This window comes from Kineococcus gurbantunggutensis (assembly GCF_050871925.1).
Classification (GTDB): Bacteria; Actinomycetota; Actinomycetes; order Actinomycetales; family Kineococcaceae; genus Kineococcus.
In genome coordinates, this window is sequence record NZ_JBJLSG010000030.1 from 1 (window position 1) to 44,245 (window position 44,245).

General features: G+C 69.3%; 30 protein-coding genes and 1 tRNA gene. 21 read left to right on the top strand and 10 right to left on the bottom strand.

Annotated features, from left to right (window positions below; genetic code table 11):
* Positions 1-187, bottom strand: a 187-nt coding sequence (locus ACRYR7_RS08100; RefSeq protein WP_432571570.1) for a hypothetical protein, incomplete at its 3' end; no start/stop codon positions are given.
* Between the two features lie 1,395 nt (positions 188-1,582).
* Here ACRYR7_RS08100 and dpdE point away from each other — a divergent pair.
* Genes dpdE through dpdD form a run of 8 tightly spaced genes read left to right on the top strand, consistent with a single transcriptional unit; the run spans position 1,583 to position 19,882 of the window.
* Positions 1,583-5,032, top strand: a complete 3,450-nt coding sequence (dpdE, locus tag ACRYR7_RS08105; RefSeq protein ID WP_432571571.1) for a protein DpdE — start codon at positions 1,583-1,585, stop codon at positions 5,030-5,032.
* Positions 5,022-7,589: a protein DpdF gene (gene dpdF / locus ACRYR7_RS08110; protein WP_432571572.1), complete on the top strand. Its 2,568-nt coding sequence runs from the start codon at positions 5,022-5,024 to the stop codon at positions 7,587-7,589. Before dpdE ends, dpdF begins: the two co-directional genes overlap by 11 nt.
* Positions 7,589-8,482 carry a protein DpdG gene (dpdG, locus tag ACRYR7_RS08115; protein ID WP_432571573.1) on the top strand — a complete coding sequence of 298 codons (894 nt, stop codon included), beginning with the start codon at positions 7,589-7,591 and terminating at the stop codon, positions 8,480-8,482. Before dpdF ends, dpdG begins: the two co-directional genes overlap by 1 nt.
* A complete protein-coding gene (gene dpdH / locus ACRYR7_RS08120; RefSeq protein WP_432571574.1) occupies positions 8,479-11,739 on the top strand; it encodes a protein DpdH in 3,261 nt (1,086 codons plus the stop codon). Before dpdG ends, dpdH begins: the two co-directional genes overlap by 4 nt.
* Positions 11,732-12,427, top strand: a complete 696-nt coding sequence (locus ACRYR7_RS08125) for a hypothetical protein (protein ID WP_432571575.1) — start codon at positions 11,732-11,734, stop codon at positions 12,425-12,427. The genes dpdH and ACRYR7_RS08125 overlap by 8 nt, the downstream gene beginning before the upstream one ends.
* A 20-nt stretch (positions 12,428-12,447) precedes the next feature.
* Complete coding sequence (gene dpdJ, locus ACRYR7_RS08130) at positions 12,448-17,205, top strand: protein DpdJ (protein ID WP_432571599.1); 4,758 nt, start codon at positions 12,448-12,450, stop codon at positions 17,203-17,205.
* Complete coding sequence (gene dpdK, locus ACRYR7_RS08135; protein WP_432571576.1) at positions 17,202-17,729, top strand: phospholipase D-like domain-containing protein DpdK; 528 nt, start codon at positions 17,202-17,204, stop codon at positions 17,727-17,729. The genes dpdJ and dpdK overlap by 4 nt, the downstream gene beginning before the upstream one ends.
* Positions 17,726-19,882, top strand: a complete 2,157-nt coding sequence (gene dpdD, locus ACRYR7_RS08140; RefSeq protein ID WP_432571577.1) for a protein DpdD — start codon at positions 17,726-17,728, stop codon at positions 19,880-19,882. Before dpdK ends, dpdD begins: the two co-directional genes overlap by 4 nt.
* A 119-nt stretch (positions 19,883-20,001) precedes the next feature.
* Here dpdD and ACRYR7_RS08145 read toward each other — a convergent pair whose 3' ends face one another.
* The 4 genes from ACRYR7_RS08145 to queC are packed head-to-tail and all read right to left on the bottom strand — an operon-like array spanning position 20,002 to position 22,253.
* Positions 20,002-20,568: a VUT family protein gene (locus tag ACRYR7_RS08145; protein WP_432571578.1), complete on the bottom strand. Its 567-nt coding sequence runs from the start codon at positions 20,566-20,568 to the stop codon at positions 20,002-20,004.
* Complete coding sequence (queD, locus tag ACRYR7_RS08150) at positions 20,555-20,926, bottom strand: 6-carboxytetrahydropterin synthase QueD (RefSeq protein ID WP_432571579.1); 372 nt, start codon at positions 20,924-20,926, stop codon at positions 20,555-20,557. Before queD ends, ACRYR7_RS08145 begins: the two co-directional genes overlap by 14 nt.
* Positions 20,926-21,561, bottom strand: coding sequence for a 7-carboxy-7-deazaguanine synthase (queE, locus tag ACRYR7_RS08155; protein WP_432571580.1), 636 nt, complete (start codon positions 21,559-21,561; stop codon positions 20,926-20,928). Before queE ends, queD begins: the two co-directional genes overlap by 1 nt.
* A gap of 2 nt (positions 21,562-21,563) precedes the next feature.
* On the bottom strand, positions 21,564-22,253 hold the full coding sequence (gene queC, locus ACRYR7_RS08160) for a 7-cyano-7-deazaguanine synthase QueC (protein ID WP_432571581.1): 690 nt from the start codon (positions 22,251-22,253) through the stop codon (positions 21,564-21,566).
* A gap of 257 nt (positions 22,254-22,510) precedes the next feature.
* On the opposite strand from queC, the gene ACRYR7_RS08165 reads away from it, so the two are divergent.
* The 6 genes from ACRYR7_RS08165 (at position 22,511) to ACRYR7_RS08190 (ending at position 30,497) form a co-directional block, all read left to right on the top strand.
* On the top strand, positions 22,511-23,392 hold the full coding sequence (locus ACRYR7_RS08165) for a hypothetical protein (protein ID WP_432571582.1): 882 nt from the start codon (positions 22,511-22,513) through the stop codon (positions 23,390-23,392).
* Positions 23,389-24,522, top strand: coding sequence for a DGQHR domain-containing protein DpdB (gene dbpB / locus ACRYR7_RS08170; RefSeq protein WP_432571583.1), 1,134 nt, complete (start codon positions 23,389-23,391; stop codon positions 24,520-24,522). Before ACRYR7_RS08165 ends, dbpB (ACRYR7_RS08170) begins: the two co-directional genes overlap by 4 nt.
* A complete protein-coding gene (gene dpdA, locus ACRYR7_RS08175; protein ID WP_432571584.1) occupies positions 24,519-25,826 on the top strand; it encodes a tRNA-guanine transglycosylase DpdA in 1,308 nt (435 codons plus the stop codon). Before dbpB (ACRYR7_RS08170) ends, dpdA begins: the two co-directional genes overlap by 4 nt.
* Positions 25,819-26,937, top strand: a complete 1,119-nt coding sequence (gene dbpB / locus ACRYR7_RS08180; protein WP_432571585.1) for a DGQHR domain-containing protein DpdB — start codon at positions 25,819-25,821, stop codon at positions 26,935-26,937. The genes dpdA and dbpB (ACRYR7_RS08180) overlap by 8 nt, the downstream gene beginning before the upstream one ends.
* Before the next feature lie 625 nt (positions 26,938-27,562).
* Positions 27,563-28,216, top strand: a complete 654-nt coding sequence (locus ACRYR7_RS08185) for a PIN domain-containing protein (protein ID WP_432571586.1) — start codon at positions 27,563-27,565, stop codon at positions 28,214-28,216.
* A 334-nt stretch (positions 28,217-28,550) separates the two neighbouring features.
* Positions 28,551-30,497, top strand: a complete 1,947-nt coding sequence (locus ACRYR7_RS08190; protein ID WP_432571587.1) for an NACHT domain-containing protein — start codon at positions 28,551-28,553, stop codon at positions 30,495-30,497.
* A gap of 355 nt (positions 30,498-30,852) precedes the next feature.
* Here the strand turns inward: ACRYR7_RS08190 and ACRYR7_RS08195 are convergent, their stop codons facing one another.
* The 3 genes from ACRYR7_RS08195 to ACRYR7_RS08205 all read right to left on the bottom strand — a co-directional run bounded on the left by ACRYR7_RS08195 (position 30,853) and on the right by ACRYR7_RS08205 (position 33,275).
* Positions 30,853-31,323 (bottom strand): NUDIX hydrolase, encoded by a 471-nt coding sequence (locus tag ACRYR7_RS08195; RefSeq protein WP_432571588.1) that lies wholly within the window; start codon positions 31,321-31,323, stop codon positions 30,853-30,855.
* Positions 31,324-31,535: 212 nt separating this feature from the next.
* Positions 31,536-32,003 carry an NUDIX domain-containing protein gene (locus ACRYR7_RS08200; protein ID WP_432571589.1) on the bottom strand — a complete coding sequence of 156 codons (468 nt, stop codon included), beginning with the start codon at positions 32,001-32,003 and terminating at the stop codon, positions 31,536-31,538.
* 51 nt (positions 32,004-32,054) lie between these two features.
* Positions 32,055-33,275 (bottom strand): helix-turn-helix domain-containing protein, encoded by a 1,221-nt coding sequence (locus tag ACRYR7_RS08205; RefSeq protein ID WP_432571590.1) that lies wholly within the window; start codon positions 33,273-33,275, stop codon positions 32,055-32,057.
* Between the two features lie 131 nt (positions 33,276-33,406).
* On the opposite strand from ACRYR7_RS08205, the gene ACRYR7_RS08210 reads away from it, so the two are divergent.
* From ACRYR7_RS08210 to ACRYR7_RS08235, 6 genes are all read left to right on the top strand, one after another.
* Positions 33,407-33,832 (top strand): plasmid replication, integration and excision activator, encoded by a 426-nt coding sequence (locus ACRYR7_RS08210; protein WP_432571591.1) that lies wholly within the window; start codon positions 33,407-33,409, stop codon positions 33,830-33,832.
* Positions 33,833-34,008: 176 nt separating this feature from the next.
* The gene (locus tag ACRYR7_RS08215) at positions 34,009-35,319 is read left to right on the top strand and encodes an FtsK/SpoIIIE domain-containing protein (RefSeq protein ID WP_432571592.1); all 1,311 of its coding nucleotides are present in this window, start codon (positions 34,009-34,011) and stop codon (positions 35,317-35,319) included.
* Positions 35,316-36,791, top strand: a complete 1,476-nt coding sequence (locus tag ACRYR7_RS08220) for a replication initiator (RefSeq protein WP_432571593.1) — start codon at positions 35,316-35,318, stop codon at positions 36,789-36,791. Before ACRYR7_RS08215 ends, ACRYR7_RS08220 begins: the two co-directional genes overlap by 4 nt.
* Before the next feature lie 248 nt (positions 36,792-37,039).
* On the top strand, positions 37,040-37,222 hold the full coding sequence (locus ACRYR7_RS08225; RefSeq protein WP_432571594.1) for a helix-turn-helix domain-containing protein: 183 nt from the start codon (positions 37,040-37,042) through the stop codon (positions 37,220-37,222).
* Positions 37,219-38,352, top strand: a complete 1,134-nt coding sequence (locus ACRYR7_RS08230; RefSeq protein WP_432571595.1) for a tyrosine-type recombinase/integrase — start codon at positions 37,219-37,221, stop codon at positions 38,350-38,352. The genes ACRYR7_RS08225 and ACRYR7_RS08230 overlap by 4 nt, the downstream gene beginning before the upstream one ends.
* 192 nt (positions 38,353-38,544) lie before the next feature.
* Positions 38,545-40,392 carry an ATP-binding protein gene (locus ACRYR7_RS08235; protein ID WP_432571596.1) on the top strand — a complete coding sequence of 616 codons (1,848 nt, stop codon included), beginning with the start codon at positions 38,545-38,547 and terminating at the stop codon, positions 40,390-40,392.
* Positions 40,393-40,590: 198 nt separating this feature from the next.
* On the opposite strand, the gene ACRYR7_RS08240 is transcribed toward ACRYR7_RS08235, so the two are convergent.
* Positions 40,591-40,663: transfer RNA gene (locus ACRYR7_RS08240), tRNA-Lys, on the bottom strand.
* Positions 40,664-40,772: 109 nt separating this feature from the next.
* Between ACRYR7_RS08240 and ACRYR7_RS08245 the strand changes: the two genes are divergently transcribed.
* Positions 40,773-42,116, top strand: coding sequence for an APC family permease (locus tag ACRYR7_RS08245; RefSeq protein WP_432571597.1), 1,344 nt, complete (start codon positions 40,773-40,775; stop codon positions 42,114-42,116).
* Between the two features lie 54 nt (positions 42,117-42,170).
* Here ACRYR7_RS08245 and ACRYR7_RS08250 read toward each other — a convergent pair whose 3' ends face one another.
* Positions 42,171-44,075, bottom strand: coding sequence for an ATP-binding SpoIIE family protein phosphatase (locus ACRYR7_RS08250; RefSeq protein ID WP_432571598.1), 1,905 nt, complete (start codon positions 44,073-44,075; stop codon positions 42,171-42,173).
* Positions 44,076-44,245 lie beyond the last annotated feature (170 nt).

The following is a 44,245-nucleotide window of genomic DNA, read 5'->3' on the forward strand; positions in this document are numbered from 1 at the left end:
CCCCCACCCCCCCCCCCCCCCCCCCCCCCCCCCCCCCCCCCCCCCCCCCCCCCCCCCCCCCCCCCCCCCCCCCCCCCCCCCCCCCCCCCCCCCCCCCCGCTCTCACGCCCTTGACGAGGGCGTCGCACGGGTCGACCCGGGACGAGCGCCCCGTGGGCGCAGCATGCCCCGCGCGGACCGTGCTCACGAAGGCGTGAGTGCCCACGGGCGTCGGCGGAAGCCACCGGCGGTGGAACCGCAGGTCGAGCGGGTGGGCCCCCAGGGGCTCGAACCCTGAACCCGCGGATTAAAAGGCAACTCGGCTGTCGTCCGGGCAGTGCCGACTGAGGCCGCTTGAGCCTCTGACCTGCAGCTTCTCTTCCCGCCGGTGCCGCCTAGTCTTGCTGGACCGGCCGGTGCCGGCGCATCCGTTAGCGCGGTGTGAGCACCCGCCCACCTGTCCTCGCGCCCGCCGACGAGCCGGCGCCCGTCCCGCCGACTCCTCGATCACGTCCCGGCCGTCGACTAGACCGGCCTGGGGGACGACGTCTCGCTCTTCGTCGAGGAACCCCGCTTTGCCCTGGTGCCGGAGTGGGTCATCGGCGCCCCCATCCTGGACTCCTCCTTCCGGCTGTACTTGCTGCTGCTGTGCTATGGCGGAACCTTCGGGTACCGCATGCCCATGCGCACCACCCTAGCCCGGCGCCTGCGTGCGATGCTCAGCGGAGATCGTGCGGTGCTCAGCAGGGATGAGGACGGCGTGGCGGACATCGGCGCTTCCGTGTTGCTGCTGGGTACCGATCGCCGGGTGCTCAGCGGCGGCCTCGTGGCCAGGGGAGGGGGCCTGCCCGGCCAGACGGCGGCGGCCAGTCCGGGGCGAGCCGCTGGTGTGGGCCCGGACCGCGTCCGCCGCGACGGCCAGCACCACCGCGGCCAGGTCCACCTGACCCCGCAGTCAACCACGCAGCGGCCTATGTGGTCGTCCGCTGCGCCGGCGCCAGGTCAGAGTGTGTCGGCTCCTGCGGTGGGCAGGGGAGCTGACCGCCGTGACGGTGGAGGCGCGCACCGTGCGGCGGTGCGCGTGAGTGGTCGCTCGGTGTGTCACACGCTCAGCATCGACCCCGCACTGTCGTACAAGGTCAAGCCTGAGCACGGCACTCATGGTGGTGGCCGACCATCGACCGCACCCGGGCTCACCGAAGCCGCAAGGACGGGTCAGCGGAGCCACCCACCGCATATCCGATGACTAGCGACCATGAGGGCGGGTCGTGGGCTCACCGTGCCGGTGCTCTGATCGGTCACCAAGGGTGCATCGCCACCGATCGACGCGTTGAGTCTCCAGGGCAAGCAGTGAGTGCCTAGGATGCGTACAGGGGCTGTCGAGACCCATCGTCGTGTTGTCGCGGGCAACGGCGGAGCTGGCGCGTGGAGGCGTTTGGTGAGTGGAGGATCGCCGAGGCGGGCAACGCTGCCGTGCTCGGCATCGACGGTGGGCGGTCGACCGCTCGACGGCGGCGGGTCAAGCAGTCGTGCGGTGCGGTGAGGTGAGACGCGTGCCGCGTCCGCTCCGCGCGAACCGGTGCCCGGCGTGAGGGGACGGGCCATGCACGTGGGCCAGCACGTGTGGTGCAAGGAGCCCTTCGGGTGGGGCCGGATCGCTCGCCTCGATGAGGACGGCGTGGACGTCGACTTCTTCGAGTCCCCGGCGCGCCCTCGCGCGCACACCGCCCGCTACCGGCTGGGCGAGGTCGTGCGGGGCGCCCTGCCGAAGCAGACCCGGGTGTACTGGGAGCAGGAGGGGCACTGGCGCGCCGGGCGGGTGGTCGGCGGCGATCCGGTCAGCGGCTACGCGGTGCGTCCACCCAATGAGCCCTACGACCTGCTGATGGGTGCCGAACATCTGCAGGTGCGCTGGTCGCAGCCGGTCGCCGACCCCCTGGAGGTCCTGCTGGCCGGCGCGAACGAGAGCCCGCACTTCGCGGCGACCAGACTGCCCTTCCTCTCTGGCGTCGTCGCGCAGCGTGCGGCCACCTCGAGTGTGCCAGCCGTCTTGTCCAGCGCCGTGGAGTTGTACCCGCACCAGCTCGAGACCGTGCTGCAAGTGCTGCACGACCCCATCCAGCGCTACCTGTTGGCCGATGAGGTGGGGTTGGGCAAGACCATCGAGGCCGGCATGCTGCTGCGGCAGTACCTGCTCAGCGAGCCTGAAGGCGCGGCCATGGTCCTGGCGCCCGATGCGTTGCGCCGGCAGTGGCAAGAGGAGTTGCGTCAGCGCTTCTTCATCGACGACTTCCCCCATGCTGCACTGAGGATCGTGTCGCACGAGGCGCCGGAGCGCTGGTCCGGGATCACCGCACCAGGCCTGCTCATCGTCGACGAGGCCCACCGCCTGGTGTGCAGCACGGGCTCACCTGAGCACCTGCGGTCGCTTCGTGCGCTCTGTCACGGCGCGCCTCGGCTGTTGCTGCTCTCGGCAACGCCAGCGCTGAACAACGAGGGCGCCTTCCTGCAGTTGCTGAACCTGCTGGACCCGGAGATCTATGACGTCGCCGATGTCGAGGGGTTCACCGCTCGGGTGCGCGCTCGGCACCGGATCGCGCAAGCCTTCTACGCGCTGGACCCGGACTTCCCCGAGACGGTACCGCTGCACTTGGCGGCGGTGCGCGAGGCGTTCGCGGACGATGAGCGCCTGGCGGGCCTGGTGGAGCAGGTGGAAGACGCGGCGTGGGACGAGTCGCCGGGCCTGCCCGAACGTATCGAGGACCTTCGCCGTTACGTCAACGAGACCTACCGCTTGCACCGCCGAGTCATCCGGCACCGGCGTGCACGGGTGCTGACCGGCGCGACGTGCGGTCCAGACAGTCCGGAGTTCGAAGTCACCGGGCGCGGTGCGCCGCACGTGCTGGCGGTGGCGGACCCCGTCGTTGACGAGGCGGAGTCCGCGCTGGAGGAGTGGCGCGTGGACGTGAGCGAGCACCTCGTCGGCTACAGGAGCACCGGCGACGGGAACACGGCCTTCGACGTCCTCAGCGGCGAGCAGGCCTCCGAAGGCGCAGCACCGGAGGTGGCCGCGTACGCGCGGGTGCACGACCTGCTGCTGACGAACCTGCGCGATCCTCAGCGACTGCGCCACCTGCTGCAAGCTCGCTTGAGCGGATCGGGGCGGTCCTCTCCAGTCGGCGCAGCACCACGCCGTAGCAGTGGGCGCGCGCCGGCAGGCACCTCGACGCGGCCGCCGCAACCCACGCTCGAGGAGGCTCAAGCCATGGCGGCGGCGCCGGTGCTGCCGGCCGACCACCGTCTGCTGCAGCGACTGTCCAGCACCCCCGGCACACCCAGCGCGCAGTACGCCGAGCACGCGGCGCACCTGGCCCGCCTGCTGCGTCCGGTGTGTGCGCGCCACCGCAAGGTGGTCGTCTTCGGCGAGTCTCCTCACCTGGGAGCGGCACTGGCCGAGGCGCTGCGCCACAACCTGGCCGGAGCAGAGGTCAGCACCCACCTGAGCACTGAGCCCGCCGAGGCCCGTGAAGCGGCCTTGGGGCAGTGGGTCTCAGGGCAGGCCCGCGTGCTCGTCTGCGACGCCAGCGCGGAGGAGGGCCGCAACCTGCAGGCGGCCGACGCCCTGGTGCACCTGGACTTGCCCACCTCGGTCAACCGCCTCGAGCAGCGCATCGGCCGGGTGGATCGCTACGGTGAGCAAGGACCGGCAGTCCACCACGTGATGCTGCCGCAGGCGATGGACTCTCTGTACCGCGCCTGGTTCGAGGTGCTGCGCGACGGGTTCGAACTCTGGCGCGGATCGCTGAGCAGCCTGCAGTACGCCATCGAGTCCCTGGCGCCGCAGGTCGCGCGCACGAGCCTGCTGCACGGCGCGGACGGGTTGCTGGAGCACATCGACGACGTCCGCAGCACCCTGACGGAGCGCGCAAAGGAGATCGCTGCCGAGGACGAGTTGGAGGCCTCCTTCCACACCGCTCGCGGGCACCGAGAGATCTTCGAGTCGATCGACGGCATCGAGACCTCCTGGCAGGGCTTCGAGCGCGTCGTCGAGGACCTGGCCTTCCGCGCCGAGGGGAGCCTGCAGTTGCAGTCGGTGCCCGCCACGGACCGAAGCACCCGCACCTTCCGGCCCGGTCCGCGCATCCTGGTGCCCGAGTTGCAGGTGCTCACAGCCGCTCCCGGCAGTTGGGACACCCCCGGCTCGTTCAATCGCACCGCCGCACTGCGTCGACGCGGACACCGCGTCCTGCGCTACGGCTCACCCCTTGTCGATACCCTCGCCGCATGGGTGCACGAGGACGACCGTGGACAGGCCAGCGCCTGGTGGCGGGTGCATCCGCGCCTGGCCGAGGAGCAGGTCTACCTCGCCTTCGACTACCTCGTCGAAGGCGACCTGGACAGCATCGAGGATTCGGGCTTCGGTAGCCACGGGGGTCCGCCGGGCGCGCCGTCTCCCGCCTCGCCTGTCCTGTCGTCTTCCACGATGTCGCCTCACGCGGCCGTCGAGGCCTCTACCGGTGAGCGGGCCGCCGGCTCCGCGGAGGCCCGTCGTGCCTTGCGCCGGCGCCTGGACGGCTGGTTGGCGCCCTTTATGCACCGCGTCTGGCTGGAGGCCTTCAGCCACCAACCACCCGAGGCGGCGGTCCAGACCACCTTGCAGCGCCGTTACGACCCACGGCACGGAGACGTCAACCTCAACGCCTCGCGACTGCCGGCCCTGCATGACCTGTTCGGCGGCCAGCGTGCCTTCGCCACGGCGGTACGGCGTGCGCACGTGCAGGCGCCCGCGCGCCTGCGCGTTGAGCGCGATGTGGACGCCTTGATCGAACGGGCGGCCGCACGAGCGTCGGCGGACATGCGCGATGAGTTGGCGACCTTGCAGGCCCGCGGTCGCGCTGGTCTGGAGCACCGCTCGGGCGCCTTGACCGAGCAGTTGTCGCAGGCGTTGCTGCGCGCCTGCCAACATCCGCGCGCGCGTCTGCTCGCCGTCAGTTGCGTCGTGCTCAGCGGCCGGCGCCTGCCGGTGGAGGTGCCCGCGGCCCATGCACGTTGAGCACGACGACGCCCTGCGGTGCGTGCAGGCCGCGCTGGCTGGAGCTGTCGAGGCGCAGTGCCGCACCGACCTGCCGGCGCCGCACCGACGCCTGCACGACGCGCTCTGCCAGCCCGGCGCCAGCGCGGCCGACATCGCCGTGCTGGTGCGCCACGTGCTGGGCTGGGAGGACAGCCGCGGGGGAGAGGGCACCGGCTTGCCGGTGCCCGCCCGAGCGCCCGTACCCCCGCACGACGTGCTGGCCCGCGCCGGCATCGAAGTCACGCCGCTGCAGGACGGGCGCTGGTGGCTGCGCCGGCGGGCGTGGACGGTGCCGGGCGACGAGACCGCCGACCTGCGCGGAGACCCGCTGCGCGAGGTCTACCTCGAGCGTGACTCCAGCCAGCGCCGCAGCGAGCAGGACGTCGCCGCCGACCCGTTCTGGCAGGCGATGATCGGCTACGAGACGTACCAGACGCCCGGGCAGCAGCAGGCGGCGCGCTCGGTGGTCACCGCACCCGCCGGCGCCACCCTGCTGCTGAACCTGCCTACCGGCACCGGCAAGACGTCCCTGGCGCTGGGCCCGGCCCTGCTGGCCTCACAGCACGTGGGCGTCAGCGTGGTCATCGTGCCCACGGTGGTCCTGGCGCTGGACCAGGAACGGCGCGTGCAGGCTCTCATCGACGAACGCGGGCACCGCCCCTCGCCCTCCGGGCGCTACGCCTACCTGGGGGAGATGACCGAGGAGGACAAGCGCGCCCTGCGCGAAGCGGTGCGCAGCGGCGAGCAGCGCATCCTGTACACCTCACCGGAAGCCTTCAGCACCGGCCTGGCGCCCGCCTTGCGCTCTGCCGCCGACGCCGGGCACCTGCGCTACCTCTTCGTCGATGAAGCGCACATGGTGCACCAGTGGGGCACGGACTTCCGCCCCGACTTCCAAGCCATGGTCGGCCTGCACGACGACCTCGTGCGCCGCAGCGCGCCTGACGTGCGCCCGGTCACGGTCTTGATGACCGGTACCTTGGCGGCCGCCACCGCGCAGACGCTGCACGCGCTGTTCGGCGCCCGCGGCGACTTCCGCGTCCTCAGCAGCGCCAGCCTGCGGCAGGAGCCGGAGTACTTCGTGACGCACTGGCCCGACACGACTACACGACTGCAGGCGCTGCAAGAGGTCCTGTGGCACGCCCCTCGCCCGGCGGTCGTCTACGTCTCCACCCCTGAGCAGGTCGAGCAGGTGCGCGCGGCCATGGACGGCTGGGGCTTCGGCCGGCACGCCGCGGTCAGCGGGCGCAGCAGCGCCGCCCAGCGCCAAGCCGTGGTGCGCCAGTGGCGCAGCACCGGCACGAGCGGGGCTCACACTTCCCCGGCGGACGATCACGCCTCGCTCGTGGACGTGGTGGTGGCCACCTCCGCCTTCGGCCTCGGCGTCGACATGCCCGACGTGCGCAGCGTCATCCACGCCTGCGTGCCGGAGTCGCTGGACCGCTTCTACCAGGAGGTCGGCCGCGGTGGGCGCGACGGCGCGCCCTCGCTCAGCTTCTACCTGCCCGCGGCCGACGATCGAGGCCTGGCCAAGGATCTGGCCGATCCCCACATGCTGCGCGTCGACACCGCGAAGCGGCGCTGGGAGGCGCTGCGCGCGCACTGGAGCAGCCAGGACGACCGACTGCGCGTCGACCTCGACGCGCGCCCGGTCAACGTCAGCGAATCTGGCCCGAAGAACCGCCTGTGGAACCTGCGCCTGCTCACCCTGCTGGCCCGCACCGGCGCACTGCGCCTGCTCGCCGCTGAGCAGCACGAACGCGCGCACGAGCCAGGTGCGGCAGAGCCCGGCCGGCACCTGCTCATCGAGACCACCGGTGAGATCGACTGGAGCCAGTACGAGGTCGAGCGCCAGCGCACCCTGGAGGCCGCCCGCCACAGCCTGCAGCAGTTGCACCTCCTGACCGATCTGCCCCGCTGCCTGGGCTCGATCCTGCACGAGCACTACAGCTTCAGTGCCTCTTGGGGTGCCTCGCAGGTGCCGGCCGCCTGCCGGGGTTGCCCGTGGTGCCGGCGTGCCCAGCGCCCCCCGCGCCACGCGGCCGCGCCCCTGCCGCCCGTCGCCTCCTGGAACAGCGCCACCTCCTGCGCCGGTGCTGCCGTGGCGCCGCCGGTGCGCCACCTGATGCCTGCAGGGCGGTTGAGCGTGCTCCTGGACACCGCCGACGCCGCCACCTACCGGCGCGCCGCGGTGCGTGTGCTGGACCGGCTGATCGTCGCCGGTGTGCACCACGTCGTCGACGTCGAGGGCACCTTGGACGCATGCTCGTGGCAGGGCCTGCAGCGAAGCGCCGGCACGACGGCCCTGCTGCGCAGCACGGATGAGCCGAACGTGTGGCACCCGCCGGTGGCCACCGCGATCGTCACAGCGTTCGAGCGCGCCTGCGGCCCGGCCCTGGAGGAGTGGAGCGACTGCTACCCCTACACCATCCTGCTCGCGCCCACCGCGATGAGGGCTCCCGAACGCCCCCACAGCCCTTGGCGCGATCTGCACGGCCCCTGCATCAGCGACTCCCGCCTCCTCGAGGACCTGTAATGCCCCTGCTGCAACCGCCCAACGTCCTGCCCAAGGGCATGTTCCTCATCGACCAGGTCCTGCTGCACCGGCGGCGCCCGGTGCCGCGGGACGACCTGCGAGCACTGGTGCAGCCGAGCACCCTGCCGCTGCGCCAAGGCGGCACCAGCACCTTCGACGCCTGCCTGAAGGCGCTGCGCGATCTGGACCTGGTGCGCGTCGAGGAGCACACCCAGGGCGAGGCGCTGAGCCGGCACCCGGACAGCCCTGCGGTGCCCGACGTGCTCACCTTCTACACCCTGCTGCTGCAGCGCGCCGTGCTCCAGGCCCCGCACGACCTGGAAAGCGCCGCGCAGCGCGACCTGCTGACCGCACTGACGTGGTGGTGCGCTCAAGATCCGCACGCCGCGCCCATCGAGTGGAGCAAGGTCCAAGAGCTCCTCGGTCACGACTTGGGCGCGGACTTCACCTCCTTCCCCATCGGCAACACCAACCCCTGGCAGTCCTTCACCCGCTGGGCGCTGGTCCTGGGCTTCGCCGAACAGGAGAGCGTGGGTGAGGGCGCGCCCGCGCGCCTCGTTCCGGATATCACCCGTGCCCTCAAGCGGATCCTCACCTCACGCGCCGCGCCCGGTGTCGTGCGGGCGCAGGACTTCCTCACCCTGGTGCGTGAGTGCCTTCCCGTCGTCGATGGCGGGCGCCTGGCCGTGCAGATGCGCCCGCACTGGAACGTGCCCGATCGTCGCGCCGTCGCCGGCGCCGTCGACCGGGCTCTCAGCCACGCGATCCTCCGCTGCGCGGAGGACGGCTTGGTGGAGTTGGACAGCCTTTCCGACGCCGCGAAGGTCAACCTCTCCGACGCCGAGCGCATCTTCTCCTTCAGTCATGTCCGCATCCAGGAGCGTGAAGCGTGAGTGACTTCGCCGGCTACGTCTGCTGGAACCGCCAGTTCGTCGCCGAGACCGTCAGCACAGAAGCTGTGCACGCCGACCCGGATGTCTTCTTGGCGACCCACCGACCCTTGCGCATTCTGCGCTCGCCGTGGGAAGCGCCCGAGACCGCGACAGCGGTCGATGAGAACGACGTCTTGACGGACTTCACCAACCGCGCTCCCGTCGGCGGCGTGGTCTTGATGCCCATCCTGGGTGAGTCCGGCACCGGCAAGTCGCACCTCGTGCGCTGGATCCGCGAACACCTGCCCGAAACGCCTCGCCGGCGCGTGATCTACCTGCCCAAGACCGACACCAACCTGTCCAACGTGGTGCACAGGTTGCTGATGGACGTGCCCGGTGAGCAGTTCGACGACATCCGCTCCCGCGTCTCCCGTTCCAGCGGTCAGTTCGACCGTGAGCGGCTGCCTTACGAACTGCTCGCGCACCTCAGCGTCGCCCTGAAGTTCCACACGGTCGAAGAACCCGACCGGTTGCGCCGCGGCTTCATCCGCATGCTCACCAGCGAGCGAGGCCTGTCGAACCTGCTGACCGATGCAGAGTTCAGCAAGCACCTGCTCAAGGACGGCGGCGTCCTCACGCGCTTGGCCGCCGAGGTGCAGCGAGGTCGCGGACGTGATGAAGGCGAGCGCCCCTTCGGCTTCAACGCCGACGACCTTCGCCCGGAGGACCTGGCCACTGCCGAGATGAGCGCCGTCGCCCGCAAGATCCACACGCAGTTGCACACGCAGTTGGACGAGGCGACGACACTGTTCGACCTCGCCGCGCAACTGCTCAACGACAACCTCGACAAGGCCGTCTTGCGCATGGTCGACCTGGGTTCGGGCAGGCTGCAGCAGGCGATGGTCGATATCCGGCGGGAGTTGCACTCCCGCGGGCAGGAGATCGTCCTGCTGGTCGAGGATCTCGCGGTCATCCAAGGGGTGCAAGGCGACCTGCTCGATGCCATCAGCGAAGCCGGTGTTCGCGAAGGACGCCAGGAGTTGGCCACCATCCGTACCCTGCTGGCCGTCACCCCCGGTTACTACCGTGACAGCATCCCAGAAACGTTCAGGACACGTGCCAGTGCGAGCGTCTCGCACTCCTACCGCCTCGACGTCGCCGTTAGCGACGGCGTTGGCGACGCGGCGACCGCGGTCGACCAGCAGTACCTCGTCGACTTCGTGGGCCGCTACCTCAACGCCGCTCGCCTGGGCCAGCAGCGCTTGGCCGAGCACCGCAAGGCCGTCGGTGCGTCGGCGGACGACGCCGCGCCCAACGCGTGCCTGACCTGCCGGTTCCGCGCCACCTGCCACGCTGCCTTCGGTGCCACGAGCGACCACTTCGGCTTGTACCCGTACAACGCGACAGCGCTGGTGAAGGCCGTGCAACGCTCCATGCCCCGGGAGAACCCGCAGTTCAACCCGCGGCGCGTGCTCGGACACGTCGTGCGCCACGTGTTGGACAACTACGACGTCGCGCTGCGTGATGGAACCTTCCCCTCGCCGCGGTTCCGCAGCGACTTCCCCGTCGAGGGGCGGTCGGTGTTGAGTGCCGAGCAAGTCGACTACCTCAGCGAGCGTGACGGCGAGCACGAACGACGGGTGCCTCTGCTGGAGTTCTGGGGTGAGGCCACCGTCGAGAACTTGGCAGCCGGCATCCACGAAGCCTTCCGATTGCCTCCCCTGTCCGATGACGTGCTCGCCGGGGCGAGCGCTCACGCGCCGGCGCCCGTCGTAGCGCCACGCCGTCCCGACGAGCACTCGCGCGCCGATCAGGGCGGGCAGCGTCCGCACAGCACAGACAGCCGACTCGAGGACGTCGAGGCCTGGCACCGCGGGCGACCCTTGCCGCAAGAGGTGGCGCGAGACGTCCGACAGTTGATCCGCGATGCGATCGTCGCCCACGTGCAGTGGGACGACCACGGCTTGAGCACCCCCGGTGTGGACGTGCGCAAGAGGCTCTTCCCGGGTCGTCCCACGGGTGTGGTCATCGAAGGCGCCCGCGGCGACCGCGACTTCGACGCTGCGGTCGCATCCTCCAACCCGGCCGTCGTCGTCCTGCGCCGCACCCCCGCCAACGCGACCATGATCAAGGCCCTGCTGCGCCGACAGGCGCACGGATCCTGGGACTTCACTGATGGCCCGCAGCAGCAACGGCGCTTCGCGCGACGACTGAGCGGTTGGGGCGAGGCGATGGTGAAGGCCGTCCAGCACGACCTCGGCGTGGACGATCCCGCCACTTTGCGCGCAGCCGTGGAGATCAGTCTGATCGGTGCCCGCCTGCTGAACCTGACCGGCTCCCGCAGTCGTGACAGCGCGGCACTGCTGGCCTGCTTGTTCGACTTCGGAGCGGGCAAGGACGACCCGCAACGACCGATCTTCGACGACGAGCAGACGCGCGCTGCCAGTTACACCAAACTGGCGCGCCAGCACGCCGCAGTTCGCGGTCCCGTGGTCGCGCAACTGCGCAGCATCGTCGGTGCTGCGCAGGGAACGGGTGGCGAGCAAGTCGTCGACGCGGCACGACTGCTGCCCTTGGTGCAGCACGTGCGCCGGCAGTGGCGGACGAGCACGTACCCGCAGTTGCCCGAGTGGATCGAGCGCCCCCACCGCTCCTTGAACACGTCGCTGGAAAAAGCTGTGGAGGACCAGTGGCGCACCGCCCAGCGCCTCGCTGACCGGATTGACGAACTCATCGGCGACAGCGACGCCGGTGAACTGGTCACCGCGCTGGAAGAGGCGCTGAACGCCGCTCGCAGCGCCGGCGCGCTGAGCGTGGGCGCCGATCAGGTCAAATCCGACCTGGCGCGAGCACGGAACTTGCCGTGGAAGTCCTTCTCCGACGTGCGCACCGGCGCCGACGGCGGCAGCGACGACGTCATCGACGGTGGCAGCGAGGAGGGCAGCGACGCCGGCAGTGACGAAGGGTTCGGTGAGGCGCAGCCAGGCGCTACTGGCTCGCTGGCGGCCTGCGGCACCAGCGGTGGTGGTCACGACGACAGCGCCGGTGCCGCTGCGGCGTCGTGGTCGCGCCGGTTCGCCCAGGCCAGCGTGGACCGAGGCCGCAGCGCTCAACTGATGCAGGAGCTCCTCACCACCTTCGACGCGCTGCTGCAGAGCACGACGCTGCGCCTCCAGCGACAACTGGAGGCGCAGCCGGCCAGTCCGCTGAACGACCTGACCGATCTGCTCGACGTCTTGGAAGTCGCCGTCGCCCGTTGGGAGGACTCCGATGCCTGAGACCCTCGTGCAACGTGCCCGCGCCTTGAGCCAGAGCGCTCAGCGCGTGCAGGTGCACCAACGCGCCGTGCAAGACGCCAAGCGGCTGCGCGAGCGCACCGAGGAGTTGCGCCGAGCGCTCGAAGGGCTGCAACAGGCCGCGCGGCGCTGGCAGGTGCTGCGTGACGGGCAAGTCCCCCTAGCCGGTGCCCCCGATCCGGGCGGCGTCGCCACCGCCGTGCAAGGCGTGCGTGCCGCACTGCAGTTCGACGCCTCCCCACCCGATGAGCACTTCTTGGCGCTGCGGCGCGCGCTGCAGTCCTTGACCTCCAGCGTCGAAGCCACTTGCAGCAGCGCGTGGGCCCGCTACACCGCCTCGCGCACCTCAGCGGCCGGTCTGGACTCCATCGACGCGGTGCGGCCGGCGGCCTACACCGCTCTAGCGCGCCTACGTCAGGACGTGCGGGCCGCCGAGCAGGCCCTGCCCGCCACGGTGCAGGACATCCGCCGCTTCGACGACGCCCTTGCGCAGGTCAGCCGTCGACTCGAGGAGGAGCACGTGCGTGAGATGCCCGCGCACCTGAGCGGGGTGCTGCGCCGGGCGCGAGAGATGGGCCTGCCGCTGAGCGAACTGACCGCTGAGGACCTGCACGAGCTCAAGCAGCGCGGGCTGGACCGTGAGCTGCGCGTGCGCTGGAGCACCTCGTGAGCTCACCGATCAGCCCGGCCGTGCTGGGCGCGGCGCTGAGCGCCCTGGAGGATCTCGAACTACCACTCCTGAGCTGGGGCTACGTCGACGCAGCCCTCAGCGAGCAGGAGGTGCTGCAGGCCCTGCAGGCCGTCGCCCAGCAGGACCGGCACGCCGACGTCGATGCCGAGGAACTAGATGCTGAGAACCTGCTGCATGAGCTGGCCGAGCAGGCGCTGGTGCTGCAAGTCGCCCCGGGGCGCTGGCGCTCGCGGTTGGCCGAGGGCCTGCGCCTAGCGGTGAACCTGCGCCAGTTGCTCGGCGCCGGCGAAGGCCAGTGGTGGCTGGCGGGGCGACGCCTGGTCGCCGATTTCCGGGTGCACGCCGCCACACGGCGCTACCCGAGGCGCGACTGTCCGCGCAGTGACGTGGAGCAGAGTCTGAGCGACTTGGGGGCGCTCGGGCAGGGTGCGCGGGCGGTCCTGGCCGCCTACCTGCCCGCCGATCAGTTCCTGGCCCGTTTCCAGGTGCAAGCGACCAGCGCCATCCATGCCGCCTTGGCGGCCGAGACGACCAAGGCGGTTATCGTCGCCGCCGGCACCGGCAGCGGCAAGACTCGCGCCTTCTACCTGCCGGCGTTCACGTGGATGGCCGAGCGACTGCAAGCCAGAACGTCGCCGACCAGCACGTCACCGCACCGCTCGGGGCGAAGCAGCAAGGTATCAGCCAGCACGGTGCAGGCACTGGCGATCTACCCGCGCACCGAACTGCTCAAGGACCAGGTCAGCGAAGCCCTGGACAGCGTGCTGGCCATCAACGCGCAACTGCGTCAGCGCGGAATGCGCCCACTGCGCGTCGGCGCCCTGTACGGCGACACCCCCGGCAACGCCGCGCAGGTAGGCACCGCGGCCTGGCTGCAGGAGTCCTGGCGCCCGGTGGGGCAGGGCCGGCGCTGTCCGTACGCGGCCTGCCCGCACTGCAGCGGCGACCTGATCTGGCGCGATGCCGACCGCACTGCCACCCCGGCGCGCGAGGTGCTCACGTGCGCCGGGTGCAACCGCAGCATCGACGGCGACGTGCTGCCTCTGACCCGCGCCGCGCTGAGCGCGGCAGCGCCGGACCTACTGTTCACCACCACCGAGATGCTCAACCGATCCTCAGCCGACCCGTGGTTGGGCAAGCTGTTCGGTTTCGCGCCGCGCGGGAGTCGCCCGCGACTGCTGCTGCTCGATGAGGTGCACACCTATGAGGGTGTGCACGGCGCCCACGTCGCGTTGCTGCTACGGCGCTGGCGCCACGCTGTGGGGTCGGCGGTCACCGTCGTCGGCCTCAGCGCCACCTTGCGCCAGGCCGAGGCGTTCATGGCGCAACTGGTCGGCGTGCCCGAGGCCGACGTCACCTTGATCGAGCCGGCCGAGGAGGACATGGTCGAAGAGGGCCGGCAGTACCAGGTCGCGCTGCGCGGGGACCCCACCTCCGGCGTCAGCCTGCTTTCGACCACCATCCAGACGGCCATGCTCTTCGGGCGCCTGCTGGACCCGTCCGAACGCCGCGGGCCAGGACCGCACGCGCCGTCGCTGTACGGCAGCAAGGGCTTCTTGTTCACCGACGACCTCGACGTGACCAACCGCCTCTTCCACGACCTGCGCGACGCCGAGGGCGAGGGGTGGATGGCCCGCCGGCGCAGCGGCGCGTTCAAGGTGTTGGCCAACCTGCGCTCGACGCGCCTGCTGGCGGCGACGCGCCGCGACGCCGACGGGCAGGTGTGGGCGCTGCCCGAGCGCATCGGGCACCCGTTGCCCGGCACCAGCCCAGCGCGCGCGTTGAAGATCAGCAAAACGTCCTCGCAGGACCCGGGAGTCGCCGCTGCCGCGGACCTGGTGGTGGCCACCGCCTCGCTGGATGTTGGGTTCAACGACCCGCGAGTGGGCTTGGTCCTGCAGCACAAGTCCCCGCGCGAGGCGGCGCAGTTCCTGCAGCGGCGCGGACGCGCCGGGCGCACCCGCGAGGTGCGCCCGCTGACCGCCGTCGTGCTCAGCGACTTCGGCCGCGACCGGCTGACCTACCAGGCCTACGACCGCCTGTTCGAGCCGGAACTGTCCCCGCGCACCCTGCCGGTAGCCAACCGCTACATCCAACGCATGCAGGCCACGTGGGTGCTCAAGGACTGGCTCGCTCGCCGCCTGCAGTTGCGCACCGACGCCGGACGGTTGCTGACCGCCGCGTCCACGGAGGACGCCAGCACGTACCAGCGGGTCGGCGACCTGCTGCAGGCCTTGCTGGAGGATGCCGCCACCCAAGAGGACTTGGCGCAGTTCCTGCGCTGGGCGCTGCGCGTGGACGCCGAGGACGCGCAGGCGTTGCTGTGGGACCCCCCGCGCGCGCTGCTGACCGCGGTGGTGCCCACCTTGCTGCGCCGGGTGCGCACCCGCTGGCAGCCGGTGGGTACCGACCCGGTCGGCGCCGCGCGCGCGTTCGCGGTCGAGTTCGTGCCCGCCGCGCTCTTCGCGGAACTGAACCTGCCCGACGTGCGCCTGGAGTTGCCGCCCGGACACGGCGAGAACGTCGAGCCGGCGCTGCCGATCCTGCAGGCGCTCACCGAGAGCGCACCAGGACGCGTCAGCAAGCGGTTCGCGGTGCGCTCGGGTGCGCACACCACCTGGGTGCCCATCCCGCTCGGACAGGAGCAGGTGGACTTGGCGCTGTCGGACTTCGTCACCGACGGCAGCGTGCTGGGCACCTGGACCGATGACGCCTCCGGGCAGTCCCGCCTGGTGGTGCGGCCCCATACCATCCGGTTGGCTCGACCGCCGCGCGAGGTGGCCGAGTCCTCCAACGCTCGCCCGCGCTGGTTCACTCAGATCCTCACCACCGACGATGGCCACGACGACGGCCGGATCGGCCTCGGCACGGAGATCGGCACGGAATCCCACACCGGCGCGAGGCCCGAGGCAGGCAGCACCAGCGCCGCCGCGCCCGTGCCGTCACCGTGGTCGCGGCACGTGCGCTCGATCACCTTCCACACCCACGCCGCGCGCCGGCCGCTGGAGGTGCGTCGCTTCAGCCCCGGCTCCACCGCTCGCCTGCGCTCGACCCGTGCGGGCGCGAGCACCAGCACGGCCGTCTCCTACCGCGCCCGCAGCGGTGAGTCGGCCGCCCTCGGCTTCGCCCTCGACGTCGACGGCATCCGGGTGCAGGTGGCGCTGCCGGCGGTGCACGAGTTGCTCACCTCGCCATGGCTGCGCACCCCCGGGTGGCGCTCGACGCGCTTTCGCCACCTCGTCGCCAGCGACGAGACCCTGCGTCCGTGGGCCGACGACTTCACCCGTCCCTGGCTGGCGCTGGCGGTGGAGTACGCCGTGCTCGCTTCCGCCACCGGCGCCGGCGGAAGCGGTGACGAGGTCGTCGACGTGGCCGGTGTGCTAGTCAGCTTGGACGAGCAGGCGCTACGCGCGGCCAGCGCCCGCCTGAGCACCGGCGAGCACCCCGGCGGCACCGCAGGCGGCGCGGCGAGCGAGGCGGGGGAGGAGGCGGAGGCCACCAATGCTGACGGCGCGCCGGCCGACCCGCGCCAACTGCGCGCGCGACTGGAGGGCGCACTGGCGGTCGCCGAGGTGCGCCAGACGCTGCTGCGCCATGCCCGCGTCCTGCACGCGACTCCTGACACCGACGACGCCCGCTTCGCCCAGCACGTCTTCGCCCACACCGTCGGCGCCGCCGTCAAGCGCACCTGCCTGACCCTGGCCGGCAATGCCGCCGACAACGACCTGCTCCTGGACGTCATCACCTGCACTGCCGAGCAGGTGCCCGGCTCCGGCGGTGGCGCCGCCCGCGCCGCTGGCAGCGGGGACCGCCCAGACCAGCACCAGGGCCAGCGCGCAGAGCGCGGTGGCTCCCGGCCGCCGGGACCCGACGGCGAGGCGGTGGCCACCATCTGGCTGACCGAGTCCACTGTCGGGGGAGCCGGCATCATCGAGGCCCTGGCGCGCGAGTACGCGCGCGATCCGCGCCGCTTCTGGCGCCTGAGCGCCAGCGCGCTGGAAATGGGAGAGTACGAGACCGTCGATCAGGAGTTGACCCGCCTGCTGCAGCAGGTCAACGAGCACCCGCAAGGGGACCTGGCCCGCGACCTGCACGCCGTGCGCGGCGCGCGCAGCGCCGCGCACACCCGTCAGGCGCTGGCGCAACTGCACCGGCACCTGCGCGCCGACGGCTACGCCACCACCCACCCGGTGCTGGCGGCGATCTCCATCCGGTTGCTGCGCCCGGGTACCACGGCCCGCTTCGACGCCGCGCTGCTGCAGGTGCTGCAGTACTGGCGCACCTGCACCGAACGTCTCGGCATCGAGGTCGACGCGCGCACCTGGGCCGCGTTGGCGCTGCAGGTGCTGCCAGAGGTGCGCGACGTCTTCGCCAGCCCCGATCAGCTCTACTCCACCCTGTGGCCGCGCGGCAGCGACGTCTTCCACCGCGACTTGCACAGCTACGCGCCCTACAGCGACGCGGTCCTACCCCTGCACCGGCACCTGAGCGCCGCCTTCCTCGGCGACGTGGTCCAACAGGTCAGCGTCCACGAGTCGAACTGGCGCGCCGCGGTCGACGAACTGCTGCTGCAACACGGTGTCGTCGACATCACCGCCCGCCCGGACGCCGCCTCCACGCTGAAGAGCGCTCTGCTGGACATCAGCGCCACCCCCCTCGATGCCGGCTACTTGTTGCTGCACCCGGTGCTGCGCCGCATCCGCCGCGACGCCGACGGCTTGCGGCTTCGCGTGGAGTTGAAGGAGAGCGAGCAGTGAGCACCCGTACCTTGCGCCGCGGTCGGGCGCGCACCACTGACGACTTGCGGGCCCTGCTGCAGGCCCTGTTCGTGGCCGAGGTGCTCCAGCCGAGCCGGGAGGTGTGGCTGATCAGCCCCTGGATCAGTGATATCGCCGTCATCGACAACACGGACGGCGGCTTCAGCGCCCTGCAGCCGGACTGGACGGCGCGGCCGGTGCGGTTGAGCGAAGTGCTGCTCGCACTGCTGCACGGTGGCAGCGCTGTGTTCATCGAGGTGCGTCCCGACGCGCACAACGACGCCTTCGTACAGCGGTTGCGCGCCGGCGCCGCAGGCACCGGGGGCGAGGAGCGGTTGCACCTGCGTACCTCTCCAGTTTTGCACGAGAAGGGCCTGCTGACCGATCAGTGCCTACTCAGCGGCTCGATGAACCTGACGTACAACGGTGTCCAGTTGCTCGACGAGTTGGTGCAGTTCGATACCCAGGCTGAAGCCATCGCCGCCGCACACCTGTCCTTCCGCGCTCGCTGGAGCACCTCGTGAGTACCGGCGCCGCCCTGCTCAGCACGTGGTTCGGGCCTGGCAACGACTTCTCCCTGCCCGCGGAGTGGCGCAGCGATCCGCGGTGGGCGCGGATGATGCCGTTCCTGAACGACTGTGAAGCCGTTCCCGAGCGTCCACTGTTCCTGCCCCGGCGCGGCGGAGCGCGCTCCGCTGTCTACGCCGTCGCCTTCAACGCCGCGCAGGGCCGTCGCCTGCAAGAAGCGATCACCGCCTTCGTCGGCCCTAGTTATAGCGACTTCACCCCCTTGCCCGCTCGTCTTGACCGCACCGACGCCTTGGAGAGCGCCTTACTGGCCACCGGCGCCCACAGCACCTGGGTGTTGAACGTGCCGGCCCAGAAGTGGACCGCGGCCTGGCAGGCCCTGACCCTGCTGCGCACCACCTGGCTGGCGCGCCCGGCACGCGCGGTCGACGAGGCGGTGCCCGTCGGTCGCCTGTTGCGTGATCTGCGCCTGGCCCTGGCGGGCAGGGATGAGGACCTGGTCGCGCAGGGGTTGGCACGCCTCAGCGCCTCCGGCGGCTTGGATGCCGCCAACATCGCCTACCTGAAGATCCACAGCTTGGACGCGCTGGGTCGGGGCGAGAAGGTGCTGGACCTGCCCGACATCCACGACGTGCTGCGCCTGCGCATGCCGCGCCACGTGCGCCAGGTGCTGCTCGCCGCTGTGCACGAGCGCTACCTGAGTAGACCTGCTGAACGCGGTGACGTCGATGCGGCCGTCGAAGTGCTACGCCTCTACCCGCAGTACGCCACCTTGCAGGCCGGGGCCCGCGAGGGGTTGTCGTCCCAGGCGCTCTCCGGCCTTCTCGTGCTCGATCACCTGTATCCGGCGCAGGCGACACCCGTGGACGTGCCCACTGACGCGGGCGCATGGGTTCACCTCCTCGCCCAGCGGCTCCTCCAGTCCGCACCTGCGCTGGTCACGACCGTCGACATACCTGCCTTGCTCGATCAGGGCCGCTACGAGCAGGCCTGGGCGCTGATCGAGGCCATCGACGACCCGGTCGTCCACGACCGCTACGCGGTGCGTTGCGCGCTGGACCTCAACGACGCCGAGCGCAGCCACGCCTTGGCGCAGCACCTGGATGCACGCAGCGCGGAGCACCTGGACCGGGTCTTCGTGCACGCCTGGCTCCGCGAGACCTGGCAGCGGCACCTGCAGTACACCGCTCCGCGCCACGCGGACCCGCGCGACTGGCCGCAACTCCTGCACCAGGCAGGCCAGGCGCACTTGGACGCCGACGTGCTGGTGCGCTTGGAAGAGATCACCGAGCCGTGGCCCGATCCGGGACGTGCAGATGCAGACCTGGCCGAGACCCTTGCTGGCGCCCCCTGGGAGGGGCCGGGGCTAACGCAACTCCTGGACGTGCTGCCCGTACTCCTGCGCCGCATCGAAGCCGGCAGCTCTCCGCGCAGCACCGCCGCGATCGTGCAACTCCTGGTGCTGTCCGAGGAGTACACCGCCGCGACCCTGGCCGCGCTGGCCCAGGCGCTGCACCTATTCCTCGCCGCCGCTCCCGACGAGCACGGGTATCGCGCGGTGCTCAGCGATCTTGGCGAGGTGCACGACCGGATGGTGCAGGTGCGCACCGCCGACGTCGTTCTGGACCTGATCGACGCCATCGCTGCCGGTCCTGACCCCGCGCCGCAGGTGCGCCTGGCCACCTGCCAGCGGTTCTTGACCCGGCTGCGTTCGCTGGCCGCCAGGCTCAGCCCCGTGGAGCAGGCGCTGGCTGCGGCGCTCTCCCAGGAGTTGGGTACCGGCATCACTTGGCCGGCCCCTTCACCGGTGTCGCCCGTCGACGAGGCGTCGCCGAGCGCGCTGCGTGCCACGGTGCTGCTGTACACGCTGCAGGAGCACGTTCCGCAACGTGTGAAACAGGCCTTGCTGCAGGTGCACCCGCAGTTGACGGTGCACATCAGCGGCGACGTGGCGGGCAACAACCGTCTGCGCGATCAAGCCGGTGCTGCCGACGTGCTGGTGGTGGCCACCGACCGAGCCAGCCACGCGGCGACCACCTTCATTCAGCAGCACGCCCGCGGCAGCGTCGTCTTCCCGCGCGGCCCCGGCTCCGGTTCCATGTTGCACGCGGCCGTCAGTGCCTTGGCCGAGTACGTGCAGGCCGGCTGAGTGGTGCGACGTGGGCTGGCCGCCCACTCGCCCTGCTCGAGACCGCCGATGCTCCGGCCGCCGACGTGCGAAGGGCCCGCACCCGGCTAGGTGCGAGCCCTTGCACGGCGGTGGGCAGGTCAGTGCACGCGCTGCACGGCCGTGGGTGATGCCGGCACGGACTCGTGACGGCGACGCAGCAGAGCCAGCACGAGCACGGCTGCTGCGGTCATCCACGCCTTGCCCAGCAGTTGGCCGGGCAGGAAGGCCAGCGAGCCGAACGCGAGCCAGAGGAAGAGGACGGAGTCGACCAGGAAGCCAGCGATGTTGCTGAGCACCACGGCGGTCAGCCAGCGCCGCTTGCGCAGCGGGGTGTACACGGCGAAGTCGGCCAATTCGCTGAGCAGGAAGGCGGCGGCGCTGGCCAGGGCGAACTGCGGGGAGATCAGCGCCGAGAGCAGAGTGCCCACGACGATGGCGGCCAGCACCGCGCGCTTGCCCAAGCGGTCCTGGGTCAGGTCACGCAGCGTGAAGGCCAGTCCGGCGAAGTAGACCCCGGCCGGGGCCACCAGGCCGAAGCCGACGGGCACGGCACCGAAGGTGGTGATGGCGTAGTTGGCCAGCAGCACGGTCGCCACGTAGCAACCGGCCAGCACCAGGCCCACCCGACGACTCGTGCGCGGCGCGGTCAGGTCAGAGGTGCTCATCGTCTTCTCCTCGGTAGGTGGCACCGGAGGTGCGGGTCTCGCGGATGGTGATCGCACTCAGGCGCGGCAGAGCCGAGGACAGTTGCTGCCACACCCAGCGCGCGAGAACTTCGCTGGTGGGGTTGGCCAGGCCCTCGATCTCGTTGAGGTAGTGGTGGTCCAGGCGCTCGATGACCGGTTGAACGACCTTCTTCAGGTCGCCGAAGTCCATCACCCAGCCCAGGTGCGGGTCGACCGGACCGGTCACGTGGACGGTGGCGCGGTAGGAGTGCCCGTGCAGGCGCGCACACTTGTGGCCCTCGGGCACGTGCGGCAGGCGGTGGGCGGCTTCGAAGGTGAACTCGCGGAAGATCTCCATCACGCGATCCCGAGGTACTTGTGGGTCTGCATCGACAAGCTCCACTGCGGATGACTCAGGCAGTACTCGATGGCCGCGCGGGTGTGCCTCTGCACGTCGGGGCCGTCCATCGGTTGCAGTCGGAAGGAGGTGAAGTCCAACGCGGCGAACTGCGCCGGATCGCCACCGGCCTGCGGGTAGACCAGCTTCAACTCATCGCCGCTGGTGACCTGCAGGTCGGCGCCGATCTTGGGGCTGACGCACAGCCAGTCGATGCCGGGCGGGGGGGTGCGGGTGCCGTTGGTCTCCACCGCCACCTCGAATCCCCGGCGGTGCAGCGCCTGCACCGCTGCGTCGTCGAGCTGCAGCAGCGGTTCGCCGCCGGTGCACACGACGAACTTGCGCTCGTGCTCGGGTGCCGGCCACTGCGCGGCGACGGCGGCGGCGAGCTCGTCGGCGGTGGCGAAGCGGCCCCCGCCGGGTCCGTCGGTACCGATGAAGTCGGTGTCGCAGAAGGTGCAGATCGCGCGGGCGCGGTCCTCCTCCCGCCCGGTCCACAGGTTGCAGCGTGAGAAGCGGCAGAAGACGGCCGGTCGTCCGGCGTGGGTGCCCTCGCCTTGCAGCGTGTAGAAGATCTCCTTGACCAGGTAGGTCACCGTCACGCTCCGCGGTAGGCCAGCGGATCGGTGCTGTCGGCCTCGGCGAAGCCGTTCAGGCGCAGCAGGCACGAGTCGCAGTGGCCGCACGGGCGACCGGCCGCGTCCGGGTCGTAGCACGACGACGTCATGCCGTAGTCGACGCCCAGTGCCAGACCGGCCTTGACGATGTCGGCCTTGGTCATCTGCATCAGGGGCGCGTGGATGGTCAACTCCGTGCCCTGCACCCCGGCGCGGGTGGCCAACCGACCCATGGCTTGGAAGGCGTCGACGTACTCCGGGCGGCAGTCCGGGTAGCCGCTGTAGTCCAGCGCGTTGACGCCGATGAAGATGTCAGCGGCGCCGACGACCTCAGCGTAGGCCAGCGCGTAGGACAGGAAGATCGTGTTGCGGGCGGGCACGTAGGTGACGGGGATGTCCGCCTTGAGGTCGTCGACCGAGTCGTGCTTGGGCACGGCGATGTCCGCGGTCAGCGCGGAGCCGCCGAAGACGGTCAAGTCGATGGTGGCGATCACGTGCCCGGCCGCACCCAGGGTGCTGGCCACGCGGCGGGCGGCGTCCAACTCCACCGCGTGACGCTGTCCGTAGGCGAAGCTGAGGGCGTAGGGGGTGAAGCCTCGTGACTTGGCGATGGCCAGGACCGTGGTCGAGTCCAGGCCTCCGCTGAGCAGGACGACAGCAGGTCGGTCCACGTGAGCACTCCCCAGTTGATCTTCACCGATGGTCATCTTCAGCGTCGTGAATCGCCACCGTACCGCTGTAACTGCAGGACGAGCCACCGACGCGCTGGCTGTAGTATCGCACCGACCCGGGGAGGCGAGCAGTGCGAAAACTGACAGTCGTTGTCACCTGCAGCGACCGCAAGTCGCAGCCCGTCGAGCCGTGGCTACGGCTGCGCGCGGTACCCGTCGGTGAGCCTGCCAGCCGGGTCCGACAGTGGGGGCGGCTCTTGAACAGCAGCGACGCTCACCGGCCCTTGTCCGCCCTGTACCAGGGCGATCACTGGGCGCAGGCGCTCTCCCTGCCCGCCTCGGCACGCGCTGCGGGCTTCGAGGCGACGCTGTGGGTCGCCTCCGCCGGGCTGGGCCTGCAACCGGTCACCACCCAGGCACCCGCTTACGCCGCGACCTTCGCCGCGCGCCACGCGGACCGCGTCGCCGCCGATGCGGTCGGTCGACGACAGTGGTGGCACGCCCTGCAGGAGCACCGCGGTGCCGCCACCCTCACCGACCTGGCTCGAGGGGGGTCCTTGCTCCTGGTGCTCTCCGAGGACTACGGCCACGCCCTGCACGAGGAGCTCAGCGCGGCAGCGGCGGTGGCGAGCGATGCGCTGTTGATCGGTGGGGCGCTGCCGGTGCCCGGCGTGCAGCGCCTGCCCGCTGACCGCCGCCTGCGCCGCCACCTCGGCGGCACCATGACCAGCTTGAACGTCCGCACGGCCGGTGCGTGGCTGCGAGCGCTGCCGACGCCCCGCTTGACCTCGCCAGCAGCGCTGAAGGGGTGGCAGGAGTGGGCGGCGCAGGTCGCGCACGAGGAGGTCTACGACCGCCGTCCCCTCAGCGACGATCAAATCAGGCTCTTCATCACCACCCAGCGGGCCCTGGGCAGGCACACCTCCAAGACCACCATGCTGCGGGCCCTGCGCGCCGATGGCCAGGCATGCGAGCAGTCCCGCTTCGGACGGCTGTACGCAGAGGTCGCGCAGGCGCAGGGGAGTCGCTTCCCGGCAGCGCGCCCTCCAGCGGAGGGCACCTCGGCACCGCCGACCCGTGCGAGGCTGGCGGCGCCACAGCCTGAAGCGCGTCACCCCGAGCACGGAGGAGCAGCATGAGCGACGACGTCATCGAGCGGCGCGCCCTGCGCATCCTGCAGCGGGCCGACGTACCGCTGTACCTGTTCGCCCTCGCCGCCGAGGACATCGACCGCATCGCCGACGTGGCGCGCATCTCCCGCGACGAGTTCGGCAAGCTCATCGGGTACCAGCGCCCGGAGAAGAAGCAGCACGTCAACCAGATCCTGGACTACCTCGACACTGACGGCGCGCTCTTCCCCAACGGGCTCATCCTCGCCCTGCCCACCAGCGTCCACTTCGCCTCCAGTCGAGGTCCGGGCGCCAGCGACGGACTGTCCACCGCCGGCACGCTGAAGATCCCGTGCCCGGCCAGCGACAAGGAGCCCCGGCCGGCGTGGATCGTGGACGGTCAGCAGCGCAGCCTGGCGCTGGCCCGTACCCGCAACACCCGCTTTCCCGTTCCCGTAGCCGGCTTCGTCACCGAAGACCTCAACATGCAGCGCGAGCAGTTCCTGCGGGTCAACACCGTCCAACCCTTGCCGACCAACCTGGTGACCGAGCTCCTGCCAGAGGTCCCGACCCCCATCTCCCCGCGAATGTCGGCGCGACGCCTGCCGTCGGCGCTGGTCGACATGCTCAACCAGGACGCTGCCTCACCCTTCCAGGGTCTGATCCGGCGCGCGTCCACCGAGGTGGACAAGAAGGCCGGAGCCGTCATCACCGACAACAGCCTCGTCGTCGCGATCGAAGAGTCCCTGAACTCGCCCTCCGGGGTGCTCTTCCCCTACCGGAACCTCGCGGACGGGACCACCGACACCGCCGGCATCCGGCACCTCTTGCTGACCTACTGGACGGCCGTACAGCGAGTCTTCCCCGAGGCGTGGGGACGCCCGAGCACTCAGAGCCGTCTCATGCACGGCATCGGCATCCGCTCCATGGGGCGCCTGATGGATCGCATCATGGTGAGCATCGACCTGGCTGCGCCCACCGCCGTCGACGATGTCACCCACGAACTGGAGCGCATCGCACCGCTGTGCCACTGGACCAAGGGGACGTGGGAAGACCTGCGGGTGGACTGGAACGTCCTGCAGAACACCCCTCGGCACATCAGCACCCTGTCCAACTACCTGCTGCGGGCGTACGTGCAAGCGAGGACGAGCACCTCATGAAGTTCTACTTCCCTGACAGCCAAGACCTCATCAGTCCGACGTACGACTTCGAGCGCGACGAGTACCACCCGCTGCGCGTGCGCCAACGTGACGACCGCTACGCCCACGAAGTCCTCACCGCTCGCCCCTACGACGGCATCCTGGTCAGCAAGGGCATCGTGGACGGCTCCATCAGCGGCGCCGGCAAGTACAGCGCCTCTCAGCGAGCTCGCCTCTACCGCCTGGGCGTGCGTCAGTTCTTCCGCCTACCCGACGGTGTGGAGACGCTGGGGGACAACGGTGCCTTCGCCTACGTCACCGAGGAGGTGCCCCCCGTCAGCGTGGAGCAGGTCCTCGACTTCTACGAGCAGTGCGGGTTCGACGCCGGCGTCAGCCTGGACCACATCGTCTTCGGCTACCAGAGCGATGCGGTCCTGGAATCGAACGGCGGTGTCATGACCGCGGAGCAGAACGCCTGGGAGAGGCGGCGTGAGCTGACCCTGGAGTACGCCGCCGATTTCCTTGAAGCGGTGCGTGCTCGCGGTTCCTCCCTCACCCCTGTGGGTGCCGCGCAGGGGTGGAGCCCTCGCACGTACGCCAACAGCGTCCAGCGCCTGCAGGACATGGGTTACCAGCGCATCGCCCTGGGTGGCATGGTGCCTCTGAGGACGCCTGACATCCTGACCTGTCTGAGCGCCGTCGCCGAGGTGCGCAAGCCTGAGACGAAGTTGCACCTGCTGGGCATCACCCGCCTGGAGGCCATGGTGCAGTTCGCGGAGTTGGGCGTCACCAGCCTCGACAGCACCTCCGGTTTCCGGCAGTCGTTCATGGATGAGAAGGATAATTACCACACCGCGAACGGCAACTACGCCGCCATCCGCGTTCCCCAGGTCGACGCGAACCTCAAGCTCAAACGCGCCATCCTGGCGGGTCAGATATCCCAGGCGACCGCTGTGCGCCTGGAGAGGGAGTCCCTGCGAGCCTTGCGCGCGTACGACGAGGGCACCACCACCGTTGAGGCGGCGCTGAACACCGTCCTGCAGTACGACGCCTTGGTGCGAACACCGGAGGAACGCACCAAGCGTCCGTACAGGGACCTGTACGGCAAGACCTTGGAGGACCGGCCGTGGAAGACGTGCAGTTGCGGGCTGTGCGAGTGCTACGGCATTCAGATGTTGATCTTCCGGGGCACCGAACGCAACAAGCGGCGCGGGTTCCACAACCTGGCCGTCCTAGCTGAGAAGATGCATGCTCTGCGCCCCTCGACAGCCCCCCGCACCACGAAGGCCCCCACCACGAAGCGGACGAGGAAGACTGATGGCTGACCGGTACGAACTGCGACTGCCTGCTCTCCAGATCCGTCAGGGTGAGCGCTTCATCTACGCCTTCGCCGTCGACGGCAAGGTGGTGCACTCCTTCACCACGGTTTCTCGAGTGCACCGGGAGAAGGCGGCGCTGCGCGGCTACCAGCGTCCTGAGGTCCTCAGCCACATCAAGGCCATCCGCCGCTACCTCGAGTCGCCTGCGGCGATGCTCCCCAACGCCCTGGTCCTCGCCTTCAACGACACGGTGCGCTTCAGGGCCGGCCGCAGCAAGAACATCGTCGACTACTCGACGATGGGTGAGCTCATCATCCCGATCGACGAGACCCTCGGCGAAGAGGACAAGGCCGCCTGGTTGGTGGACGGGCAACAGCGCAGTGCAGCCATCCGTGACGCCGACGTCGACGAGTTCCCCGTCGCCGCGGTGGGCTTCATCGCTTCGGGTGAGGAGGAGCAGCGCTCGCAGTTCATCCTCGTCAACAACGCCAAGCCCCTCCCCAAGGGCCTCATCCACGAGCTCCTGCCCGACACGGTGGGGCACTTGCCGGCTAAGTACGCCAAGCGGCAACTGCCGGCCCTGTTGATGTCACGCTTGAACAACGAGGACCTGTTCAGCTTCGACGACGACGACAGCCCCTTCCAGGGACGCATCGCCACCCCGACGGCACCTGAGGGCTACATCAAGGACAACAGCGTCCTGAAGATGATCGAGAACAGCCTCAGCGACGGGGCCCTCTACCAGTACCGCAACCCTGACGATCACTCCGGTGACGTCGAGCGCATGCTGCTGCACCTGAAGCTCTTCTGGAGCCTGGTGCGCGCCACCTTCCCCGAAGAGTGGAACCTGCCACCGCGCAAGTCGCGTCTGACCCACGGGGTCGGCGTCCAAGCCATGGGCTTCGTCATGGACGCCCTGACCGAGAACACCTCCGCGGCCGAACTCCCTAACCTTGACCTCTACAAGCCCCTGCAGCGCCTGCGTGACGTGTGTGCTTGGACCACCGGTAGGTGGGCTTTTAGCAACACTGAGCAGCGCCCTTGGAACAGCCTGCAAAACACTCCTAATGACGTGAAGTTGCTGACCAACTACCTGCTGCGTACAATCCGCGCATAGCGCTGTAGCTTTTTTAGTGCGTATTCTCTCTATGGCAGCTAAAAGTCATTCATGGACGGCGTGACTGTGAAATGGGCGAATTGGCGAATTCTCGCTTTTGAGCCCGCGGATTAAAAGAGCGGGGAGGGGCGTCCGCGAGGGTCTGGGGAAGGCGGCTGACCTGCGGTGATGGTGCGCCGGCGTGCGGGGTGAGCGGGGCGGCTGTCGTCGCGTTGCCGTCAGGGCTGCCGTCACGATGTAAGCGCACGGCGCTCATAGATTGTCCACGGTGTAGAAGGGTTAACAGCACATCGATCGCCCAAGCTGAAAAGCCTATCTGCCGGCATCGGCCGGAAACGTCCCGCTGTTGAAAGCGACGGCTTACCAAGCAAGCCACGGTCGGCGACCTCGAACCGCAAGATGAACCGCGCGCTCATGTCGGAGCTGCCCCTTGGGCGCGGCCTTCGGGTGGCTGTCCCCTCTAGTCGGGCTCGTCCGTCGTGCCAGGTCGTTGGCCGGATGCTTGTGGCCGCCCTCAAGGATGCCTCGTCGAACGCTGGTCTCACGACCTCAACCCGGTCCGCTGACCGGTGGACCGCCGGTGTGCCTTCTGCGTGCGGCGGACTCCATGGCATAGGTTGATGCCGTGACCCAGGGTGAGGCAGGTGGGTCGGACGAACTGAGCGACTCTGAGTCGGCCCTAGTTCTCGTTGACTTCGGCTCGGTCGTACCGGCAACTAAGACTCAAGCAGACGTCATAGAGGGCCTCGAGTTAGTGACTGAACTGCTGCCGCGAGTGCTGATTCCTGCACCCTTGCGCCGCAATGTCATTGATGTGCGAATTCGCCTGTATGGTGGATTTTTCGCACGAGAGGGTACTGCTACTCAACAGTACTCTTTCCTTGCGCGAGAACATAGGCGGCAGTTGGGCGGGCTGAGCAACGGCCTGCGGGTCGTAAGTGAACTTGCGGTAGCTCTGGCTTGTCGACCAGACGCGCGCATCATTGGCACCTATCGTGGTGGCCGCCAACGAATGGTTGATCAAATGTTGGCGCAAGACGCGCTATTCTTAGCGAACCAGTATGATCTTTTGGGCCTAGTTTCGGACGATGAAGACTTCTTCCCGGTAGTGCTGGCACTATCCCAGGCCACCTCGATGCCAATTCGCTGGCTAAGGCAGAGAATCGATGGCCGGAACGATGGATACTTAGCCAATACCAATGTCGCCATGCTGCAGGACGCGGCCTGGGTGAATGAGGTTCTGGATTCGCGCAAGGGGAGGGGCGGGGCTAATGACTAGTAGCGGTTCGGCAACTGAGAGCGCAGCCGTACATCGACTTCGGCTTGACTTGGCTGCGTTCAGTGATCCAGGCACGCCCGTTACTATCGATGTCGGTGCCTCCCTTGTCTCGGCTAGGTGGCAAGAGGATGGTCGTGAGTGTGACGCGAAGTTCTTGTTGGACGAGGTGGGGCCCACGCATGCAGTAAGTGCGGATGGTGGCGATTCGCAAGGGTACGCATCCTTTCTGGCTGGGCCGGATATGGCCAACCTTCGAGCGCTTGCGCGCAATCTCTTGCACCGAGTCGAGGGTCAACCATCCTTTGTGCCTCCGCGCGCGGTTCTGGAAGGGGAGGTGAACGGCGGGGGCGCGGCGGTCGAGCTACTAAAGAGGGCCGCCTTGCCGGGGCCGGATAAGACCTCGGTTGTCTTTGTCGCCGCGGACGCGGGAGTCGGTAAGACCGAACTTTTGAAGCATGTCGTTCGCGAGCAAGCGGAAGCATACTTGTCGGGCTCTGCGACGTCACTATGGCTTTATGTAGATGCCCAAGCGCGACGACTTTCGGCCCTGGACGAGGCATTGTCAATCGAGTTGGATCGAATTCGGGCGCGCTTCTCATACGACGCTGCATCCCCGCTTGTTCGCACCGGCGCCGTAACGCTCGTCATCGATGGGTTCGATGAGTTAATTGGCAGCGTTGGTGCCTACGATGAGGCGTTCAGCAGCCTCGCAGATTTCATCGGCGGCCTCGAGGGGGGTGGAACCCTCGTTGCGGCGGCAAGAAGCGCATATTACGAGCAGGAGTTTCTTGCCCGCGTCAATTCAGGCGGCGGTCGGGGCGATAGTTGGGTTCTTAGGCCGCTGCGACTCAAGGAATGGCAGGAAGATCAAAGGCGAGACTTCATCCATAAAGAGGTGGAGCGAATCGGTGTAGATGGCCAAGTTGACGCTGGCATTGCCGAAAAGGTTGAGGAACTTCTCCGGCGCGAGGAACTTTCTGGTGTGGCCGGCAAGCCCTTCTTCGTCAGTCGCGCCACTCGACTTGTGCTCGCTGGTGCCCCGGTCGGTGCTCGTGATAGCGAGTCGCTGCTTGAGCGCCTGATCGACGCTTACATCGAGCGGGAAGTGTCCAAGCTGCGTTCTCCGGCGAAGGAGCCGCTTCTCAGTCCCCAGGGGTTTCGTTCACTCTATGACGAGATTGCTGTTGAGATGTGGCGCCAGGAGTCGCGGGAGCTGTCGCGGACAACAATTCGTGAGCTCGCTATGCTCGTGGGCGACGCAGAGGGGCTGAATGAGGACGGTGCTCGGGAGGTATCGGCTCGAGCGCCGTCTTTTGCCATGCTCCGTGAGGGATCGTTGCCGGGGAGCGTGGGATGGGAGCACGACGTCTACTACGCGCACTTCTTGGCGGCTCCAATATTCGATGTCATGACAGCGAATTCACCTCGCCGTCTAGCTCAACTGTTGAGAAGGGGACGCCTGCCTGAGGATGCGGCTGCGCTAGCGGGTCGGAGGGCCCAGGCTCACCCCGTGCAGGAGGTCGTCAATCTACTGACTGAGGCGGTTGAAGTCAGCAACATCGATGCCGATCGTGTTCGCCGAAATGCGGGATTGCTTGGCGTGGGGGTTTTGGCAGGTCAAATCAATGCCTCTGTTTCGCTGCGCGGTCTGAATCTCGGCAACATGTCGCTCGGTGATGCTGAGCTGCGCACGTGTCGCTTGATGAACCTCGAGTTCTCGGGCACAGACCTCGTGGGTACTCGCTTCTTTGACTGTCAAGTCGAAGGCAGTGTCCTATTCGATAGGGTTATCGTAGACCTCGCTAGTACTAGGCTCGAGATTCAAGGGTTGCCTGTCGAGTCCTTCTTGGGGCTAGGCGTTCGAGGTGAGGAGGATGTCCGCTGGCTGTACTCGCCAACGGAGGTGCGCGAAGCCCTGCATGCATGTGGGTTGCCTGCCGCCGCGCCGGCCCTTGAAGTTCGCGGCGTCGCGAGTGACGTTGTTTCATTGCTTGAGAGGCTGTGCCGCATCTACTCGCGCACGAACGTGGTCGTCGAGGGGGGTGACAATGACCTAACCCCTATTACCGGCAGTCCATATTGGGCTATGCTGCGCAAGGCACTGATCGACTCGGGGGCGGTTGTTGCATCGGTTCGATCTGCGAGCGGACACAAGGTGTTTTTAGAGCGCACAATCAAGCCGCAGGAAATTATGGCTGGGTTGGATGTCGCGGCATCGGAACACTTGCCGCAGGCCGTTGTGCGCCTGTGGTCAATCTTGGAGGAGAAGGCGCCTGTGTGATTGGTCAACTCGACTGATACTTTTGCGCCCAGTGCTCGTGGCTTGTCCGCACGTGACCTGTCTCGGAAGCAATTCTCGTGCTGCGGAGTGGCCTACTTGTCAGTTGTCGCTGCCGAAATCTGAAGTCATTTGCAGAGATTGACGGCAGCTGTTCGAAACGTCTGGCTTGCATTGGCGTCCTACGCGGTGTGGCGTTGTGATCGATTTTGCAGCAGTCCTCGATGAGCGCGCACGCCAGCCGAGCACGGCCGGAGGCCGCGCGCAGGGTGGCGCTGCGCGTTGGCCTTGACGGAGTAGAGAAAGTCCTCACAGCACGACGACGGGCTGCATGTCCTGTGCAGTCAGTGAGCGTTCCTCAGCCGATGTAGGGCTCAGGCCGCTCCTCGAAGCCGTGGTTGACGCGCAACCGGATCGAGGGGTGCATCGGGAGGTCGTCGAGCTCGTTGTCGGCCACCCACCGGACGTCGAGTGACTCCTCGCTGCGCTCAAGCTCGCCGTCGATGAGCTCAGCGCGGAAGGAGAGAGCAAACTGCTGGCGGACCTCACCGTCGTCGTAGGCGATGACGTGGTGGGGGTCGGAGTAGACGCCGATCAGGCCTGTCACCCGCACCTCGTAGCCCGTCTCCTCCCGCGTCTCCCGCTCTGCGGTGGTGGCGATGCGCTCCCCGACGTCTTGCGTGCCGCCGGGCAGCGCCCACATGCCGTTGTCGGATCGCTGGATCATCAGTACCCGCTCCTGCTCGTCGAGCACGAAGGCGGTGGCGGCGGTGACGATGCGGTTGGGTCGCGGGCCGGCTGGGTCGTGGAAGTACTCGGTGCGGTCCACGGGTCCTCCTAGGTCCGGGCTGGCTACGGGTGATTCCACATCACGCCGCACACGTCGTCGCAGGTGTCGAGCAGGCCGCTGGCTGACAGCTTGATCAGCGTTGGCGCCAGCAGCCGCGGCTGAGGTGACGACTGAACACACTCCGGCAGTTCGCCCATTCAGTCGTTCAGCGTCGCCCCACTATGGCTAGGGCGAGCCTGGTGCTGGGGCAGTCAGGAAGTCGAAGTAGTCGTCGCCAAGACAGCAGCACCATGCTCGGCGTAGTGCTCGGCTCCTGCGGCGCCAGCTCTCAACGCGGTGCGGACACGCCGGACGAGGCGGTCGGGCATGAGCTGGTCGAGGGCGGCGGGGTCGTGGAAGTCGACGCGGTCGATCTCTTCGCCGTCGGGGGTGATGCGGGCGTAGTCGTCGGGAGAGAGGGTACCGCCGTCGAAGACGAAGAGGAGCTTGTCGCCTTCGCTGGGGTGGGGTGCCCAGTCGACCAGCAGCAGGCCGGCTACGGGCAGCTCGGTGCCGAGCTCCTCGACGACCTCGCGTCGGGCAGCGGCTAGAGGGCTCTCGCCGGGCTCGACGTAGCCGCCGGGGAGGTCCCAGCCGTCCTTGTAGGTGGGCTTGGCGAGCAGGATGCGGCCCTGGCCGTCGCGGTAGATCACTCCGGCGGCCACGCGAGGCGTGGCCATGGGCGGCCTTGCGTCGGTCGTCATGGAAGCGACGATATGCCGTGAAGACTGTCAGGCGACCCGGAGACGCTCAGCGAGGTGGCGTAGCTCGCCACTGGCCTGCAAGCGACCGCCGCGGATCCAGGACAGCACCAGCTCGCGGCTGAGGAAGTGGTAGCGCACCTGCTCCGGAGCATCCTGCTCGGCGCTGAGGAGGATGCCGAGGGCCTCGTCGGGACGGTTGAGTGCGGTGAAGGCCCGTGCGACTTCGAGGGAGTGGCGCACCCGGCGCTCGACGGGCAGAGCGCGGGTGTCGACGCGGGGGCCGAGGTCAGCGGCGATCTGCACGTCTCCGACCTCCATGGCCACGGAGACACGGTGCACGGCGACGTTGGTGGGCCCGAAGGCGCTCCACAGGTGGTTGGTGTCCGCGCCGATGCGCGAGGCGTGCTGCTCGACCAGGGCGAGGCGTGCGCGGGCCTCCCGGCGGTCATCGGTGCGGGCAGCGGCCATGGCGGCGACGAGCAGCAGGCTGCCGATCATGGACAGTCGTGGAGGTGTCGCGCCGCCGGCGGTGGGCTGTAGCCGGGTGAGGCCGCTGTCGATGACAGCCAGGGCGTCGGCGTACTGGGCGTTGGAGAGCAGTGCGTGGGCAACGGACCGCAGCAGGGAGCCGACGATGGTGAGGTCCTCAGACCGCTCGGCGGCCATGAGGCCGCGATCGGCGCAGATCCAAGCCAGCTCCGTCTCACCCACCTTCGTCAGCGTCGAGGCCGCCACCTGGTAGGTCATGGCCAGCTGTGCGGAGGCAATGGCGCGGTCGCGCCCGGCGGTGGCGTCCACAGCGGCCCGTGCGGCATGCAGGACCCGAGGAAGGCGGGCGGTCACGTACCCGAAGCGAGAGGCCTGGTAGGCGTCCCACAAGTCGGCTACGTCGCGGCTCAGAGTCATGAGGTCGGCGGGCGCATCCTCGCGGGCACCGCTGACCGGCAGCAGGGCCGCATAGCTGAGCAGAGCCTTGCGCAGTGCCGGGATGGTCTGGTGGCGGGTGTCCGCCGCCCACTCCATCAGCTGCGGGTCGCCGATGAGGTCACCAAGGCTGACGTCGAGGGCCTCGGCGAGCTGACTGATGACCGAGAGGCGGTACAGGGCGGCGCGGCCGTTCTCCACCTTGCTCAGCCAGTCCGTGGTCCGCCCCACCAGCCCGGCAAGGACCTCCTGCGACAGGCCCCGCTGTCGGCGGTACCAGGCCACCCGCTCACCGACCGTCAGACCCCCGTCGTATCCGCGCATGTACTCACCGTGCCACAGATCGCGGACACGACCCCGGAAGGTTTTTCCGGGTTCCCTCCGTGAACCGGCTCGACGCTCGTCTCAGGCGGCCCCAACCGCCCATGACAGCTCAAGACGAATGGAGACGGACGATGGCGATCCAGGGTGCGATCCCGCTGGGGCAGGACGTGGTGTTCCCGCACGGGGCGTTCGTGGTGGGTGAGGTGGAGAAGCTCGAGGATTTCGACCGCAAGCAGGCCGGGGACATCGACACGCAGTCGCGGGACAAGGTGACCGGGCTGCGGCTGTGGGCGGTGCGTGTGGTCGACGCGGACCCGGAGTCCCGTCGTGGGCAGGCGGAGGTCGTGGTTAAGATCGCCGCAGAGCACCAGCCCGTGCCACCGGCGGAGATCCCGGGGTTGCCGTTCCGGCCGGTGGTGTTCCAGAACCTCACCGCGACGCCGTGGATCGACACCAACCGGACCCGGCCGCGGCTGGCGTGGTCGCTGAAGGCCACCGGCATGACTGCTCCTGGTGCTGCAGGCAAGGGGAAGGTGGACGAGGGGCGGGCAGCCTGATGTGGTCCCACACGCCGCGCGGGGCGCAGTACGTCCAACTCGCCCCCGCGCCCGTCAAGAGCTCGGACGGCTGGACGGTCGATGCCGCCCGGGAACTGCTTGCCCTGCTGGGGTGGGTGCTACATGCGGCGGCAGTAACGGTGTGGCGGTACCCGGTCGCCGCCTCAGGGGTGCTAGTGCTGTGGCTGGCGTTCCGCAACGGCTTGCTGGTCGAGGCGGTGGTCGTCGCGGTGACGGCGGTGGTGTGCGGGCTGATCTGGTCGCGGGCCTGGCCGAGCTCGTTCGGGCGCGTAGTGGCTGCTCCGGTGTGGCGGCGCTGCCGTCGTCGGCGGACGGCGCGGATGTGGCCGGAGCTGTGCGAGCGGGTCGGCCTCTCCTTGGTCGACTCGGCGCACGGCGGTGCGCAGCGGTCGTGGTGGACGCCGACGCTGTCGCGGCTGCGGTGGGTGTCGGTGGAGCACCGGGTGCTGCGCGGTGAGGTGCGCGTCCTGGCTGGGCAGACCGTCGACGACATCGCGGCGGTGGCGGACCGGCTTGCCGCGGCGTGTTGTGCCCGCTCCTGCCGGGTGGCGCAGTCCTCACCCAACACCGCCACGGTGACGTGGTCTTACGGCGACCCCCTTACGGCTCCGGTTGAGCCGCTGGCGGTTCCGGAGGTGCCGAGCCTGTCGGGGGTGGCGGTGGGGTTGCGGGAGGACGGGGCGCCGTGGCGGCTGCGGATCGCGGGCACGCACCTGCTCGTCGTCGGGGTGACCGGTGCCGGCAAGGGCTCGGTGATCTGGTCGCTGCTCGCCGGTCTCGCCGGTGGCATCCGCTCGGGGGTGGTGCAGGTGTGGGCGGTGGACGGCAAGGCGGGGATGGAGCTGACGGCGGGGCGGGCGCTGTTCTCCCGCTTCGCCACCACCGTGGAGGACGGCGTGCAACTGCTGGAGGACGCCGCGACTGTCATGGCGGAGCGGGCCGCCCGGATGGCCGGCCACGCCCGTACTCACGAAGCCACGGCGGAGGAGCCGCTGCTGCTGGTCCTGGTTGACGAGGTCGCGCTGCTGATGGCGTACACCCCGGACCGGAAGCTGCGGGAGCGGGCGGAGAAGGCCCTGGCCGCGCTGGCGACGCAGGGTCGGGCGCCGGGGGTGGTTCTGGTGGCGGCGCTGCAGGATCCGCGTAAGGAGGTCCTCGGGCTGCGGAACCTGTTCCCGACAAAGGTCGCGATGCGGCTGGATGAGAAGGCGCAGGTCGACATGGTCCTCGGTGAGGGTGCTCGGGAGGCTGGCGCCCACTGCCACCGGATCCCGGAGTCCATGCCGGGGGTGGCGTTCGCCAAGGTCGACGGGGTTCGCGAGCCGGTGCAGGTTCGGGCGTCGTACTACTCCGACGAGGACATCGCCGAACTGGCCGCCACCTACGCGCCGTCGACAGTTCGCCCTAGTGCGGTCCAGGTCGTCGATGAGGAGCCCGTCGCGGTTGCCGGGAGTGAGGCGGCATGAGCGGCATGGCGGTGACTGCGGAGGTCGTCGAGGCGCAGGCCGCGGCCCGGCTGGTATCGCCGGGGTTCGAGCGGTGGGCGGAGCAGGCGGCGAGCTGCGGGCACTGCGCGAACCCGGTTCGGCTGCGAGGTAGCGCGACGACACTGGACCGGGCGACGGGGGAGTTGGTGTCGTCGTACGACTCGGCCCGGGAGCCGGACGGTGTGCTGTACGTGCGGTGCGGTAACCGCCGGGCGAGCGTGTGCCCGTCGTGCAGCCATGAGTACAAGGGCGACATGTGGCACCTCCTGGCCGCGGGTGCCGCCGGTGGCATGAAGGGTGTGCCGTCCTCGGTGGCCTCGCACCCACTGGTGTTCGCGACGCTGACAGCACCCTCGTTCGGGCCGGTGCACACCACCCGGCGCTCCGGCCGCTGCCGTCCACGACGTCGTCGGGAGGTGTGTGAGCACGAGCGCCCGTTGGGATGCGATGCGGCGCACGAGGACGGTGACCCATTGCTGGGGCAGCCGATCTGCCCGGAGTGCTACGACTACACCGGGCACGTGGTGTGGCAGTGGTGGGCGCCGGAGTTGTGGCGGCGCTTCACCATCGCACTGCGCCGCGGCCTGGCGGCCCGCCTCGGCGTCTCGCAGAAGGAAGCGCACGAGCTGGTGCGAGTGTCGTTCGCGAAGGTCGCGGAGTTCCAGCGCCGAGCCGTCGTCCACTTCCACGCCCTGATCCGCCTGGACGGCCCGCCGACGGATGACGAGCCGTACCCGGCTCCGCTGGTCCCGGTCGCTGCCGGGGAGTTGGCGCTGCTGGTCCGCGAGGCGGCGGCGCGGGTGTGGTTCGACGCGCCTCCGGTCGGGGAGGGCGGCGAGGCGCGCCGGCTGCGGTTCGGTGTGCAGGTCGATGCCCGGCCGGTGACGTCGTCGGCGCACCGTGAGCTCGGGCGTGCGGATGAGGGGGAGGGGCTGCATCCGGAGACGGTGGCGGCCTACATCGCAAAGTACGCGACGAAGGCGTGTGAGGACTTTGGGCTGCCACCGCGGCTGCGGCATCCGGAGGCGGCGCGGCGCCTAGGCGTCAACGAGCACGTGTGCCGGCTGTTGGAGGAGGTGCACTGCCTGGCCGGGGTGGAGGACGGCCCGTATCTGGCGCTGGTGAAGTGGGTGCCGATGCTGGGCTTCCGCGGGCACTTCGCGACGAAGTCCCGCCGGTACTCCACGACTCTCGGGCAGCTGCGGACGGCTCGGCGGCGGTGGAGCGTGCAGCGGCTGCGGGACCGGATGACCGGCCGCACCACGGACGTCGACCCAGCCGCCCTCGACGAGGAGGGCGAGGACTCGACGCTGGTGGTGGGGTCCTGGTCCCTGGACGGCTTCGGGTGGCTGACGGCCGGGGACGCAGCACTGGCGGCCACGGCGGCTGCTCAGGCGCGGAAGTGGGCCGATGAGCGGGCACGGTCCCGGCGGGCTGCCGCCGCCGCCTGACGAGGGCGACACGAGGACGGGGATCGCGCGGGGGGCGTCCTCCCGATACAGAGCGTCCGTCCTCGCTGGTTGGTGCCGGTCAAGGGTCGAGCGCAGCGAGATCACGCAGTGACGCCACAGGCGCCCTTGACGGGTGCCGGGCGGCCTGGAGCCTCCCCGGATCGGGAGGCCGCCCAGGCGAGAAGCAGGCAGGAGGCGACCACGGCAGGCGTGGCCGCGGGCAGGCGAGTGGAACGGGGTGCATGGTCATGGAGAAGCTGCTGCTGTCGCCGGAGGAAGCCGCGGAGGTCCTCGGGGTGGGGCGGTCAACGGTGTACGACCTGATGCGGATGCGGCTGCTGCCGAGCGTGAAGATCGGCCGCTCGCGGCGGGTGCCGGTGGAGGCGCTGCGTCAGTACGTCAGCCGCCTGGCGACGTCGGACGTGGCATGAGCCGGCGGGCGAACGGCGAGGGAACGATCTACCAGCGCAAGGACGGCCGGTGGGAGGGCTCCTGCTACGTGTTGCTGCCCTCGGGCGGTCGGGCTCGGCGCAGCGTGTACGGCCGGACCCGCGCGGAGGTGCGGGAGAAGATGACGGCGCTGCAGCGGGAGAGCGACCGTGGTGCGCCGGTGGGGGCGTCGGGGACGCTGACGGTGGGGGACTACCTGGAGGCGTGGCTGCGGGACGTCGCGGCGGTGAAGGTTCGTCCGGCGACGCTGCGGAGCTACGAGATGTACGTGCGCCGGCACCTGGTTCCCGGCCTCGGGCGCAAGCGACTGTCCCGCTTGTCGCCGGCTGATGTGCGGGCGTTCCTGGCGGATCGTCGTGCGGCTGGGTTGGCGCCGGCGTCGGTGAAGCAGGTGCACGCGATCCTGCGTGCGGCGTTGCAGCATGCGGTGCGGGAGGACGTGCTGCCGCGGAACGTCGCGCGGCTTGTGGTGGTGCCGAACGGGCCGCGGCACGAGTGGCAGCCGCTGTCGGTGGAGGAGGCGCGGGCCTTGCTCGACGCAGCACGTGGGGATCGGCTGTACGCGCTGTGGGCGGTGGCGTTGGCGGTGGGGCTGCGGCGCGGGGAGGCGCTGGGCCTGCGGTGGTGCGACGTGAACCTGGACGAGGGGCTGCTGCGGGTGCGGCAGACGCTGCAGCGCACGACGGAGGGGCTGGTGTTCGTGCCGCCGAAGTCGGAGCGATCCCGGCGCACGGTGCCGCTGCCCGCGGTCGCCAAGACTGCCCTGCGCGAGCACCGACGGGCGATGGTCGCTGAGGCGCTGCTCCGCGGTCGCCCTATGTCAGATGACGCGCCGATCTTCGTGACATCGATCGGCACGCCGATGGAGCCTCGCAACATCAACCGTGCGTTCGTCGAGCTGCTGCAGTTGGCGGGGCTGCGACGGATCCGCCTGCACGACCTGCGGCACACCTGCGCGACGCTGCTTCTTGCTCAAGGCGTCCCGGCACGGTTAGTCATGGAGGTGCTCGGCCACAGTGGAATTTCGCTGACCATGAACACGTACACCCATGTCATGCCAACCATGTTGCGGGATGCGACTGATCATATGGATCGAATTTTCCAAGCATAGAAGGGTTGGGCGATTTTGGGACTTCCTGCGCGACTGGTCACTGAAGGGTGACAACTTTCGTCTCCGTAAGTCACACTACGATTTGGCGGTCGACCCGTCACATAAGTAGCCACTTCAATCATGCACGCAGTAGCCTGGGGAAGGCGCGCATCGGTGCGCGCCCTCTGGCGGAAGCGAGCGTGGGGCACGTAAATGGCTAAGCACAGGATCAAGCCTTCAGTTGATCTGGATGACTATTTCGCATCGTTGGCCCGCCAAAGCATGTTTTTCCACCAGGCATTGGCCGAACTGGTAGACAATGCCCTATCTGCCCGCACCTTCACCTCGGTGGGTGCGGGCCAGACTTCCAATACGGCACTCATTGAGATCACTCTTGAGCAATTGGGGAACGATCGAGTTCGAGTAATCGTTGCAGACGCTGGTGTAGGCATGTCTGTTGACGAACTCAAGGAGCATGTTTTTGGATTGGGAAAGCGCGGTTCAACGTCGACCACTAGCGGCAGCATGAACGAACATGGTTTTGGCTTGAAGAATGCACTCTCAGTGCTAACTGGAGGAGACTCCTCCAGGTTCTCGATGGTCACTAGATCTGCAGTCGACCGCCTGGCGCCTGATCAGTTCATTGTAGTCAAGGGGCCGTTCTCAAGGTTAATGAGTGCCGACGATAGTGGCGATCGAGAGCGCGATTGGAAATTGGGCCTGCAGCAACTGATTGGCGCCACGACTGGCACGCGGGTCGAAGTTGAGTCCGATACCGTTTTCTTCAGGACCATCTGGCGTCGCCCTGGCGCCCCATCCCGCTTCGCTGCCTATGTAACGCGTCTGGCCGAACATCTTGGAGTGATGTACAGGCGTTTCCTGAAGGCCGGCGACAAGATTTTCCTCTCCTGGAAACCTCTGGGTGGGTCTTGGTCTTCGCCGGTTACTGTAATTCCTATTGACCCTCCATATGGAACCTCCAAGACCGAACATCTAACAATAAGTGATGGCACCAAGAATCTGAGTGTCGAGTATACTTATGGCGAGAATGACTATGAGTTGCGCGCTAATGGCCCGCGCCCTCAAGATGCTGTGCAAGGAGATGGAAACCCGGCCTACCCCTACCCCTTGAGAATGTACTACCAAGGCTCAAGTGCACGTTCAGGGGCGGATGTCATTGTGCGCAATCGCTTGATCAGCACGCAAGTTTGGCATGAAATTTGGTCTGACTTAGAACACACCGTTGAGTATAATAAGTGGCTAGCAGAAATCGTCCTTGACGAGAACTTCAGTACCACAAACAATAAAACAGGCATGAATCCAAATGGCTCGGCATGGCAAGCACTTTTGGACGTTATTGGGCCTAGGGACAGTCCCTATAGTCCATCCAAGACGTCGCCCGAGCAGACCGAGAAGTCGATTGAGGATCAATGGGCAGAATCCCTGGCCATCGCCGTCGGCAATCCTGATCTCGTTGCACAACAGGTAGCGACGTGGCAAGGCGCAGTCACGGCAGACATTGTTGTCTATTCATCAGATAAATCCACAATCGATCAAATTTGGGAGATTAAAGCCGGGCGAGGAAAGGTTGAGGATGTCTATCAACTGCTTGCGCAATGGGATGGTTTTGTGCGAGATGGTTTAAATCCACAGCGAGGAGTGCTCTACTGCCGCGACTTTGACCATAAGCCAAGCACGGCGGTCAGTGATATTAATAATCGTAAGGATGCCTCTAATCGCCCGTATAATCTAAGCATTAGGCACCATGCCTCGAGTGGCCCGGTGCATTCAACTTCCAGTGGTTCGCGTGCTGCTGGGGCGCAGGCGGAGGCGCCGGTGGCCAAGGCGCCGCGGAAGCGTGCGGCTGCTGGGGCGCAGGCGGAGGCGCCGGTGGCCAAGGCGCCGCGGAAGCGTGCGGCTGCTGGGGCGCAGGCGGAGGCGCCGGTGGCCAAGGCGCCGCGGAAGCGTGCGGCTGCTGGGGCGCAGGCGGAGGCGCCGGTGGCCAAGGCGCCGCGGAAGCGTGCGGCTGCTGGGGCGCAGGCGTCGCAGCGCACCCGCTAACTGTCTGGGGAGTGAAGTGAGAGTGGCATGTCTAAGTGGCCCATCAGCCTGTCCAGAAGGCTAGGAGTGCCGCCTGACATCAAGGGCGAAAGCGCACTGCGCATGTCCGAGGGCAGCGAGGGAGTCGTTGCCGTCAATTGCTGCCGTCAAGCTGCGTAAGTGATCATGCTGGTATGGCATCCCCGCAGGTCAGAGCGGTAGGCCCCGTGGGACTCGAACCCACAACCCGCGGATTAAAAGTCCGCTGCTCTGCCAGTTGAGCTAGAGGCCCGGACGCGTGCGTCCGCGAGCATCCTCTCAGACCGCGCGCCGGTGCGGGCGGGGGTCCGCGCAGGTGGCTTCGAGATGCCTGGGCCTCGGTTGTGGAGTAGGGATCCTGGGTGAGCACACCCACGGGGACGACCCCGGAGGTCCAGGACACGGGCCTCAGACGCGCGATCAGCGGCAAGCTGCTGTTCCTCTTCATCCTCGGCGACGTCCTGGGCGCCGGGATCTACGCCCTGGTCGGTGCGCTGGCCGGCGAGGTCGGCGGCGCCATCTGGGTGCCCTTCGTCGTGGCGCTGGTCCTGGCGACCCTGACGGCGGCCTCCTACGCGGAGCTGGTGACCAAGTACCCCAAGGCCGGGGGAGCGGCGGTCTTCGCGCAACGCGCGTTCAAGCGGCCGCTGGTGTCCTTCCTCGTGGGCTTCTCCATGCTCGCCGCGGGCGTCACGAGCGTGGCGGGGCTGGCGCTGGCCTTCTCCGGCGACTACCTGGGCGCCCTGGTGGACGTGCCGGCGCTGCCGGCGGCGCTGGTGTTCCTGACCCTGGTGGCGCTGCTGAACATGCGCGGCATCAAGGACTCGCTGCGCGCCAACGTCGTCATGACGGTCATCGAGGTCGGCGGGCTGCTGCTCATCGTGGCGCTGGCCGCGGTGGTGCTGGGCCGCGGCGACGGGGACCCGGGCCGGGTCCTGGAGTTCGCGCCCGGGCAGACGCCGGTGGCGGGGATCCTTGCCGCCGCCGTGCTGGCGTTCTACTCCTTCGTCGGCTTCGAGACCTCCGCGAACGTCGCCGAGGAGGCCGTGGACCCCTCGCGCACCTACCCGCGCGCGCTCTTCGGGGGCCTGGCCGTGGCCGGGGTCGTGTACGTCCTCGTCGGCCTGGCCGTGTCCACCGCCGTGGCGCCCGAGCAGATCGCCTCGTCCTCCGGGCCGCTGCTGGAGGTCGTGCGCGCTGCCGACGTGGGCCTGCCGAGCTGGCTGTACTCGCTGATCGCGCTCATCGCCGTGGCCAACGGCGCCCTGCTGACGGCGATCATGTGCAGCCGCCTGACCTACGGCATGGCCGAGGAGGGCCTGCTGCCCAAGGTCCTCTCCCGCGTCCTGCCGGGGCGGCGCACCCCGTGGGTGGCGATCGTCGTGACCACGCTGGTGTCGATGGCGCTGGTGGTCAGCGGCGACCTGGCCACGCTGGCCGCCACCGTCGTGCTGCTGCTGCTGTTCGTCTTCATCAGCACCAACGTCGCCGTGCTCGTGCTGCGCCGCGACCGGGTGGGGCACCGGCACTTCCGCGCCCCCACCGTCCTGCCCGTCCTGGGCGTGCTCTCCTGCGTGCTGCTGCTCACCCAGCAGGAGGCCGGGGTGTGGCTGCGGGCGCTGGTGCTGCTGGCGATCGGCGCCGTGCTGTACGCGCTCACCCGCCGCGCGGTGCCGGCCGAGCAGCGCGCCCGCGCCGGGCGCTGAGCCGCGGCGCCCGCAGGTCCACCGGGCCCGCGGGCGCCGCACCGGCGGTGGGCGTCAGGTGCTGCTCACCGTGAACCAGACGACCTTGCCCAGCTCGGTGGCGCGCACCCCCCACGCCGTGGACCCGTCGCGCAGCATCCCCAGGCCGCGGCCGCTGAGCGCGTCGTCGTCGGAGTCCTGCAGCACCGGCAGGCGGTCGTTGTCGTCCTCGACCTCCACGTGCACGTCGCCGGCGCCGGCGCGCACCCGCAGGCGCGGCTCGCTGCGCCCGTGGACGACGGCGTTGGTCACCACCTCGCTGGTGAGCAGGACGGCGGTGTCGACGACGTCCTCGGGCAGGCCCGCGCGGTGGCAGCAGCGCTGCGCCAGGCGGCGGGCCTCGCGCGCGGAGCGGGGGTCGGCGGGCAGCGTGACGTCGAACTCGTCGCGCACGTCCACGACCGCGGGCGTCACCGCGCCCTCGGGGTCCACGTGCACGACGAGCAGGGCGGCGTCGTCCAGGGCGTCCTCGTCCAGGCCGCTGAGCAGGGCGTCCGCCCAGGCGGTGGCGTCCTGCCCGTCGGGGCCGGAGAGGACCGCGGCCAGGCGGCCGATGCCGTCGTCGATGTCGGCGCCGCGGCGCTCGACGAGCCCGTCGGTGTACAGGACCAGGACGTCGCGGGGGAACAGGTCCGCCACGCGCTCGCGGCGCACCGCCGCGGGGTCCACGCCCAGCAGCAGGTCGCCCTCGGAGCCGAGGACCTCCACCCGCCCGTCGGCGCGGCGCAGCAGCGGCGGCAGGTGCCCGGCGTTGGCCCAGCGCAGCCGCCAGCCCGGGCGCGCGCCCGTGGGCGCCTCCACGGTGGCCAGCACGGCGGTCGCCATGACGTCCAGCTCCAGGCCCGCCACCGCCCGGTCCAGGCGCGCCAGCAGGCCCGCCGGGCGGTCCTCGCCGTCGTAGGCCAGCCCGCGCACGATGCTGCGCACCTGGCCCATGGCCGCCGCGGCCGTCTGGTCGTGCCCGCACACGTCGCCCACCACGAGCACCGTGCCCCCCGAGCGGGTGGGGAAGGCGTCGAACCAGTCCCCGCCGACCTCCGCGCCGCGCACCGCGGGCCGCGAGCGCACCGCCACCTGCAGCCCCTCGTGCACCGGCGGGCGCGTGGTCAGGCTGCGCTGCAGCGTCCGCGCCATCAGCTCGGTGGCGGTGCGGTCCTCGCGGTCGGCCAGGATCCGCGCCAGGGCCCGCGCGCAGTGCGCCGCGCACGCCTCCAGCACCGCCAGCTCCGCCTCGTCGGGGTGGTGCTCCTCGCTCCACGCCACGGCCAGCGCCCCGATCGGGCGCCCCTCCAGCAGCAGCGGCAGCGTCGCCCAGGCGGGCCGGCCGGTGCGCTGCACGACCTCGCGCATCACCGGGGCGAACGCCTCGGCGGCCGCCGGGTCCGGCATGACGACCCGCTCGCCGGTGCGGGCGCTGTGGCACACCGGTTGCGGGCTGTCGGCGGGGACCAGCGCGTGCTCGGCGCGGAAGCGCTCGTCGAAGCGGCTGCTGCCCGTCAGGCGCCAGCGGCCGTCCCCCGTGGGCGAGGCGATGCCGCCGCCGTCGACGCCCAGGACGGCCAGGCCCTCCTCCACGACGACGCGCTCGAGGTCCTCCAGGGTGCTCACCCCCGTCAGCCGCAGCGTCAGGTCGGCCAGGGCGCCCACGGGCCCGTCGAAGCGGTGCAGGGTGAACAGGGTGCGCCCGGCGCCGTCGCGCACGGGGGCGCTCGTGCCGGGCAGGCGGCCGCCGGCGGTGAGCAGCGCCGGCAGCACCTCGGCCGGCCGGCGCCCCAGGATGTCCTCGCGGGGCAGGCCCACGCGCTCCAGGCAGGCCCGGTTCACCGCCGTGACCACCCCGCCGGCGTCGAGCAGGAGGTAGGCGGAGGGCAGCTGGTCGAAGACGCTGCGGAAGTCGACGGTGTCGCGAGCCGTGCTCACCCTGGGCCTCCAGCCGCCGGCGCGGACGGCCCGGGTCTGGAGCCGCCCCCGCCCATTGCACCACCGCCGCCCCGGCGGTGTCCGCCCGAGACGGGGTTCACCCCCCGGCCCCCGCGCCCGCCGCCCGCACGCGCCGACGGCCCCGCCCCCCGGTGGGGGGACGGGGCCGT

Coding starts and splice junctions, on each gene's coding strand:
- ACRYR7_RS08230 (WP_432571595.1), top strand. CDS start 37,219: ATGAGCCGGCGGGCGAACGGCGAGGGAACGATCTACCAGCGCAAGGAC.
- ACRYR7_RS08210 (WP_432571591.1), top strand. CDS start 33,407: ATGGCGATCCAGGGTGCGATCCCGCTGGGGCAGGACGTGGTGTTCCCG.
- queD (WP_432571579.1), bottom strand. CDS start 20,926: ATGGAGATCTTCCGCGAGTTCACCTTCGAAGCCGCCCACCGCCTGCCG.
- dbpB (WP_432571585.1), top strand. CDS start 25,819: ATGGCTGACCGGTACGAACTGCGACTGCCTGCTCTCCAGATCCGTCAG.
- dpdE (WP_432571571.1), top strand. CDS start 1,583: ATGCACGTGGGCCAGCACGTGTGGTGCAAGGAGCCCTTCGGGTGGGGC.
- ACRYR7_RS08125 (WP_432571575.1), top strand. CDS start 11,732: ATGCCTGAGACCCTCGTGCAACGTGCCCGCGCCTTGAGCCAGAGCGCT.
- dbpB (WP_432571583.1), top strand. CDS start 23,389: ATGAGCGACGACGTCATCGAGCGGCGCGCCCTGCGCATCCTGCAGCGG.
- ACRYR7_RS08200 (WP_432571589.1), bottom strand. CDS start 32,003: ATGGCCACGCCTCGCGTGGCCGCCGGAGTGATCTACCGCGACGGCCAG.
- dpdA (WP_432571584.1), top strand. CDS start 24,519: ATGAAGTTCTACTTCCCTGACAGCCAAGACCTCATCAGTCCGACGTAC.
- ACRYR7_RS08235 (WP_432571596.1), top strand. CDS start 38,545: ATGGCTAAGCACAGGATCAAGCCTTCAGTTGATCTGGATGACTATTTC.
- dpdF (WP_432571572.1), top strand. CDS start 5,022: ATGCACGTTGAGCACGACGACGCCCTGCGGTGCGTGCAGGCCGCGCTG.
- ACRYR7_RS08145 (WP_432571578.1), bottom strand. CDS start 20,568: ATGAGCACCTCTGACCTGACCGCGCCGCGCACGAGTCGTCGGGTGGGC.
- dpdG (WP_432571573.1), top strand. CDS start 7,589: ATGCCCCTGCTGCAACCGCCCAACGTCCTGCCCAAGGGCATGTTCCTC.
- ACRYR7_RS08205 (WP_432571590.1), bottom strand. CDS start 33,275: ATGCGCGGATACGACGGGGGTCTGACGGTCGGTGAGCGGGTGGCCTGG.
- ACRYR7_RS08225 (WP_432571594.1), top strand. CDS start 37,040: ATGGAGAAGCTGCTGCTGTCGCCGGAGGAAGCCGCGGAGGTCCTCGGG.
- ACRYR7_RS08220 (WP_432571593.1), top strand. CDS start 35,316: ATGAGCGGCATGGCGGTGACTGCGGAGGTCGTCGAGGCGCAGGCCGCG.